The sequence below is a fragment of the Sphingobacterium sp. GQ94 genome (assembly GCF_059758715.1).
Genome location: NZ_JCAXEC010000020.1, coordinates 1 through 57166, shown reverse-complemented (window position 1 = coordinate 57166; position 57166 = coordinate 1). Strand labels below are relative to the sequence as shown.

Genomic DNA, 57166 nt, shown 5'->3' with positions numbered 1-57166 from the left:
CTGTTCATGAACTGAAACGAGTTATTTGCGTGACTAGTCGCACACAGTTTAACTAAAATTGACGCTACTTCCAAACTCAGGATCCTTATGAACTGTTATTGATCGAGGAATTCTTTCTTTGAGTTCTTCCACATGAGAAATGACACCAACTATTCTGTTTTCCTGATAAAGATGCTGTAGGGTATCGAAAACTGTATTGATACTTTCATTATCTTGAGTGCCAAAACCTTCATCTATGAAAAAGAAATTTTTCTCTGATTTATTTAGAACTTGGATGTTTTCGGCTAAAGCTAGTGCCAAACATAAAGATGCTTGAAACCCTTGACCACCAGATAATGTCTTTACTGACCTGCGATATCCGTTGTTTAAATAATCAATTACTTCAAATTCATTATTTTCATTGATTGTTAAACTGAGCTGATTACGGGTTAAGCGATGAAATCGTTCATTAGCCATCGAACACATCTGACTCAAATGAATGCCTGAAACATAGTTTACAAAACCGTTTCCTTTGAATAAATTTTCTAAAATTTTTAGATTAGACCCTCTATTCGATATTTGCTCAAATTCCTCTAATAGTTTCTCTTTTTTTCCAAACTCTAAGGTTAGGTGCAAAAGCTCTTTTTCTAAGCCTCCAGTCAGGGCCAATTGCAATTCCAGTTCTTCGTTTTTTAAGGCAAACAATTCTGAAGTTGTTTGGATCTCTTCGTCTGAGAAATTCTTGTTTTTCAAGAATTCATTCAAGGAGGAAATTTGGTTCTCCAGGACTTCCACACGGACATAAAATTTGTGGATTTCTTGCCTGATTTGCTCTACTGGGATCGGTCTTTGAATGATTTGTTGAACTTCTGTAACGTCGTTGAATTTAAATTCTTTTAAGAGCTTTGCTATTTTTTCTTGCCTAATGTTTAATTGTTGATTATATAGGCTAAGTTGGTCTTTTGCGGCGTTACTTTGTCCAGCTATTTCTGCTAACTTATTTTTTAAGGCGTTTATTTTTTGAGTTAATGAAATAAATGTGTTTTCTATATAGGTAACTCTATTTTCTAAATCTAATTTGGTTTTTTGAATATGTTGAACATCGCTTTGCTCAAAATCCAAGAGGTTTAGGTGCTGTAGCGCATTCTTATTTTGTAAACTTACACCTTGAGAAATATCGATATTTGATTGTATTTCGTCAAGCTCCTTTTGGTATTTATCAATATTCTCTTTGTTTTTCTGTAGGTTTAAACGATGCTCCTTCAATTTGGTTTCCAGCTCAATAGTTTCTTGTTCAGTAGTTTTTAATTTTTGTTTTTGAGCTTCAAAGGCATCTGAATCGTCAGGCGAAAAACCATCCCATTTAAATTCCTCACTATGTTTCCTAATCGTGTTAGATAACTTTTTGAGATCATGATTTAAGTTTTCAAGGTTGGATCTTTTTTCTTGTAATAAAAGGCTGGTTTTAGCTAGTTTTTCTTTGAGTTGTTGAAAATTCTTTCTTGTCCGTTCCAATTCCTTTTTAAGATCTTCATTTTTTTGTAAATCATGATGAATTTGTCTTTCGATCATCGGATTTGGATGCTCTAACGCCCCGCAAAGAGGACAAGGATGACCATCAATAAGTTCAGTTGCAAAATGACTCAATTTGGCCTGAACCTTTAATTGAGTTTCATCTTCTCGTTGTTTTAGCTCGTCTCTTTCAATCAACATGAATTCGTTGTTGAGCATTTCTTCCCAATTATTTTCCGTGTATAAATGTTCGGTAAACTGATCTAGTTGAAGGCTAATCTCTTGATTAAAGGTATCAATCTGCTTAAAAATTTGCTGATAGGAGGTTTGGAAAGATTCTTTTTTTTGATACCATTGCTCCATTTCTATGAGTTGTGAGGTGTCAATTTTTTCTGATTTTATATCATCAAGTTGTTTCTCTGTCTTTTCTAATTGATTTACAATTTTTAGTTCAGCTTCTTTGGTCCTTTCCAAAAAAGGTTTTCCTTTTAGAAGCCTTTGCGTCAATAAATTGACTTGGACTTCACTTTCTTTGATCTTAAGGATATATTTAAAATCTTCTGCCTGTGCTCTAAGTGTATTTAAAGAATTATAATCAGCAAAAATTGATTCAATCTCTTTCTCAAGGATATCTATTTCTTTTGATTGGTTGTTTTTAGCTATTTGATAATTTTCGATTTTATGAATTAAGTTTTCTTTTTCACTATTTAGTGATTGGATTTGGCTTAGAGGTTCCTTAAAAGCATTTAAGGTACGTTCATATTGCAGTAGATGATTTTCTTGGATTTTTATTTTTTCCTTTTTACTGCTTAGATCTTGATATTCATTTTGCTTTTGTTGGACTTCAATTTGCTTTTCTTTGAATTCTTGTAATATTTGTACCTTGTTTGAGAGTTCGGATTGTGCTATTCTTGTTTGCTGAAGATTTAATTTTGCTTGCTGAACTTCTTCTTTTTTTAGTTGTAAAGCATCATTTGAGATACTTTCGAAACCGGAAAGGGCTCCCTTTAAATTTTCTAATTTTTTGTTATTAGAAGATTGAAGATGAGAAACTTTTGGTCCTAGATCGAATCTGTTCAATAAAAAGATCTCCTTCATCATTTCCGATCTATCCTTACCTTTGAGTTCCAAAAATTCTTTAAATTGGCCTTGGGGTATAATGATAGTTCTTCGGAAGTTAGGATAGGACAGATTTGTGATTTTAGCCCCATCTGCGGATTCCATTGGCACCCAATTTTCTTGAATCCACTCATAGGCTGTCCGCTCAATTCCTGTTGTATCTTCAAAATTCTTTCTGCGTTTCCATTGAGCTACAAAACGGAACTTCCTTTGCTCAAAATTTAAGAACTCAAAAATGATGATTGTCTGATTCGATTTCAGATTCATCATATTGTATGCTCTTTTGTCTGTTTTGTTTAATCTTTCAGTGTCCCCATAAAGCACAAAGCTTATTGCTTCTAAAATTGAAGATTTACCCGATCCCACTGATCCGAAAATTCCAAACAATCCGGCTTCAGTGAGTTGTGTGAAATCTATAATTTGTTTTTCTTGATAAGAATATAATCCTTCAATGCTCAAATATAATGGTAACATAATTAATCTTCTTTTTCTATTGAATTTGTTGCGATTTCATCGAAAAGCATAAGCAATTCTGTGTTCGGTTCTTGCCCATACTTAGATTTGAAATAATCTTTAAACAGATTTTTCATATCTTGATCAAGATTAACCTGGTTTGCAATCGAACCGTGATTGTTTTGGTTATTGACGATTGGAATGATGTGAATAATACCTGGATGAGCTTGATGCAAGCTTTTTATTTCATTTGATGTTAAAAAGGTATTCGATTCAATGGTTAATTCAACTAAAGAATTCTTATTCTCTTGTAACCAAAGGATTGCTTGATCAATCGAATTGAATCGTATACGTTGTAGGGGCTTGCCTTTTTTTAAAGGAACAGTCTTATATTCGGCAATTTCGTTAGGCGCCAAATCAACAATAACTACGTGTTTTTCTTGTCCACTCTCAGAAAAGGAATAACATAGAGGGCTACCTGAATAAATAGCGGGGTTCGTATCGTTTCCTATATTGTGAAAACGATGTAGATGTCCTAGGGCTGTGTATTGAATTTTATATGGAATACTATCAGAATACACTAAGTCGGCAAAACCCAAGCGAATTGGTTTTTCACCTTCAGGTTCTTGTAATAATTCACCACCTGGTTTCAGCATATAGAGATGGGTTGTTAAAATATTTACTCCAAGTGAATCACAATACCGGTCTGCTAATGCATTCCAAGATTGAGCTAGAACCTGTTGTAGTTGGACTGCTTTGTCATCATATCCTAAGAATTGCTTTAACCGAATTTCGTTTGCAAAAGGTGTGCTTATTATCCTAATTGGATAATTATAATGAGGAAGTTTAATTTCAATAAATCCTTTATCGGTCCGCTTTATTTCAAAACAGTTTTCAACGTTTATTGGCTTGGTTTCCATGTTTGGGTAACCAAAAAAGAATATACCGCACTCCCTCGCAAGTGGGTCCGGTGAATCAATTCTGTCAGGAGAATCGTGATTCCCTGCAATTGCAATGACTGGAATTTTTCCGTTTTTTGTTAATTGCTTTAATGTTCTATACAAGAGTTCAGTTGCCTCAACCGATGGGTTAAAAGTATCAAAAAGATCACCTGATACAATTACAAGGTCTACTTCCTGTTGATCTGCAATTGCACAAATTTCAGCCATCACTTCTTTTTGTTCCTCTAATCTGGAATAAAAATCCAGCTTTTTACCAAGATGCCAATCTGCAGTGTGTAATATGCGCATTTACGAAATATTTGATATAATGATGCTAAAAATACAGATTTTTATGCACCAAACAGGTTAAGAAATGTGAAAGATTATACAGGAAGGTTGTTACTTTTTACTGTTTTTTCTCTGAGTGTCCTAAATCCATTTCGGGATTTACAATGTTGCGAACCAATTGTTTAAGTTCTTTAATTTCAGGAAAACGTTGCATTCGTTTTCTGTCAAAAATAACTTCATCATTAATGTATATTGTGTAACGACCACTTACCTCACTGGGTTGTAAAGATACGACATACAAATCATCAACAAATGTAGTCAGTAACTCTTGGGCCATGTAACTAGCGCGCAGGAGCCAACCACATTTTGGACAGTATTCTATACGCAGAGAAGGTTTCATTCTTATAAATTACTAATTTTTAACAATCGTATATGGTTCAGTTGTTCCGTTATGACAAGTATTACATGTTATGTTCTTAACCAAGCCCTCGTGTTCGAAACTAAAATGTTTTTTATTCACTTTGTTGGTCATTCTAATCATATAACGTGCTACCTCTTTCATTGGTTTTTCGTCTGAGGCGAAGTCTAAACCTTTTTCCCCGTTTGGTTTAGCAGCGTGACAGTGATTGCATTTTACACCCAGCGCGGCATTAAAAGATTTCATCGTTTTTTCTAAATCTTCATTTGAAATGTTTTTTGGCAGAACTTTTAGATTCTTGGGTTTTTCTTCTTGATCTCCGAAGTTAAAGGCGCTTAATCCAATGACGATAGTACATAGACTTAATAAGGATGCAATCTTTCTTTTCATATTGATAGTCTCATTTTTGATAAGTAAAGCAATTTAATAAAAATTACACGAATTGTTATAGAAATGTCATGAAAACATTTAAATAATTGATATACAATGTTTTAATCGATTTTGTTTGGTGTGCTTTCGTGATATCCGTATTTTGTTAACTTTGACTTTCTTTCTAGAGGTTAATGCTTGATATATTAGTTGAATGATAATGCGAAGATTACTTTTATTTTTTGTCCTTGTATTTGGGATTAATTTGGTCGGGGTTGCTCAATTAAAAGCAATTTATGTAAAAAGTGGTTATTCTTACTGGATTAGAGTTCCGGAAAATATAAAGAAAAATGAAAGAAAACCAGTTCTAATATTTCTGCATGGTCGGAGCTTGTCGGGAAATGATTTAACTAGGGTAAAACGGTACGGGGTTTTGCGGGCCATAGAAAAAGGAAAAAAGATAGATGCAATTGTCGTTGCTCCACAAACTTCAAATGGATGGGATCCTGATAAATTGATTAAAGTTTTAGATGACGTTCTGAAGGAGTATCCAGCAAATGAACAACGCGTTTATGTGTGTGGAATGAGTATGGGTGGGTATGGTACCATGGATCTCGCTGGGAAGTACCCAGAAAGGTTTGCAGCCGCAGTAGCAATTTGCGGAGGGGGAAGTGCTGCTTACGCATGTAACTTAACTCAAGTTCCGCTTTGGATTCAACATGGAAGTGCAGATCGAGCTGTATCTGCGTCGGAATCTAAGAAAATATACAAAGCCATTAAAGAATGCGATGAAAATGCGGATGCTACATTAACCATTATTCCCGGTGGAACACATGGAAGTGTTGAAAGACTATTTCATAATGATAGAATTTATGATTTCATGTTTAAATATGAAAAAGGTAATTAGATATTTTTAAAGGTTTAAGTCCAATTGTTTTGATCATATTTATCCTTATTAGGCTATGAGTTTAAGGACCTGTTCAAAGCTATTGATGCTACAATTGACTAATCCTATAAAATATCTTTTGTAATTTTTGGTATTATTTTCGTAATTTAATTAAAAATAAACCATTGTAATTATGATACGAATAGCAATTTTGACCCTATTTCTATTGGTCTCTGAAAAAGGTATATCCCAAAAACTTGATTTAAATGCTATAAGGAGTGACTTTAACAAAGGTGTTAAAGACGAATTTTTATGTGAGAAATATCTAAAAGTATTAGATGAACATGCAGATAATCCAGTAGAGAGAGGGTATGCTGCTGCGTTTCATATGTTCATGGCTAAACACACCAATAATCCTTTCAAAAAAATGAGTTATTTTAAGACAGGAAGGAATAAACTAGAAGATGAGCTGAATTCGAATCCGAATAATGTAGAACTTAGGTTTATTCGCCTAAGTATACAATATCATATCCCTAAATATTTGAATTATCATGATGATATTAAGGATGATAAGGTTTATCTATTAAATAATTTGTACAAGTTGAATGATCCATTTGTAAAAGGAAAGATTTTTAAATATTTAAAAGGTGCTAATATGTATACTTCCGAAGAATTAACGTTATTAGGTAGGTAAATATTTATATTAGCAAAATGAGAATTAAATTAATAGCATTAACGGTATTTGTATTATTCGTTCACGTATTGAATGCTCAAAACAAGTACTCCATTGATCAAGTAAAGGTTTTGGATGTAACAGATAGACTTTGGGTAACCATTATCCCAAGTGATCAAAACAAGTTGGAGATTGACGGAGAGTTGGCTGACAAAGTAGAAACGGTATTTTCGGGCAATGAACTCAGACTTAAGATGAAAGCGGGATATTATTTAAAAGGTAACCAGGCTTCTGTTATTTTGTACAGTAACAAAATTTCAAAAATAATTGCAAGAAAAGGATCTGAGGTTAATGTGGAAAAAGATAGTTTAAAAGCTCCTGAAATGAACTTTAATGCGAATCAGGGAGCGAAAATTCGAGCATTGATTTCAGCATCAACAATCCATGTTATTGCTAGTACCGGAGCAAGTGTGGATCTCTTGGGTAAGGCAGATCATATTGAAATCAACACAACGGCGGGAGCATCCTTTTTTGGTAAGGATTTGAAATCTGTATCAACGATTGTTAGGGTAAATGCTGGGGGAAAGGTTCAAGTGAATGCATCCCATTCAGCAGATGTGGAAACAAGGTTAGGTGGTACCATTGAAGTCTATGGAAATCCTAATCAGCAAAAAGAACATAAAATTGCCGGCGGAAACATTACCTTTTTCAAAGACTCCCAATAGAAACAATGAAGATCAAGGCTCCTTATCTAGATTTTTAATAGTTGCCATAAAGCTCTGAATTGTTTTTAATATGTTTAATAAAGATGGATGATTAATAAATTAAAAAAAGCTTATAAGAAGTTTAAATTTCCTGATTCAAAATCAATATTGAAGTTGTAACTTTGCGGCATGTCAGAAAAAATTATCATTCTCGATTTTGGATCACAGTATACACAGCTAATTGCTCGTCGTGTTAGGGAGTTAAATGTTTATTGTGAAATTCATCCATTTAATAATTTACCAGAATTTGACGAGACCGTAAAAGGAGTAATCCTGTCAGGAAGTCCTTATTCTGTACGTCAGCAAGATGCTCCACAAATTGATTTTCAAAATATTCAACAAAATTTTCCTTTACTAGGGGTTTGTTATGGTGCACAATATATTGCACAAAAATCCGGCGGTGAAGTATTGCCTTCAGAAATTCGTGAGTACGGGCGTGCAAATTTACAATTTGTAGATCAAGAGAATAAGCTTTTAATAGGCGTACCTTCTCAATCTCAAGTGTGGATGTCACATGGTGATACAATTAAACAAGTTCCAGAGAATTTTAATGTTATTTCTAGCACAGATAAGGTTCGAGTTGCTGCATATCAAATTCAGGGTACTCAAACATACGGAATTCAATTCCATCCGGAGGTTACCCACAGTACAGACGGGCAGGTTTTATTGAAAAATTTTGTTATAGGTATTTGCGGGTGTAAACAAGATTGGACACCAGATACATTTGTAGATTCGACTATAAAAGAATTGAAAGAGAGTTTAGAATCTGATCATGTTATTATGGCCTTATCTGGAGGAGTTGACTCAACTGTAGCTGCTGTTTTATTGCATCATGCTATTGGAACTAAATTACACTGTTTTTTTGTTGACCACGGCTTACTTCGTAAAGATGAGTATGAACAAGTGTTGGAATCATATAAAAATATGGGACTGAACATTAAAGGAGTGAATGCAAAAGATCTTTTCTACTCGAGATTAGCTGGAGTCTCAGATCCAGAACAAAAGAGAAAAATTATAGGCGCCTCATTTATAGATGTTTTTGATCAAGCAGCTAAAGATATACAGAAAGAGCTTCCTGCTGGAGCTGAAGCTAAGTGGCTAGGTCAAGGAACCATTTATCCAGATATTATCGAATCTATTTCAGTGAAAGGTCCCTCAGCAACTATTAAGTCTCATCACAATGTTGGTGGCCTACCGGACTACATGAAGTTGAAAGTTATTGAGCCTTTAAAGACTTTGTTTAAAGACGAAGTCCGTCGGGTTGGCAAGACCTTAGAAGTTGATCCTGCAATTTTAGGAAGACATCCATTTCCAGGACCGGGTCTAGCTATTCGAATTTTAGGAGACATCACGGAAGAAAAGGTACGGATTTTGCAAGAGGCTGATGAGATCTACATCCGTAATTTGAAAGATTCAGGATGGTATGATAAGGTATGGCAAGCTGGAACAATCTTTTTGCCTATTCAATCGGTTGGTGTTATGGGGGATGAACGCACCTACGAACATGTAGTCGCTTTAAGAGCTGTAGGCTCTTTGGATGGGATGACAGCAGATTGGATACATTTACCGTATGATTTATTAGCAAAAATTTCAAACGAAATTATTAATCATGTCAAAGGAATCAATAGAGTCGTGTATGATATCAGTTCAAAACCACCTGCAACCATTGAGTGGGAATAGGCTAAAGAGAAGTTATAGGAACTCCATCACGGCGATATGCCTTGTTGCCCTTTTCGCTGTGAGTTCATGTTCACCAAAATCCTCTGGTGTACTCCGTAATCCAAATGTTATAGGGGGAAATGTGGGTAAACCGAATGATGGTAAACCGGATGCTGAAGAAAAAGTAGAGGACAAAAAAGGAGATAGAGTTAATAAAATGACTAACATCGCTCTTTTACTACCCTTTCAACTGGATAAGATCGCCAATTCTAACGTGATAGAACAGGATGTTAAGCGCTCAGCAATGGCATTGGATTTCTATCAAGGATTTCAGCTTGGTGTCCAAGCAGCTTCAAATAAGGACGGGAAATACAAAATTCAAGTATTAGATACAGAAGATAACGAGCTGAAAAATGTGAAATTGGCAGCTACCAAACAAGTGGAGAACGCCAGTATTATTATAGGACCGGTATATCCAAAAGAGATTCGTTCCTTTGCAAAAGGCAATATTAATAAGAAAATACTTCAAGTAAATCCTTTGGCTGCAACCATGCCAACCGAATTTAATATCAGCAATTTAGTTTCGCTAACTCCTCCAATCCGTATGCATATGCGTACAATTGCAGATGCTTTAGTTAGCAAATATCGACAAGGTGATATTGTGATTGTTTATGAGAGTAATGATAATGATCATAGACAATTTATTTCTGGGTTTGATGGAGAAATTCGAGAAAAAATTCAGGGAGTAAAATTGCTTCATGTTTCCTCAATTGATCAATTAAATCAATCAATCCCAGAAACGGGGACTGCATTTGTTGTTTCCGGAACCACGAATGCTACTCAATTGAGATCTTTAGTAACTTCTTTGAACAACCAAATGAATCAAGGGGCGGTAATTAAATTATTTGGACACCCATTCTGGGAACGTTTTGATTTCAGACCTTATGATAATTTTTACCGCATGGATCCAACCATTACCACTGAGAGCCATTTAAAAGTGTGGAATGCAGAAGTTCAGAGTTTTCAGAGAGCATATAAAATGGAATTTCAGGTAGAGCCGTCCGATTACTCCTATAAGGGTTATGATGCTGGTCGATACTTTACTACCCTGTTAAACAAATATGGTGAAGACTATGCTGAAAAAGTCGTCGGAGAACCTTATAACGGAATCTATTCTGATTATCAATTTGTTTATAATAGTCAATGGGGTTTTATGAACCAGGCAGTGATCGTTAAAACGTATAGAAACGGATCATTTCAATAAAATGGATTTTGGATAAACTTACTATTCGCACCCAACAACACATACGTAACTTTGAGAAAACTCTGGCTGAATATCAGTTTGACGAACCTTTTTCCAAATTTTTAACACAGTTTTATCGGAATAATAAGCAGATGGGATCGTCCGATAGGAGGATGAATTCTAGATATTGTTATAATTATTTTCGAATTGGGAAAGCATTTGAAGATTTATCTGTTATTCAACGGCTACAGATCGCTGAGTTTCTGTGCGAAACGCAGAGTGCATTAATCAACGTACTATTACCAGAATGGAGTGCTAAATTGCAAGACAGTTATGAGCAGAAGGTATCTTTTATAGAATCAACGTATGGTTCATTTATAGATCGGGTATTTCCAGCTCCTATGGAGCTCTCAAGCGGGATAGATGCCCATAGTTTTGTTACTTCACATTTCATTCAACCAGACTTATTCATTAGGGCTAAAAGGTCCAAATCAGAGCATGTAAGAAAAGAATTGACTAGACAGGAAATTTCTTTTGTTCAATTATCCGACCAGACATTCGTTCTTCCTAATGGAACTAATTTGCAAAGCATAAACCACCTACAGGGTACTTATGAGGTTCAGGATTGGGCATCGCAACAAACAATGCGCAATATACCTCTCCTATCAGGAGATTCTTGGTGGGATTGCTGCGCGGCCTCAGGCGGCAAAGCACTTATGATGCTAGATACAGAACCAAATATTAAATTATTAGTATCTGATATTAGAATGAGCATATTAAGAAATTTGGATGAACGTTTTGAGAAAGCAGAAATTAAAACTCCGTACAGTAAAAAGGTTCTTGATTTGTCTAATCCAGTAGATAAAAATGTGTTGGATGAAAAATTTGATGGTATTCTAATGGATGCTCCTTGTTCAGGATCTGGGACTTGGGGTAGGACACCTGAAATGCTGTCTAAATTCAATCAGGCTGAAGTTTCTAAATACTCAGAACTACAAAAAAAGATTGCAAGTCATGTTGTCCCTTTTCTCAAAAAAGGCAAACCACTTATTTATATAACTTGCTCCGTATTTTCAAAAGAAAACGAAGAAGTTGTTCAATTCATTACTGATGAATTGAATTTACAATTAGTAGCCAATGAAACTATTGTAGGATTCGATAAAAAGGCCGACTCTATGTTTATAGCGCATTTTGTAAAGCCGTATTAATCGCAATTTAATGGAATAACCAACACTGGACAGCTGGCTTTGCGAATTAAGGCCTCAGATACGCTTCCAGAAAGGAAGTGATCAAATCCAGTACGACCATTAGTGCCAATAATAATTAAATCTGCAGTCCATTCTTTAGAAACTTGCAGAATCTCGTCTCTTACATCTCCAACTCTGCTAAAAGTAAATGTCTCCTTTGCGTTGGTGAATTCATTGGCCAAGCGTTCTAAAAAGACCTGAGACGCTCTATGTTGAATTTCAGAAACTTCTGGGACTATAATAGGTTGCTGACCTAATAACGGGTCCACGCCATAGGATGATGGAGATGTTGGGGGTACTACAGTTACTAAAGCTAATGATGGGTTTAAATCTTCAACTATTTCTTTAGCATAATTTATAGCGTTTTCAGAGCAAGGTGTATCATCAACTGCGAGTAAAATCCGGGTGAATTTTTTAGTGGTCATGGCTATGGGATTTATAATTGTCTACTTAAATATAAGAAAAACGTTTAAATTAGCTTAATTGTTTTTTGAAAATAAGCATATTATGGATTTAGCAGTTTGTGTTCTGAGTTCAATATCTATTTTAGCAGAGCCAGAAGTCTCAAGCAAACGTGTATATGAATTACTCTTCGGTGAAGGGGTTCAGCTCCTTGAAAAGGAAAATGAATGGGTATTTGTACGCGTATTACAAACTCAGATTCACGGTTGGATCATGCAGGGTCAAATTGATTTAGTTCAGCAACTGAATGACTCAGGCGAGATTGTTGGTTTGAGTGGCGGATTTGCTATGAGTAAAAAATACAGGAGAATCAAACTTTTTAATGGATCGATAATTCATGATCATCATGCTCTAATTACAAGAAATGATGTTATTAGCTTTTCGAATTCCGGAATTATACCCTTTAATCTTACTCAATTGGGAGATGACTCTGATGAAATAGACGAGTTTCTGGATGAATTTCTAATGAATTATTTGAATACACCATTTGCCTATCAGGGAAGGAGCGTCCATGGTATTGACGCGATTGGCTTATGCCGAATGTTTTACCGGCATTTTGGAGTTGAACTACCGGCTGATCTAGATTCCATACTTCAATTGGGAAATTCAGTTGACTTTAGTTCTGAAATAAAGCTTGGTGATCTTGCTTTTTTTGACGATCTGGATTCACAAATTATACATATTGGAATCGTACTTGGTGAAGATGAAATTCTGCATGTCCTTGAAAAGGTTCGCATAGATTCTCTGGACGATCAAGGGATATTCAATTTTGACCTTCAAAAATATTCACACAAACTGAGAATAGTGAGACGTTTGGTTTAAGATCTATCAGTAGGTGAAAAAAAAGAGCCTCAAAAATTGTTAAATTTTTGAGGCTCAAAAGAATTAAAATGAATCTAAATTATACATTGAAACGAAAGTGCATAACATCGCCATCTTCAACTATATATGTTTTTCCTTCGACACTAAGTTTTCCAGCTTCCTTAACAGCAGCCTCGGATCCATAAGTGATGAAATCTTGATATTTGATAACTTCTGCACGAATAAATCCTTTTTCAAAATCAGTATGAATTACTCCAGCAGCTTGAGGTGCTGTGAATCCTTTTTCGATCGTCCATGCTCTTACTTCTTGTACCCCCGCAGTAAAATACGTGGCTAGGTTTAACAAAGAATAGGCTGCTCTGATTAATTTATAAACCCCAGACTCTTCTAAGCCTAAATCATCTAAAAATATTTTGCGTTCCTCATAATCTTCTAATTGAGCAATCTCCGATTCAATTTGAGCAGAGATAATCAAGACTTGAGCATTTTCTTCCTTCACAGCATCTATTACGCGATCAACATATGCATTACCGACATTTACAGAGGCCTCATCAACATTACATACATACAGGACAGGTTTTATTGTCAATAGTGATAGATCCTCAATAAATGCAAAATCTTCTTCTGTGATAGGAGAAGTTCTTGCCGATTTACCAGATTCTAAATGACCTTTAACCACCGATAGAATTTCAAAGGTTTTCTTAGCATCCTTATCTCCACCTGTTTTAGCCATTTTCTCTACCCTTTGGATACGTTTAATAACGGTATCTAGATCTTTTAATTGCAATTCAGTATCAATGATCTCTTTATCACGAATTGGATCAACTGATCCATCTACATGAATAACATTGCCGTCATCAAAACATCTTAGAACATGGATAATAGCATTGGTTGTTCGTATATTCCCTAAGAATTGATTTCCTAAACCTTCACCTTTTGAGGCACCTTTAACTAAACCGGCTATATCTACGATTTCGATGTTATTTGGAAGAATACGTTGAGGTTTAACTAATTCTGCAAGCTTATTCAGACGTTCGTCAGGAACGGTTATTACACCAATATTCGGTTCAATCGTACAGAAAGGGAAGTTTGCTGCTTGTGCCTTTGCGTTTGATAAACAGTTGAATAAAGTTGACTTGCCTACGTTCGGTAGACCTACTATACCACATTGTAATGCCATAAGTGCTTTTTCTTAAAATTGCGACAAAGATAATAAAATACGCTCAGATTAAGGATATCCATTTTGTCTATAATTTTAGGCTTCTCTTTGATTTAAATTACCATGGAAATTATATTTTTTTTGGGAAATTAAGTCGTTGGTTTTTAAAATTGTACGCTTTAATTTACATTTTTTAACTCTTGACCTTTAATCCTTCGTGTATGATTGGAGGTCATACCTACAAATTAACACATATATTATTTTAAAATATTAGAAGGAGGTTATATGAAACAGTTATTCTACATTGTATTATTATTTGGCGGTATAGCTATTGCTAAGCCAGCTGAAGCGCAGATAAATGTAAGCTTTAATATTGGATTGCAACCTCAATGGGGACCGGTTGGTTATCAACAAGCAAGATATTATTATATGCCTGAGATTGATGTCTATTACGATATCTCAAATCGTTCTTATACTTATTATGACGGAAGGTCTTGGGCATCTCATAGATCTTTACCGAGAAGGTATCGGAATTATGATCTCTACCGCACTTACAAAGTAGTTATTAATGATTCCAGACCATGGAGAAATCATCGTCACTACCGTGATCGTTATAATGGTTATTCAAGAAATTATTCACAGGTTTCAATTCGTGATGGTAGATCACACAGATATGATAAAGATGATTACAAATACCACAAAAAAGTATATAAGAATCGTGAAAAATTTCATAAGAAAATGGAAAAGAGACATAGAAAACATTACAGAGACAATGATGATGACAGAAATTATCGTCGTCATAGATAGAACTAAGGCGTTTAACAAAGCTTAGTAAGTTTAGTCTTATCCCCCGAAGTCTCCTATACAACTATGAAGTATTGGAGACTTTTTTTTAAATCGCAACAGACCAATAAGAATGGAATTTTCTATATCAAGATGTAGAAAAACAATGGGTTAAACAAAATGTTAAAAAATGTAAAAAAAGAAGCTCAGTTGACCATCATTTAACTTTTTGATTTGCTTTAATATGCTTAATTTTGGTGAATCTCAATTGATTCAATTTTCATGTTTAGAAACATTTATCTGTTCGGTGTTGCCATCCTTTGTTTATTCAGCTTTATATATGCATGTAACCCAATTGTAGGTTCGACATCCAATCGAATTGATCAGGATTCAACATTGATAACGATGGAGGAAAACCCAATGCCAATTCAGAAAGATACAATTTTATTGATGGACCTACTGGATTCACTTAATCGCAACAAATTTGTATTCCCAGCTCTTGATTCATTGAATACCATATCTCCTAAGCAAGCAAAATCTTTGTTAAAGGATTCTATATATAGAGAACTAAACAAAAAAGACAAGCACATTTACCTGACTTTCGATGATGGTCCGTTAATAGGAAGTTCAGCTATCGATTCAATCATTACGAGTAAGGACACCAAAATTAGTACCTTCTTGGTTGGAAGGCATGTGAATATGAGTAAGCGATTAAGACGTGACTTTAATCGCTATATGAACAATCCATTAGTGGAATGTTATAATCACAGTTATTCTCATGCAGCTAATAAGTTTCATGTTTTTTATAGTAATCCAGACTTAGCTGTTGCTGATTTCTTGAAATGCGAAACAGATTTGGGCCTAACTGATAAAATTGCTCGTATGCCCGGACGGAATGTCTGGTTATTTGATGGTGTACGTCGAGTTGATTTGACCTCAGGAGCGCAAACAGCAGATCTTTTAGGTGCTAATGGGTTCAAAATTTACGGATGGGATGTAGAATGGAAGATCAATGGACTCTCTGGAAAGCCTGTTCAATCTGTAAGCGAATTGTATAGACGGGTTAGGGTAATGCTCGGAAATAAATCAACGCTTAAACCGAATAATATTGTTCTATTGATGCATGATGATATGTTTCAGAGTAGAAATGGTCAATTATTATTAAGTAATTTGATAGATAGTCTAAAACAGCATAATGACTATAAGTTTGAATTCATGGTTGATTATCCTATTAAATATTAGGTAATTTAGCTCCGAGGGTAATAGACTTGTTGATTGTAATTAAGTTTCACCTATATGACCTTATCGCAGTTATTCAAAAAAATACTTCCTTTTACAAAACCATATAAAAATCTTATTTTTTATACGTTGGTCTTTACAGCGGTGGGCTCATTTGCCGCCCAAGTAAATGCTTTCATTTTAAAATATACTGTAGACTCCATAAGCGACCTCCTAGCAAATGAAACCCCATTAAAAGCAGGAATACATCTTTTAGGGATTATAACTGTTATATTGTTGGTTAAAGAAGTCCTATATTCTTGTCTTCAATTTGGTCAGAAATATTTTGGTGAGAAATTGAGAATTATGATTGCCCGTGATCTTTCCCAAGCAATTGTTGATAGGATTTTAACTTATCGAATGAATTTTTATACATCTAATGTGAATGAATCTGGAAAACTGCAGACACGGATAGATGCAGGAGTCAGTTCTTTAACCCGATTAGTTCAAAATTTCTTCATCGATATTTTTCCGTTGTTTACAAATGCCATAGTGGCCTTGATATGCATGTTCTTAGCCAATTTTTACGTGGGCTTGGTTGGATTGTTTATTATTCCAATTTACTTTTTCGTTTCACAGATGCAAGCCAAAAAATTATCAGGCTTTCGTAGGAATATGCGTCGGTATCGAGAGAATAAAAACAATCAGATCATTAATTTGATTGATTCGATAACTGTTATTAAATCTTTTGTGCGAGAAGATTTAGAGGCAAATAGGCATAAGGAGATTCAATTTGAAATGACTGAAAATCAAATGGCTACACGTAAAACGTCATTTTTGTTTGATAGCGTAAAGAGTTTTATAGAGCAAATTGGGGTCGTAATAGTAATTATCTTAACTGCATATTTTGTCTTGAACGAACAAATGACAATTGGGGCTATATTATTTCATATCATGTTGTTTAACAATGTCTCGGCTCCAATTCGTCAATTGCATCGAATTTATGATGAGGTAAATGATGCATTGATTTACTCAGAGAGCTTTTTTGATATTTTAGAAGATCAAGAACAAAAGGAACCAAGTGGAAACTTTAAACCTGGGGAAATAAAGGGATTTATTGAAATCAGAAATGTAAATTTCTCGTACCCAAACGGTCACCAAGCATTGTATAATGTCTCTATATCAGTTCGACCAAATGAAAATACCGCTTTAGTGGGTTTATCTGGCGCAGGAAAAAGTACAATTATTAATTTATTGGATAAGTTTTACCAACCAGATTCTGGAATGATCCTTTTAGATGGTGTGGATTTGAGAGAATATGATACTGATTTTTTAAGAGAAAATGTCGGTTTAGTCTTGCAAAAGAATCATATTTTTAAGGGAAGTATTGCTGAAAATATCCGATATGGTAAAACGTTAGCCAGTGAGCAGGAAATCACAGATGCTGCCAAAAAGGCTTATATCCACGATCAAATTATGGAGTTACCTCAAGCTTATGAATCTGAGGCTCAATTACTCTCTGGTGGACAACAACAACGGATTGCAATTGCTAGAATGTTTTTAAAGAATCCGCCAATAATATTTCTTGATGAACCCACTGCAAATCTGGATGCAATCGCGACCGAGCAAATCAAGAACAGTTTAGATGCTATTAAAAAAGGAAGAACTGTTATAACCGTCTCACACAGTATCTCTCAGATTATTGATTCAGAACATATCATTGTTTTAGAAAAAGGGAAAGTAGTAGAAGACGGAACACATGATGAATTGTTTAAAAATCATGGTGCATATTATAAGATTTTCAGTGCAATGGCAAATAGTCTGAACATCCATAAAATAACAGAATCTGTGAAATCGGGTTAATTGTATAAAATGGGCTTGTTTTTTGTGTACATATATTCATAAAATTTCAATCAAAATATCTATATATGCTATACCCATTATTGCAGTCATTTGTTAAGTTTGGTCTACATTGGTATGTTGCAGATTGGCAGTTAAAGAATTTGAAACTTATCGATTATAATAAACCAACTTTAATCGTATCTAATCACCCAAACTCTTTTTTTGATTCCATTATCATAGCTGCATTTGCACCAACCGAAATTCGATTTTTAACTCGTGGTGACGCTTTTCGTAAACCTTTGGCAAATTGGGCGTTGCGTAGTTTTTTTATGCTACCCATTTATAAAAAAAGAGATGATATTGAATACGAAATAAAAAATGCATTTACATATGATGAATGTGCAAGACAATTAGATACAGGGGTTAAAATTTTTGTTTTTCCAGAAGGTATTTCTCGAAACCGAATTGAATTGGGACCATTTATGCCATCAGGTGTTTCATCTATTATTCAAAGGGCTATCCAGATGGATATTCCGATTCAGCTACAAGCCTATGTAATTGGCTATAATTCCTTTAATAATGTCCCTAAATCAGTCTATTTGGAAGCTTTAACTGGGATCGACTGTACTGATTATATACTAAATGGTGAAGTTCAAACCTCTACCATACTCCATATACTTAAAGATCAAATTGCTGATCATGTACCTAAGCAAGCCATCCAACCCACGCGCGGATTATATGAATCGAGAAAGTGGATGAAATATCCAGCTTTATTGGGATATTATACGCATAATTGGTATTATCAATTGGTAAAAAAGCAGGTTAAGAAAAGAACCGATGGTACGATATTTTTCGATTCTATGAATTTTGGGGCTTTGTTGTTTTCTTATCCTATTATTGTATTCATCCTGAGTTTTATAATAGGTAATATTTTTGGTTTTTGGTCGGGGCTATTACTTTTTGTTTTATTACCAGCATTGTCTTATTGCTGGGTACACTACGAACCTATTAAGGTTGATCAAGAAGCTACATCAGCAAGAACAAATTCTTTGAATACCTAAACATTCGCTTTTTTTTGAATTGCAATTAATTTTTGATAGATTTTTTTACCGATTTTTATTCCAAAATAAAGGATTAATACAACAATAATAATTCCCAATATTGGTAAAAAAATGGCTAAAGCACTCAATAGGGAGGAACCCACTGTTTCGACTGTTGAGATAAGGGGATTACCCAAAGACGCAGTGCTTCCTGTAGATGCCAGCCTTGATGTCGCAAAAATGGAACTGATCGTTGCTGCGGTTCCACCTCCAGCTATCAATGCTAAAGACCACTGAATCCAAGAATTCACTTCTGTAAATTGCGAAGCAAATAATAATGATCCTGCAATAGTTGCTAATGGAATCGAAATGCTATCTAATAGATTATCTATAAAAGGGATATAATAGGCGATAATTTCTATTAAGGAGGCAATCCCGCTAGTTAAAACTACTGGAGCCGTACCCATCCACGAATAACTTTCATTGACAGGAATCCACCCCATAAAGGTGCCTAAACTTAAAAAAAATACTGGTAAGAATACCCTGAAGCCTGTTGCAGCAGCAAGACCAATCCCAACAAATAAAGATAAAATATAAGGAATGTATTCAGTCATATTTGGTTTATTCTAAAGCTATCAAAAATCTAACCATTAAAAAAGAAGCATTTTGCTTCTTTTTTAATAAAATTAATGTCTTAAAATTTAATCCTGCAATCCCATAATTTCCTCGGCCAATTCTTCCCATTGTCCTTGCATATTTTCAAGTGTCGCTTTTTGGGAATTATATTCTCTAGTGCATTCCTTTAATTTAACTGCATCTGAATATACTTCAGGTTTAGCAAGTTCAACTTCTAGTCCATTAACCAATGAGGATTGTTCATTAATTCTTAGTTCGATTGCAGTTAATTCCTTGTTTTTTTTCTGTATGATCTTGTTAAGATCTTCGGAAGGAGCATTCTTTATTTTTTTTGGTTCTTCCTTGACTACTTTGGCTTGTTTTGGTTCTTCCTTGACAATTCGTTTAGAATTCCATTCCTCAAACTCTTCGTAGGTGCCTGGGTATTCTTTGATCTCTTTATTTTCAATAAACCATATTTTATTGGCTACATTTTCTAAAAAATATCGATCGTGAGACACAACGATAAAGGATCCTTCAAATTGTTGTAATGCTTGAATTAAGATGTTTACAGAAGCCATATCCAAGTGATTGGTTGGCTCATCCAATACGAGGAAGTTCGCATCAGCGGTTAATGCTTTTGCCAGAGCTACCCTTGATTTTTCCCCTCCAGATAATACCTTGATTTTTTTAAAGACATCATCTCCTGTAAACAAAAAACATCCTAAAATAGATCGTAATTCAGTCTCGGTATGTTTAGGTGCAAAAGCAACCAATTCTTGTAGTATAGAATTTTCTAAATGTAAAGCTTCTAATTGATGCTGAGCGAAAAAGGTTTGCGATACATTGTGACCTTTTACACTTTGTCCCTCAAATTCGCTATCGGCATCAGCTACAATTCGCAATAAAGTGGATTTCCCTTTACCATTTGCGCCGATTAATGCAATTTTATCACCTTTTTCAATTAATCCATCTGTTTGATTTAGAATTTCAAGATTAGGGTACGATTTTGAAATATTTTCCATGGTGACCACATGTCTCCCAGAGGGTTTGCTAAATTTAAAACTGAAATTAACTTCAGGATTATCATCGTCAATGGCATCTACTTTCTCCATTTTATCTAAAGCCTTAATTCTTGATTGAACCATCTTTGCTTTACTGGCTTTAGAACGGAAACGTTCAATTAATTTTTCCTCTTGCTTTATTTTGGCTTGTTGATTTTTGAATTGATTACCCTGAATTTCTTCACGGAGTGATTTCTCCTCAAGATAGTATGTGTAGTTGCCTGTATACAGATTTAATTTTCCTTTTCTAGATTCAACCGTTTTATTGATGATGCGGTCTAAAAAATACCTGTCATGTGATACAATTACAATGGCTCCTTCAAATGCTTGAAGATAATTTTCTAACCATTTGATGGAAGGTAAATCCAGGTGGTTAGTAGGCTCATCTAATAAAAGTATATCTGGAGTTTGCAACAAAATGCGGGCAAGCATCACGCGCATACGCCACCCCCCAGAAAATGTTGCTAAAGGACGCATTTGCTCTTGCTCGGAAAAACCAAGACCAGCTAGAATTTCGTGAGCTCTAAATTCAATGCTATAGCCATCAAGCGCCTCGAACTCCATTTGTTTATCACTTAGTTTATTCAGAATTTCATCTGAATAATCGACTTCTAGTTTTTTTAGTAGATTTTCAATTTCTGCGTGCAGCTGATTTTGACGGACAAAAGCTTCCATGGCAACATGCAGAATACTCTTTTCTGAGTGATAGGATAGGAGGTCTTGGTTTAAATAACCTAATTTTAGGTCCTTTGCCATCGATATTGTACCATTTGTTGGTGAATATTCTCCAACAATTAGTTTCAATAATGTTGATTTACCAGTGCCATTTGCACCAATCAATCCAACCTTATCTCCAGGTTTAATATGCCAGTTGGCCTCATCGTATAGCGCACGAGAACCGATTTCGAATGTTAAGTTATTTATTGATATCATTTCGAGTGCAAAAGTAATGAATATTTCTGCATCTTTGGCTACCTTTGCGTTCATGTATAAGCTAGTTAAACCTTTTTTCTTTTCAATGAACCCTGAAAGGGCCCACAATGTGGTGACAAGTGGTCTAAAACTTTTTAATAAAATTTGGGGCTCTAAGGCGCTATTAAAGTCTATTTATACCGTTGAAAATCCATCATTAGAAACAAAAGTATTTGGTTTAACTTTTAAAAATCCTGTAGGGTTGGCCGCTGGATTTGACAAAAACGCAGAATATGTTCAAGATATGTCAAATTTTGGGTTTGGTTTTATTGAAATTGGAACAGTTACACCGAAACCTCAGCCGGGTAATGAAAAGCCTAGAATGTTTAGGTTACAGAGCGATGATGCTATTATAAATAGGATGGGTTTTAATAATCAAGGTTCAGATGTAGCAGCAGCCCGACTGAAATTTTTGAAAGATAGAGATGGGGTTATCATAGGAGGGAATATTGGTAAAAATAAACTTACCTCCAATGAGGATGCAGTCAATGATTACATTTATTGTTTCAATTCACTATTTGAGTATGTGGATTACTTTGTTGTCAACGTAAGTTCTCCAAATACTCCGGGACTTAGAGATCTTCAAGAAAAAGGTCCGTTAATGCATATCCTCAATACACTTCAGGAACGCAATAAACAAAAGGACTATTCCAAACCGATTTTACTGAAGATAGCTCCAGATTTGACATGGAGCCAATTGGACGATATTGTAGAAATTGTCCAACAAACTAAAATTGCTGGTGTAATTGCAACTAACACAACAATTGAAAGATCCGGATTGCAAAGTGATCCTGCTCTAGTTCAACAAGCGGGAGGGGTTAGTGGAAAACCTGTACGTAAAAAATCAACGGAAGTTATCAAATATTTAGCAGAGAAATCCAACAAATCTTTTCCAATTATTGGCGTAGGAGGAATACATTCTGCTCAGGACGCCATCGAGAAACTTGAAGCAGGAGCTAGTTTGGTTCAAATTTACACTGGCTTTATCTATGAGGGTCCTGGATTGGTTTCTGAAATCTGTAAAGGATTATTAAAAAAGAAATAATTTTGTAAGTAGGGCTTTAATAAATTAGCAGGAATTTGTGTTTATTTTTTAGCACAGATTCCTGCTGTTCTGCTATATGAATAGCTAGATTACTTTTTTTAAGATATAATTATCTTTTAAAGGACCGTCAATAAGGTTCCCTTCTTGATCCAAAAATATTAATTGATTTTCACCGACTTTAAACTTCATGTTTATATCTTTTCCCAACAAGTGAACGACACTTCCGTTGTTATGCCACATAAATTTTCCAGTATCTTCTACTTTTACATCTCTTTCAAGATATTCACCAGAATATGAAAATGTGCCTGCGGTATTTAATACGATTGTAGTTTCTATCCCTGGGCAATCAGCACAAGGAATTACTCCTGTATATTTACCATCCCAATCTAAAGAATTTTCAGAATTGTGAGTGGAGTCTTCTATCTTAGGGATGTTTTGGCTTTGAACAGCCAAAGAATCTTGAGAGACAATTTTTTCTTTGGTGTTCCAAGTGCAAGATCCTAATGTCAGAAGCGAAATGCCAGTAGTAATTAACCATGTATTTTTCATTGGACAATAAATTATTTACTGAAGTCGTTCAAAAATTGCGCCAATTCATCGATTGAATATTAAAACCGGTGAATAATATAAATTATTAAACTTTTAGAAAAGATTAGTGCTGATTCAATCACAGGAGAAATCCATATGAAATCTCTTATTTCATATGGATTTAGAAATATATTATAATTTTATTAAGCAATTACAAATTGTAAATCTGCTTGGAATTTAACGTCCGTACTTACCATTACTCCTCCAGTTTCTAAAGCCGCATTCCAATTTAAGCCAAAATCGTTTCTATTAATTTTACCTGTTACGGTATAGCCTGCTTTTTGATTGCCCCAAGGATCTTTACCTATTCCACCAAATTCAACATCAAATGTAATTGGTTTTGTGATATTTTTAATCGTCAAATCTCCGGTGATTTGATAATCATTTCCTGAAACGTTCTTTACTTTAGTTGAAGTGAAGGTTATATTGGGATGATTAGACACATCAAAAAAATCTTCACTTTTTAAGTGTTGATCACGTTGTTCATTCTTTGTCGAGATTGAATTAACATCGATCTCTGCCGATACACTTGCCGTATCTAAACGGTCAGAATCTGAATTTACGCTCACGGTGAAATTTTGGAAAATACCTTTAACCGTAGAGATCATCATGTGTTTTACTTTAAATTCAATCTCGCTGTGTGCGTTGTCTAATGTCCAAGTTGCCATAATATTTTATTTTAAATTTATCTTTCTGTTTGTTATGACAAATATCCGGCTAAAAATGTTTTCAGACATTGATCTATGTTAAGAAATTGCTTAACTGAATATTTGCTTTATATTATGATGCGAAATTTAATGATCAAGTGATTTGTCGAGGGTATTTATTTACCTGAGTCGCACTGTTCTTGTTTAATTGTAAAACTGAATTGAAGTTTAACCACCTATTAAAGGTAGTCTGATTTTTTCAAAATTCCTATAGCAGAACATCGTGACATATTAATCCCGTATTTGCTTTAAATTAATAGTAATTTAGCAGTATTTTATTCTTCAAAAAAGCATTTAGTTAATCTAATTTTTTAATAATCCAGAATCTATGGTTAAAAAAAACCTTAAAGATATTGCCAAAGATTTGAATCTTTCCATTTCCACTATTTCAAAAGCTCTTTCAGATAGTCATGAAATCAGCGTTAAAACCAAGGAAATGGTGAAAGAATATGCAAATGCTCAGCACTATATTCCTAATAAAGTTGCCCAAAATTTGAAAACTGGAAAAACATATACTATTGGTGTAGTTGTCTTGAATATTAGTAATATTTTCATTTCTCAAGTTTTAGATGGTATTCACATCGCCTCACAAAAGATGAACTATGATATTATCATTATGCAAAGTATGGATGATGAGAAAGTAGAAAAACATGTTATCGAAGTACTCAAATACCGAGGAATCGATGGGTTACTCATATCTCCAGTTTGTTATAATTCAAGCTATGATGAACTGACCGATCTGCAAAAGATAGGAATTCCTGTTGTTATTTTTGATCGGGTAAACCATGAACTTAAAACGCATAAGGTTGGAATCGATAATTTTAACGATGCCTATATGGCTACAAAACATTTAATTGAGAATGGTAAAAGGAGGATATTGCATATCACAGCCAAAAACCTTGGGGTAACGCAAGATAGATTAAATGGATTCAAAAAATGTTTGAGGGATCATCGCATCCATTTTGATCCTAAGCTATATTTAGAATGCGATTATGGAAAACACCAAGAATTAGAAGATTTTATCAGATCGAAACTCTTAGAGTTTAAGGAGTCGGGTTGTAAAATAGATGCCATATTTGGTGCAACCGACGATATAACTACTTTAACGATTGGAGTTCTTGCCGAATTAAACATTAAAGTGCCGCAAGAAATTGCTGTAATTGGTTTTTCCAACATTCGGTTTGCGAATGCATTAAATCCTTCATTATCAACTATCGTTCAACCAACTGAGGAAATGGGAAAATTGGCTTTTGAAAAACTAATAGGGATGATTAAAACAAAACAAAAGAATTACGAATTCGAAAATTTTGAATTAGATTCAACAATGATTATTCGAAAATCTTCATTGTAATCTGAATTAAATTTTATTAATCGAACTAAGTAATTTTCCTTGTTAATTAGTGTAATTAAACTCACAGATAGTGTTTAGCAACTGTTTTTGTAATTTTTTGTAGATTTAATTAACTATATTCGAGTATGATATAATGAATATAAGAAACTGATCTATGCTAAATAAAACCAATCTATGCCAATTGAATTTTTTAATTTCATTATTGGCTATGATTTTCATTTTTTCTGGAATTTCTAATGCCCAAAAATTTGAATTTAAAACTGGATTTAACCAACAAGAAGCTGATGACCTTTTAAATTTAAACTATGCTTTTCTAGATACCTCATTAAATAGTAAGTTTAATGGGTACCTAAAAGGATACACATTGAATCACAGGACGGCAAGCGTGGGCTTAGATAATAGGGCAGATGTATGGCTTCGAGAAGATTCAGTTGTGGTAATACTAATAAGAGGGACAACCGGAACTAAGGAATCTATTTTGGAAGATTTGTATTGTGCTATGATTCCTGCTAAAGGTGAGGTGAAACTCGGGAGTACCAAAACTTTCGACTACAAACTTGCAAACGATCAACGAGCAGCTGTTCATGCTGGGTTTTTCATTGGGTTTGCCTATTTAGCTTATGAACTTGAACCTCGAATTCATGAGTTATTTGAAAAAGGATATCATAAATTTATTATTGCAGGACATTCTCAGGGAGGGGCTATTTGTTATTATTTTAGTTCATGGTTAATGCAAATGAAAAAGGACAGCGAGTTCCATGATATTTTAGTGAAAACATATGCCAGTGCTTCTCCAAAGATTGGGAATATGTATTTTTCTTATGATTATGATAATGCCAATTTATCTAATTGGAGTTATAGTATTATCAATAGCTCTGATGCTGTGCCTGAAATGCCCTTTTCAACTCAACAGGTAGAAATTGACATGAATGAACCGAATCCAATTCTAATTTTAATGAAAAAATTTGACGATTTACCATTTTTTAAAAGAATAATATTGAAGAAGATTTTTAGAAATATGAAGAATCGTGCACAAAAATCATCAGAGGCCTATCAAAAATATTTAGGTAGAGATGTGGGTAAATTCATAAAAAAACTTCTACCGGAATTAGAATTGCCAACTGAAGTTGCAACGACATATTTTACACGCCCTGGTGTTCCAATTATTTTATCTGCAAATCAGGCTTACTGGAATTATTTTTCCGGTGCACCAAATTTTTTCCATCATGGTTTAGATGCTTACAGGTTTCTGTTAAGAGAATATTATAGTGGATTGTCACCATTTGAACCTAGAGAAAAAAAACAATAATTGAAAATCTGTCGGTGCTGAGAGAGTTTATTCAATAAACAACTGATTCCAGCCTGAAAACCGTTAACAATGTCTATTTTATAAAGATTAATATCACCTTTCAGAAATTACATGCTGTTTGGTCTTAGTTTTTAAGTTGATTACCTCATGTGTGTCTTTAAATATATTGTTACAATTTGATCCAGCCTAGTTGATGTGATAAATGAAGTCTATAGCAAAAGATAATCCTTCAGCAATTTGTTTTCCGCATTTTATTCCCCTTCAAAAATTTAATTCATATTAGCATTCGCTAAATTTCAAGATTTAGGAGTTAATTTTTTGTGAAATATTCTAAATTGCAAGAGCTATAAATTATGAATACCAAATTAATTTTCATGAAAAATACATTAAAAATGGTTTTGAGTGGGTCCAATCTGTTTATTTTATTGGCTATTTCTGTTGGTCTATCTAGCTGTAATGCACAGCAGAAAGATACCTATTGGAAAGTCAGTGATGTATCTAGGATAGATAATACCGTTATGACTGGTATAACATTATCCTATATGGATGCGCTCGCCAATATGAATATTCATCTTTCTACAAGCAAAGATTCTCTTATTTTTTATTATCCCAAACCCTATCGGGTCAGTTTTACTGATTTAAAAACGATTACAGGGTATAAAAGCGAGCAAGCTGGGGGTCTTTTGGATAGCATTTATGAAATTTCTCTGGAGGATGAAATTTTAAAATTTAAATTTATCTATCCAGGTACTCAGAGTAAAGATAAACGGTTTTCCATGAATTTTGAACCTGTTGATCAACAGGTTTTTTTTAAACAAGTTGATGATTTAAATACCAAAAGAAGGCTTCTACTGAATAAAGTAAAACCTATTGAAATAACCGAACTTGAGCTTTCGATGCCTTTACCAGATTATTTCAATCAGAACGATTTATCTGATCTAAGTCCAATGGAAGGTGTTGAAGAATTTCTGGGGGTATATTCTGATACTTTGCAACCTATAATTGGAACTTTTAAATATAAAAACCAGGATAGCACCATCAACTACAATCACTTTGGTGCCAAGACTACATCCAAAAGCTTTCCCTATATAGCGACCTATTCAGGTATTAATTTTACAGAAATGGAAGTTATGTCTAAGTCGAATAATGAAGTGCCCGAAGCCATCATTCTAGCGAAGAGTAATATGGATAGAAAACTCATTCAAAAAATAATGGATGAAGTTTATAACGAAATGTTAGACTCAAAAATTAGTTATAAGGGGTTGCCAGGCAAGTATGCAGATGGAAGTATTCAAGGGATTGAAGAGTCTATTTCTTTGGTTTTTAGGGGAAAAGATAAAACAATCAAATTATTCATCCAAGATATTCCAGAGGAGCTCCATGAGTCAGAGTTTGACCAAAATATGCTCGTCGATCTTGGCGAAGAAGCTGAACAATATGATGAATCGGATGAGTTAATAATACCGAAAAGTAAAATTTCTGGGGAAATAATCCTTAAAAATTTCAAGCATTACTTGGGTTTGATTGAACGATCTGATATTTGTCTGTTTATTGTTTCTCAAGAATTTGATACGATTTTTAATTCAGAGGATAGACCATTCGAGCCATGGGGTAACATAGAAAACTTTTAAAAAAATGTATGAAAAAGATTTTAGGTTTAACTGTAGCTATGGTAGGAATTCTCCATTTTGGGACAATTCTTAAAAGCAGTCGTTTTCAACCTCTGGAACAACGGGAATCCATAATAAGTGGATCTTTTGAAGGGAACGAACCATTCTGGTCCTTAAAGATTAAAAATAATCATGTCATTTTAAAAATCTTGAATGATTCCATAAACGACACACTAATTTTATCACAGAAACAAGCCCATAGTAAAACTTATGGCTTTAAAAGTAAACATCTATTCGGAATTCTGCGAAAAAGCTACAAAGGAGGTTGTCAACTTGATATAACGGAATGGGATAACCCGAGCCATGAGATCTATTTCTCTTATAGGGGCGTCACTTACATAGGATGTGGCAATCTGGTGACCATAGAGTAGCTCAAAGGATTTAATCTTAGATTCTAAAATATAAATTCAACATAAACAGGATAGTGGTCTGAAATATAGTGGGTGAGATTATTTTTCAATACGATACTTTTTGAAACTGATTTTGCAGCTACCGAATTGCACCAAAGAAAATCAATTCGTTTTGGTATGCCTGAATTCGATGTCTTGATTTTTCCATTTCCATCTTTAAAAGTAGGTACACTTGCTTCAAAATTTTTGTTGGTCAGGAAATATGAATCTATATAACCAGCCTCCTTTAAATGATTTAAAACTGAATAATCAATTTGACCATTGTTCAAATTTCGAATGTGTGCATGTTCTTGCTCTTGTTTTTTCAATGCTGAAAGAACTTTTTCGTCGTATTGTGCTTGATCTGCATGGTCCAGAGAATTAAAATCTCCCATAATGAGAATAGGTTCATTTTGTGGTAACTCTTTAGCTTGTGCGATGATGTTGTTCACTTCCTCTAATCTTTTTTGATAACTGAAAGGTGAGAAATGGATAACAAAAATATGAATACCTTTTACTTTTGCATAGATATAACTATGCCACATGTTTTCAGTTATTTTTTTGAAATTAAGAATTGGATATTTGGAAGTAAGGGCGACAGGAAAGCCTTCTTCTTTAGATTGTAAGGCATAGGGATGCCCATAGTTTTTTGCCAATCCTTCCAAGGTTTTTTGAGTCCAGCCATTCATTTCTTGAGTTGCTATAATATCGGGTTCTATATCGAGAATGAGTTGCTTATATTTTTCAATGTTTAAAGAGTCTTTTAAACCATATAACACATTATATGAAAGTATTGTCACTTTTTGCTGAGCAAGAACCATTTGGCTCAGCAGCAGAGAAATGGAAAAAATATAGATTAATTTATCTTTCATGTGAAATAGGTTTTGGAGATGTTTTCGTTCTTGGTTTCAAATTAATTTTGATTCCTTATTTATTACCCGATAAAACTGAATTAATTTAAAATAAGAATGATTAAAAGTAGTAATTTTTGTGAATATCTCACGAGAATTTATCGCACCAACTCAGATTGGAAGGCTACAAACGCTATCTGTCACAATACATCTAGGCAGAGAAAGTGGTTTCTTGCTTTTCAACTATCTACGGTAAATTGAGAATAGAAAAAAAGCATTTTTAATTTAAAGAATACAATGGGTTTGTAGAACGTGTATCATCTGTTATTCTATAGAAAAGCGACAGGTCTATCTGACGAGCCGCTCTAATGTTTAGCGGTAAATTTAGTTTGGAATTATTTTTTTGTCTCTTAATTCATCAAATAGATCAAAGAACATTTTTTCTGTTTCTTTAAACTCATAAAAACCCATTCTTCTTGCTTTGGTGCCATCAGAGAAGAAATCATAATCCCAAGAAAATACAAAGTCACCAAAGTCCCACGCTGAGACTTCTTGATAGCTGTGCTTTTCTAAATTGTATTTATCTTGTAGCTGTTCCCAAATATTTGCTTTATCTGCCATAACGGTTTGAAGAGGCATTGGCAATGGAGGAGCCACATCCATATGAAAATACGCGGCTATTTTTGGCCAGAGTTCATTCCAACGTATTAAGTCACCATTTGTGATATTGAATGCCTGATTTCTACTCTCAGCATTAGTCGAGGCCCAAACTGTTGCTTTGGCCAACAAACGCGCATCTGTAAAATCCATTAATTTATCATATGAACAAGATTTTCCAGGAAACCGGAGTGGTAGACCAAGCTCCTTGGATATGCTAGCATAAACAGCGATTACTAAAGCAAGGTTCATCGGATTACCTAACGCCGCACCACCAACAACTGAGGGCCTGAGTGCTGACCAACTCCATTTTTTTCCTACTTGCAGCTTTTCCAAAAACTGTTGTTGATCGACATTAAATTCTGGTGGCATATGTCCCGCATCGCTTTCCTTTGCCGGTGTTTTAAAAGGTCCGTAATGTGCACCATAAACCTTATAGCCCTGCATTAAACTGATATGTTGCAAATTTTTTGCAACAAGTTCAATTTCGGTGACCACATTTACAAGCATGGCAAGATTAGGCGGTACCAGTTCAGCCCAAGTAGGTTTGTCTTGATAAGCTGCATAAAAAATATGCGTGACCTTTGTTAAGGATTGTAATTGCCTTTTGCTATCTTCTTTATTCAGCAAATCCACCGATAGGTATTTAGTTTTAGAGGTATCAATGCCTCCTCTGCGGGAGATGCCGATAATATTCCAGTTATTTAATTCTTCAAGATGTTTAATTAAATTGCTCCCTATTACTCCGTTTGCGCCTATAACTAATGCCGTGTATTTAGCTTTTAAGTTTCCATTGGAATCTGTTGCAATATATTTTTTGCTGCTCATATAATTTGTATTGTTCCTTACAAAGATGAGGTGAAATTAACGATTGCTTATTGTAAAAAACTATGATAAATTTGTACAAATCTATGATGAAACGTTATAAGCAATTTGAGCCGGTACTTATTTCAGACTTTGAAGTGTTGGAGTGGCACCATCCTGCCCATAGGCACAATCATTACGAACTGATTTATATCAAGAATGGCTTTGGTAGTCATTTTATTAATGCCATGCGTATCCAATATAAACAAGGAGATGTATTTTTGCTCGGCCCTGAAGAGGAACATTATTTTGAGGTTATTGAAAAAACTCGATTTATTTATCTGAAGTTCACCGATACCTATATACATCAAAATAATGTGGTTTTAAACAGTACCGTTAAACACCTCGAGTACCTTATCAAAAGTAGGGAAACCCATCTTTCATCTTTTAAGCTTATCTCAAACGATCAGATTACTATCGATATTCTTTTCGATTTGATTATCTCTTTAAAAAAAGATATCGTGAGAAATAATCATTTGATATGGATTCAATTACTAGCATTGTCGGAAATCTTACAACGCAATATGCCGGAGATAAAAACTGATGGGTATCGTAATCGCGATATGCAGGCTGTTTTTTGCTATATTCATAAACACATTTATAATCCTGAAAATTTAAAGGCAAAAGTAATGGCCGGTCATTTTCATCTCACTACTGAATATATCGGCTCTTATTTTAAAAGGAACACTGGCATCACTCTGAGAAAATATATTAAGGACTACCGAAATAGTTTGATCCGAAAAAGATTGCAAAGTGGCCAGTTTTCTCTCAAACAGCTTGCAGCCGAATTTGGGTTGACGGATGAAAGTCACGTAAATAAATTGCTTAAGGGTAAGTGAACATGATTGATGTCTCCTTTGTAATCAGAAGGTCCCTAATTTAGATGTAATCCCCGATTGAAAACGTTGCATTATTTATTCTGAAGTCTAAGGCAAGATACTTTCAGAATGTGGATGCATTTAGAAATTTCATCGAAATTTAATGAGGCAAATCCTATTCTAATATGGTTCATTTCTTCACTTTGATCGAAGACGATATTGCGGTTGAAGGAAATACCATGTTTTTTTGTTAATCGTAATATTTGATTGACGTTGTACTCTTTATAGAATTGAACCCACACCGCCATGCCTCCAGCTGGCGTTTGAAAAATCACAAAATTTTTTAAATGCAAATCAATCTGCTGACATATATAATCTCTTCTTTCTTTATATAATTTATTCGCTTTTCTTAGGTGACGATCTATTTCCCCATTTTCAAATAACATGGCAACCGCATTCTCCATTAGTGTGTCTCCTCGTATGTCTATCGTCTTCCTTAAGTGTTTTACAGCATCAATCAAGTCATCAGACCCAACGATAAAACCAAGTCTTAATGAGGGTGAAAAACATTTTGAAAGACTCCCTATATATATCACTCTTCCATGGTGATTATAACTTGCTATCGGTAAATGTGGTGCGGAAGAATAATGAAAATCATAGTCGTAATCATCCTCAATGATAACAAAGTTATACTTTTCGGCCAATGAGATCAATTTAATTCGTCGATCAGGAGAGAGGGTAACGGTCGTTGGATAATGATGATGAGGAATCACATATACCCCTTTCACATTTCTGCTTTTACAAATATTGGAAATAATGTCCACATCAATTCCATTATTATCTACCGGTATTTGCATGATTTTTGCCCCATTTTCAACGAATGCTTGATTTGCATTTTCATATCCTGGACTTCCTACAAGGTAAATATCGTCGGGGTTAATCAACGCCCTGGCAACTAAGTAGATTCCCATTTGAGCTCCATTCGTAATGCAAATATTTGCTGCGGTGGGAGTGAACCCACGAGAGTTTCCAAGATGCAAAGCTAAAACGGTTGCCAATTTGGAAGATTTATTGCTCGTCCCATGGTTGGCTTTTTTTAGATTGTACTCCCTTTCAGCTAAGGCTCTAAATTCTCTTAATAAAGCTTTGTAGGGGGCTATTCTTGGATCGGGCAATCCATCATCTAGAAAAACATCATGCACCTCCTTATCATCATTAACTCTCGGAGAAATTTGAATTTTCAAAGGAATTGGTGATTTCATAGGAAAGCGTAATCCTAACGCTTTATTATTGTTCAGTTTCGCTATGGCAATATCTGAGTTAACAAAATACCCACTTTTATTTTTAGAGATAATCCATCCTTGATTAATTAATTCTTCATACGCGCGAACTATAGTTTTCCGATGAAATTTCAACGTTACAGAAAGCGCGCGCGAGCTGGGCAATTTAGCTCCATGTTGAAGGGTACCATCTTTGATAAGGTTGAGAAATAGAGTGGCAACCTGTTCGTATACAGGCTTCTTGCTATTTGGCTCAGTATTAATAAGGGTTTGATACGGTATCATCTGGACTATCAATATTTTTTAAACTGGTGTACAAATGTAGTCCAATTGATCCTTATTTTTATATAAAATATATAATTATGAAGCAAAGAAGATTTTTAAAAGATGTAGATTCATCAGCATTTGAAGTAATGTTAGGGTTTGAAAAATATCTGGCTAGTAGCTCATTAGATCGTACGCATGCAGACCTGATAAAAATTCGTGTATCACAAATTAATGGTTGTTCTTATTGCATAGATAAACATATTCGGGATGCTATCAATATCGGAGAAGATCCTCGGAGAATATTCGTACTATCTGCGTGGAGAGAAACCCCATTTTTTTCAAGTGAAGAACGTGCAATATTAGCATTAACTGAAGAAATGACCTTAATTTCCCAACAAGGCGTATCTGACCAAACTTATGACCTTGTAATAAATCTTTTAGGTCAACAGTATACAACCCAGGTAATGATGGCAATAATTGCGATGAATGCTTGGAATCGAGTAGGCATAACCACCGCCCGAACTCCGAAATAGGATTCTTATGACAAAAGAAATAACATACAGAACAGACTTCGTTCCCAACTCTGAACTCATCATCGATCTATTTATTGACTCAGGTTTGAAACGACCGGTTAAAGATAAAAATCGAATTGAACGAATGTTTATAAACTCTAATTTAATCATAACAGCATGGCATAAAGACATGCTGGTAGGTTTGTCCAGAGCGCTAACGGATCATGGATATTGGTGTTATTTGGCAGATTTGGCGGTTCGTTCAAATTACCAAAAGCAAGGAATTGCTCACTACCTAATTTGTGAAACGAAAATTAGAGCTGGAGAAGATTGTACACTTCTATTACTATCAGCGCCAACGGCATTTTCCTACTACACCAAAATTGGTTTACAGAATGTTGGCAATGCCTTCGTTTTAAATAGGGCTATTTAGCTAGACTTTTCAAAATTCAAAAAAATAATGAATGAGGTGAACGTTTGGGAGTGTAATAGGATTAGGAAAGTCTATTTTGAATTTTCTCAAGCTAAATATCTCTTACTTGTTCCATCATCTTTGGAATTATGTGTGATATCAGTTTTACTAATTCATCCTAGTTGACATTGCTACGATAGATGAGACTTAACCCTTTTGTTAAGATAATTCAAATTGGCCCATTAAGATTTACAAAAATAATTGAATGGGACGTTTTTAAGGAAGGTTAAGATTAACTGTTTGCCGCTTGGTTCATTCAAATAGGGGAAGATTTAAATATATTTTAAAGAACATGTCCAATTTTTTTAATCTCATGCATTATAGTAGTGTAAATTAATATAAAACACACTTAAATAATACGACAATGAAACAAAGAATGAATGCCTTTGAAAAAGGCCAGAATGCAATGAAGGCGATGTATGGTATTGGCGCTTATCTCAGCAAAAGTCTAATTGAAGCACGACTTTTACATCTTATCTATTACAGAGTGTCTCAAATCAATGGTTGTGCTTATTGTTTGGACATGCATTCGAAGGATTTGCTCGCAATAGGCGAAACTGCACAACGACTCCTAGTGCTGGATGCATGGCGGGAAGCACCTTTATTTAGTGATCGTGAATGTGCTGCATTAGAATGGGCGGAAGCTGTAACTCGGATCAGAGATGGTAGTGTAACTGACGAGGTTTATGAGATTGTCCGAAAGCAATTTTCTGAAGAGGAATTGATTGACCTAACTTTGGGAATCACAACGATTAATAGCTATAACCGTATCAATATTGCATTTCGAACTGTTGCGGGTAGTTATGTTGTTGGTCGGCATAAGGCACAGGTTAAGTAATTTATATGGTTATACAACTTAATTAATTCCTATATTCAAAAATAAAAACGATCAAGATGAAAGACTTCATATTTATATTCCGGCAAGCCAGTTATGACCATTCTAACACATCGACTGATGAAACAGACGCGCTAAATAAAAAATGGAACGATTGGATAGGTGGAATAGCTACTCAGGGAAAATTTAAGGCGCACGGCGCTCGCTTGGAAACAGCGGGTAAAGTGCTCAAACCAGGTGGGGTGATTACCGATGGACCTTTTGTAGAGATTCGAGAAAGACTAGGAGGTTTTATTGTGGTTTCCGCAGACAGTTTAGAGGAAGCGACCACCTTAGCACACGGTTGTCCTGCGCTTGATGCGGAAGGTAGTGTAGAAATCAGGCCTATACTAGCTTGACAAACAAATTATGAGCAGCACTAACTAGGGCTGCTCATGCTAATTGACTATGGAAGATAAATTTTTGAAACAGTTATTTCAGGAAGAATTCAGGAAGATGGTTGCTGTCATCAGTAAGCGTTTCGGTCTACAATATATAGAAATAGCTGAAGACATTGTAAGTGAAACATTTCTGCAGGCTACAGAAACCTGGAAAAACAAGGGTGTTCCAGTAAACCCAACCGCTTGGCTTTATGCGGTAGCTCGTCAAAAGACATTATCCTATTTCAGACGGAATAAAATCTTTGAAGAAAAAGTAATTCCTGCGCTTAATCAAAACGGAGATATTCTGGAAAATTCTGACGAGATAAACTTCTCGCAACAAAATATTAAGGATAGCCAGCTTCAAATGCTTTTTGCTATCTGCATACCTGCGATTGCCAGTGAAGCGCAAATAGGACTTGCATTACGTATCCTTTGTGGTTTCGGTATTGATGAAATTGCAGAAGCTTTCCTTTCTAACAAAGATACTATCAACAAGAGACTCTTCAGGGCCAAAGAAAAATTACGGACAGAAAGAATTCAACTGACCTTTCCTGCGGAGAACGAAATTAGTCAACGTTTAGATAATGTCTTGCGGATTATTTACCTGCTTTTTAATGAAGGATACTATTCCAGGACCCAGAATCAAATTCTCCAGAAAGACCTCTGCATAGAGGCTTTACGACTAGGTGTCATGTTAACAGAGTATGAGAAGACTAACCTTCCTAAAACCAATGCTTTGGTTGCCTTGATGTGTTTTCATTCTTCGCGTTTTGACGCGCGAGAAAATAACAGAGATGAGCTGATTCTATATGAACAGCAAAACGAAGATATGTGGGATAAAGCATTAATTAACCAAGGGATTCATTTTTTGAATATATCGGCTACAGGTGAGGAGGTTAGTACGTATCATTTGGAAGCCAAAATTGCTTACTGTCATTGTACAAAGGATGATTCAATGGAAAAATGGGAAGAGATTTTACAGCTTTATAATCATCTACTGACAATTAATTATTCTCCCAGTGCGGCCCTTAACAGGACCTTTGCTTTATATAAAGCCAACGGTGTACAGGTTGCCTTGCGTGAGGCGGAAAAATTAAAACTTGATACCAATCATTTCTATTATGTTCTGCTGGGAGAACTTTATAAAAATATAGACAAAAACAACGCGATTTCAGCTTTTGAGAGAGGAAAATCATTAGCAAAAACGCTAGCTGAACAACTGCTTATCCAGCAAAAGATAGATCAGCTTACTGAAAAAGCAAAATAGGACCGGACAATTATATGGAAATCATTATATACCACATCGGATTGAAACTTTGCCGAAGCTGCAACCCTTTTGGTAAATTAATAAAAACAAAGTAAACAATCTTTGATGGTAATAGGGGAACAACTTACAATTTCGCCCTTAACTTACGATTCCGGAAACAAGATCTGAGCCAGGATCGAAATACCCGCGGACCTGAGTATTGGCGGCTTCGATTCCTGCCGCTCCATCCTGTGCCCTGGTATATCATACAGCAATAAGCAGCAAACCGGTAAGGAGCAGTTTCCTTTTTTTAAATTGGACCTCAATAGTCCCTTCCCGGCACCACCGCTCACCCCCAGCTCTATCGTATCAGCCGGCTCATAAGTGTTGGTCTGTACGATCAGGTCGTTGATCCTTTCGGTGTTCTTCCTTTTTAGCTCGAAGTAGCCAGTGCCGTCGGTATCGGTAAAGTTACCGGTATACTGCTCGATCACCTTTGCATTTTCAGAGGCTTGCTTCCGAAATAGATGTAGCCTGAATAATCGCTCTTAACAGGTGACGAACAAGCCGTAAGGGTGCAGGCTACTGTTGTTAACAAGATCAAATTTCTCATATCACCATACTTTTTAAATAATTTTCTTAACAAACAAATCAATATTTATAATTTAGCTATGCTAAAAATATTGAAAAGGATACCGTTCGTATAAGCCTAGAGAGATCGAATTAACGGCAGAAATAAAACCATCCATTTGATCCATACTTGGCATAACTTCTTTGTCCAGTAATTTTTCCAGGTCCTGATAGAGAAAGGCCATCTGGAGAAAGCTTGAAAAGGTAACCTTAAGATCAGAAAAATAATCAAGGCCGGTATATTCGCCTTGATTATGATCATAGTAAAGGACCTCTCCGTCCCGTTTATTTAAAAACCATGCATCTCCCTGACCGGCTCTTCCGATCACCCATATCTCCTGATGTACATTCGGGAAGTTGATTTCCAGGTATCGATTTTCCTTTATAGCTTCTTCGAAGCTGAGAATGTTAATATCAGGAGTGATTTCCATGCCGTCATACTCCGACAAAAATGCACGTTAAGATGGATCAAACGATGGTAATTTAGCTCGATCCTTAACTTCTGACCTTCTCCTTTTTAGCCTTACAGATACTTCTTGTTCTGATAGTTTTTTAAACATATGATCACTGCTTATTTCCGGATACCAGAAAAACACCTGGCACGAACTAGGGACATAAATATAACTAACTTCAAAAAATTCTCTAAAAACCACTGGACGAGCTCTATGTTCTATTGTAGCTGTCATTGATCCAATGTTTTTTGTTTAAAACTACCTGATAAGCTGTAGCGGCCCGCCGGCTTTTGGACGGTAAAACATTAGCTTATAGGCATAAAAATTATTCTCTGTAAGACCCATAAAGGCCGATTTTCCTCTGAATTCTTCATCGGTTCTGATGAGCGCTACCACTTTTCCGTTCCCGTAGAATTGCATCCTGTAATGTTCCAGCTTAAAGGCCTGCTTCCTGTCCACATCTGTTTTCAACTCTTCCATCAGCTTTTTTGAGTCTGCCTGGTCGAAATACAAACTTTCGGAATGTTCCGATATGCGTAGCTCATATTTCTGTATAACGTTTTTGAAATTTTTTGTCTCGTAATCCCTGATCATATCCTTATAGTAAGATACCACTTCCTGTTCTAATGCTTTTTTATCTTCTTTGGTAAGATCGGTTCCATTTTGCCAGCCGGTCAAACTATAGGGCAATTCCACCTCGAAGGAAAGGGTATGTTCGACCGAAGGAGGAGCATGGCCCGGTACTGCCGAATATTCCTTTTCCAGCAGGATGGAATCCTTTTTGTTCTCATTCCTGACGATCCTAATCTTTACCGAATAAGACTCCGATAAAGCAGTATCAAGATTAAAGCTACTGTCAGACTTCGGCAGCAGGGTAAGCTTTAAGATATGTTTCCCGCTCTCGAGTAACAGCGGATTGACCGGGAACGAAAGAGAACTGAGACTGCCGTCATTAAAATCAGTATGAACCGGCATATCATCTATGGATGCCGAATAGGAACAGTCATTGCTGTGAATGAAGAGCCAATATCGCGGTTGGTCCTGCCGGGCATGACCGCTGTTGCTTAAGAGAACGAGAAAAAACACGCTGCAGATTAATTTCATACGTTTTTTCAATATTATGTTTATATAGACGGGTAAAGCATCATTAAAGTTACCTGCTGATTGTCAGTTTGCCACAGCCCATATAGGTTGCCCCCAAATAGCTGAAATAGATATCATGTGTGTTGCCTTCATCAGTAATATCCAGTTTGCAATTTCCAGAAGATCTGCGCAGAATGCCAAAAATATTTTTACCATGAAAAGCATAAGTATCGGAATATGCCTGCTTTTTGGATAGAAAAATGGTGTCCTTTTCTGTTCTATTTACAGCATGACAACGAAGAACCCACAGGTTGTCTTTGATCTCCAGATCCCAGAATGGCTCACTACCCTCAAAATAGCCACTGCCCTTAATGTGATCATCCCGTTGGAGTTCGCCGCTACTGGCAGCTCCTGAAAAAAAGCGATGGTATGGCACAAGTCATCAGTATGATCAGCAACCTATTTATCCTATCCATATTATTAGACCTTATGAACATTTTTTCCTGAATGTTTTCTTTGAGTAGCTAGCTGCTTTAACTTCCTAGTTTATCTATATTATTGGTTATAATCCGTTTAATTCTTTATTTTCTGTAAAAGCCAGAGATAATTAACTTGAAAATAATGAAGCAAAATTCAAGCCGTTTTTTTTTGAGGGTTTGTCATAAAAATATGTGTATTTATTACTATCCAATAACATAACCAATTAATCAGAGCAGGAGTGAGACTACCCCTGAACTGAGCCTAGGTTTTGTACATGATCCCTGTTCAGATTGACCAAATTATTTGCTTAGTCCACAGGTTTTGAAGCTGATCCATTCATTCCTACCCCTAATCTTTCCCCTAAAGTTTGTAAAACAATAAAACTCACTGATAATCAGTGAGTTTTAATAAGTCTTTGCGGAGAGGGCGGGATTCGAATTCGCGCAGTCGTTTTTTACCTCTTTTTTTGCCTGAAATTCCATGTTTTTACTATCTTTTTGCACTAAATATACCCAATTTTATCGATTTTTTGGTGGGACTTTTGGTGGGACTTTTTTGTTGTTTAATTCTGCTTTTCAGTCCGTTATTGACTTAAAATGTTCGTTATTTCATTTTAATTCAATAATGTCAATTCATATATGGTGTTTAAAATCGAATTCAAAAAGGATAAGTTTGACATTTCTATCAAAATTGGATAGGTTCCATTTTTAATTTAATATCTTTTGGATGGTTACTGAATTTAAATGTTTATTTTTTCATTTTCACTCATTTATTTCTATTCAAAAATGCTGTTAATTATCGAATTCAAAAAGTAAATCTATCTTTTAAATGCAAACGGAGGTATTTTTCAAAACAAGGACTATGACCTGCAACTGAAGAATAAACTGGCTTTATATAAATAACCTATACAAACACGTTTCCTTCCAGCTTTAATTTAATATCTTTAAGATGATTGAAAAACTGGGAAGTTTAACTTACTTGCGATCATACGGGAAATTGAATTCTTTATTATTATATCTTCAATCTTTGCCTTTTAAATAATTGCGAGCGTTAGAATTATCAGGGTTAAGTTCAAGGGATTTTTTATAATTGATTATGGCTTTTTCCTGATAACCCAATGTTGCTAATATCTCCCCATAACTGTCATATACATTCCAGCTATTGGGAAATAGAGTAGTATTTAACTTGAAAACTTGTAAAGCTTCGTCTTTCTTATCATGTTCTAAAAGTTGATAACCCCAAGAATTTATTTCGTCTTCTGTTAATGTAAAGTTCTTGTTTTGCTTCCCTACTTTTTTATAAATATTATTAACATTTTTAAAATCATTTTTTGTGAGTTCTTGACGTAATAATTTTAAATTTTCACTCAATCCAAATCCATTTTCGGATTTCATATCCGGAATATAAAAACCGGCTATCTCGTCAATAAACCATTCAGGATTTGAACCTTGTAGATTTGATAAAACAACGATGGATAAATCATCCTGAGGATATACAAATAATGTAGACCGCATTCCACCAACAGGAGCCACGGCAGGATGTTCTTCTCTAACTACTGTTGGCCATCCCAAAGCATAGCCATTTGTTAACTTATTAAAGCCTCCTATTTCTCCACTATTTAATCTTGCTGTGGTAAACATTTGATCGATACTTGCTTTACTAGTCAGTAGTTTTCCGCTTTGCAATGCGATAAGCCATTTACTTAAATCTTCGGCAGTAGTGATAATACCTGTAGCAGTTCTAAAAAATAAAGGGAAAGTGGCAAAAGCATTATGCAGTTTTCCATCATTTATCCATTTTCCACTGTCATTATAAATAGTCGAATATGAATTTGAATTATTTGGAATAATGTCGTTAGAATCTCCGAATTGCGTGGATTTCATACTACAGGGTTTAAACTGATTTTCCGCAATAAACTGTGTAAAATGTTGTCCACTTATTTTGTTAATTATTCTCCCCAAAATATAATAACCTGTTTGATTGTAACTGAATCTTTCTCCAGGGGCGAACTCCATTGGTAGCTTTTTCACCAGTTCCCAGTTTTCATTTTCTGTACCATCACCTAACACTTGTTCTTTTTCATCTATATTGTTTGGAAGTCCAGAAGTGTTACTCAATAACTGTTCAATCTTTATTGACTTCCATTCGTTGGGAATATCAGAAATATAAAGGGAAATGGGATCTTTCACGTTTAGTTTTCCTTGTTCCTGCAATTGCATAATTGCTACACCAACAAACGCTTTGGTCATAGAATTAATGGAGAAAGTGGTCTTTGAATTTGTAGTAACTTGATGTTCTAAATTTGCAAACCCATAGCTCCCCAACTTTTCTAATTTCCCTTTTTTCACAATGGACAACTGAAGTCCCGGGATTTTGAGTCGTTCCATTTTTTCTTGTATAAATGCATCAATGCTATCTGAGGTGATTTGAGCGTTTAACGGAAGTGAAAAAGCTATTATAAATGAGAACAAAACAATAATTATTGTATTCAATAATACCTTCATTGGATTTGTTTATATTTAAAGATAACAATATTTTAATTTATACGGACGTTTTAAATTTGCCACTACTGTCCAAACGACTTATCTCAGCCTTCGTGACCTGTATATACGTACACTGCTTTCCTTGTAAATACAACCATAATTATTACGCAAGCGGGCTGTAACCAGTCTACAACAATAAATAGTGGTTCCTGTAAATCAATATGAAACATAACCTGTTAATTTTGATCTTTGCAAGATTACAAAAGAAGCCTGATCAATTTTAATTAGTTCAATATTGGATTTGGACAAATAAGGAGGCAACTAACCTGTTATCGAAAACGAAAAAGAACCAAAACGACAAAAGAATATTTTTCAATATAACCTATTATTGGTTTGTATAGTAACCAAAAAAAGGTTACATTTGTAATATCATAAAAGATGAACTCATGCACGTAACCATAGAAGATGAATATTTGGTAAACTTGATCAGGGGCGTAAGGCAGAAACCTAAATACCCTATCAACGTCCAGCATAAGTTTATTATGAGAATTAGCCAAATTCGTACTGTTGAAAACGAAAACTACCTTAGAGGTATCAAATCGTTGCACTTTGAAAAGCTTAGCGGTGACAGGGCGGGTAAGTACTCTATCCGCGTTTTGGATGGATGGCGAATTATCTTTAGGATAGAGAAGGAAGAAATTAAAATATTGATTATCGAAGAATTGAGTAATCATTATAAAAAATAGGAATAGGTATGTATAACGTTATGGACAAAGATGGAAACGCTTTAAAAGTTAAAGCTTTCCACGTCGGAGAGTATCTTAGGGAAGAAATAGAAGAAAGAGGGTTGGTAAAAAAAATCGTAGCTGAAAAGGTTGGTATACTGCCCACCCATTTATCGGAAATTTTGAACGGGAAAAGAAATGTTAGCGTTAAGATAGCCGTCAAATTGGAAGAAGTTTTAGACGGTATCCCAGCAGATTATTGGCTTTCTCTACAAATGCAGTTTGAAATTCAGGAAACTAAAGAAGAGTTAATTTTAGCTTAATAAATATAAGGGATAGGGTTCTAACTAAAGCGAGATTTAAAAATGGGGAAGTCTACCAATGAATGTTAAAGGGATTAATATTTGGTGTTCAAATACATAATCTTATTGTTTAGGGACTCTGCTACTTAGCTTCATTTCAGGTTTTCCTGCACATTCTGGGAGTGTAACTCAAACTGTGTCATTGGATAATTAACCTAATTCTAAAAGCCTCTATCCAGCTTGAGCCTATCTCCAAATTTAATATAAAGTTGAGATATCGTCAAGCCCCAGTTGTGCATCGGCATTGTCCACTTTTTAGAGATATCCTTTATTATCAGAAACATTAACTTCATAAGAGCTTGTTCAGAACTGAATGCACCTTTAGACTTCGTAATTTTACGGACCTGACGGTGCATTCCTTCAATAGGATTAGTGGTGTAAATAGTCCTGCGAACCTGTTCATCGTATTCGAAAAAAGTAGATAAGTTGACCCAATTGTCCAGCCAGGATTTAGCAGCAATTGGGTATTTCTTGCCCCATTTCTCTTCAAAGACAAGTAGGTTTTCGTAGCCCACTTCTTCGTTAACAGCTTTGTAAACGGGCTTCAGATCTTCAATAACGGCTTTTTTATCCTTTTCGGTAACATAGCGCATACTTGATCTGATCTGGTGAACAATACATAGCTGAACTTTAGTTTTTGGGAAAATAGCTTCAATAGCTTCGGGAAAACCTTTCAAACCATCGATACAAGCAATTAGAATATCTTCGACACCACGCTGTTTTAAGTCTGTGAGAACAGATAACCAAAACTTTGCACCTTCATTCTCTGAGCTATAAAGACCTATCAGATCTTTACGTCCATCCATACCTACACCTATATTATAAATAGCCCTAGATTCAACTGTATCATTCTGGCGTATTTTATAGTGCATGCAGTCTAAGAAAACAAAAGGATATACCACTTCCAATGGACGAGTTCTCCATTCATTTACTGCGGGCATGACACTTTCTGTGATACGGGATATTTCGGTAGCAGAAATATCCATAGCGTACATCTCACGAATAAAATCGCTGATAGCACGTGTACTCATGCCTTTGGCATACATACCAAGAACATGCCCTTCTAGCTGTTCTGTAATAAAAAGCTGACGCTTGGGAACTACTTTAGGTTCGAATGTACCAGACCTATCACGCCCGGATTCTAGTTCAAAAGTACCGGTATTAAGACCTCGAACTGTCTTTTTTGTCTTTCCATTGCGACGATTAGAGCTACCGGAGGCCTTCTCCTCTTGAAGATGATTCTCTAGCTCTCATCCATCATAGACTCCAGTAAATGCTTCATTAAGGGTGCCAAAACGCCGTCGTTGGGAGATAGACTCTTGCCGTTGTAGAGACCTTGCATGGCTTCCTCTTTGAAGCGTTCAAAGTCGAATGGGGTCTTTTCTTTCATGACCATGTCGTTTGAATAATTAAATATAAAAAATCTTATTAAATTATTCCGTTGACACAGTTCACGTTACAGTCTCTTTATGTTTGATCCATTTATAAAAATCTTAGATGTGTTGGTCATAAAGTTCTGGGAACAGTTTAAATATTATTGTCTGTTTGGGAGAGTGGTCAATATCTTGCTATTTACCAATGTGTTATTAGGCTGGTTTACAACTGGGATTAGGGTCTCTATATATTGAGGCTTTTTTTAGTATGCTAAATTTTCAATAAACAAGGTTAGTTACTTAGAGAAGTTACTCTAATATCGTAATTTCATAAACATCAATGTCCATATGTTATGTACAGTTTACTGATTTAATTGATGCTCTAGTTTCTGAATTTTTGATTTTAACATGTCATTAAATTCTACTCCATCAAATCCATGAGTAACTCTTGCATGACAATTAGGACAGATAGCAGATACATTCAGTGGAGAGTCGCCTCCACCATTTTTTAACTCTATCATGTGGTGCACTTCTAAATAAGGTTGTCCATTTCTTTTTAAAAATGGAGCATCACTCTCACATCCTTCGCATTTTCCTCTAGCTCTAGAAAGAGCATAAGTTTTAATCAAATCCGAACGTTTAATATTAGAAGTTAAACTTTCTGGCGTATTTTCTGGCAACTCAATAGCATTTTTATAAGCTTTATCTCTAAAATCTTCAAATTTTATCAAATTGGGTTCTATGTTAAATTCTTTTTCTATGTAATCATAGGCTCTATCACTAGCAGTGTTTAATTTAATGGCTTGAATGATTTTTTTTGGGATAAAATCCTCTACCTTGTTAATACTACTATCGGTTGCAACAAGATAAGGATTTCCAAAAGGCTGCCCGTTTTTTGTTTTTTGAGATACCTTCACATCCGCTCTAAATCTAGTACCAATAGGATTTTCTTCTCTCAGATTTCGTGGAAATTCAACTCTAACATCTCTATCGAAATATTCCAAAGGTCTTACACGAGGTCTTGTTGAGCTTTCTCCTTTAATCGTTTCCAATAAGACTCCTTCAAATCTATCACCAACCAAAAGTGTTGTTTCCATGTTCAGTTCATTAATTGTACATAACAGATGTATTAGCGAAGCTAATATATCAAAAGTTTCACTACCTAAACACGGGAGTCTACCTATATAGCAAATAAAGTCAAACTAAGTCTTTATTAAAATTTAAAATAAATCATAGTTTATTTTACTACTGTAATCGGTAAATATTATTATTTCTACCAAAAGTGCTGCACTCTAAGGGCTCTTACCCAATTTCGATGCTTTCTTATTTACAAATTGCAAAACATGCTTTATAATTGGCCCAGATACATACGTAGCAAATAATATATCAGTAATTCCCATTATATGGAACAATAGAGTGGCCTCTCCTCATATAACTTTAAACATATTATCGAAAAACAAATATGTAGTTCGTAGCCAGGAGCCCACAATCGTAATAAAAAAGTTTTAAAGTTATTGTTTGAAGACTATTTTCTTGGGAATATTACTTAGTTTCATTACTCGTTCGTAATAATTTATTATACCTAAAGCTTTGGGAGTCATTTTTTCTGTTTCGTTAAAAGAATCAATTTTTATACGATAAGCTGAATCTAATTTTAAACCATTGTTTTTTACTATAACTTGAGTCACCTTTGGTTCTTTAGTTTGATAAAATGTTTTGTTGTGACTTATTCTGAATCCATTTAATGTAATGATTTTAATGATTTCAGGGATAAGGTGTTTAAAGTCATTTTTAGAAGAAAATGTAATGTCATCTACAAAAGTGGTAAAGGTAAGTTCATTTTGATCCGCATATGTCTGTAGTTTAGTTCCAACATTTGTAAAGACTAAGTTTGCAATATAAGGAGAAGTGTGGGTTCCTTGTGGTAGCATACCCTTGTAGGTTGTTAATTTAGTCAAAAGGCTTGCTGTTGAAGGTGCAAATTTATATTTGATAAACATATCATTAACCTGTGAATTAGTAATTCCAGGATAATACCCTCGCAAATCAGTGTTAAAGAAAAATTTATTACCCTGATGCTTTTTAGCATTTAAAATGTTATCCCTTTTCTTCACTCCACCAAAGGCATATTTTGGTAAATTTATGCAGGATAATATTTTATGTAAAATAGATTTCTGTATTTTTTTTAGTTGGCCCACGGTTGGATAAATATCCCTTGAACGAGGTTTATTATTTTTGTCAAAAACTTGATTTCCGTTTTTATCTAATTTAGGAGTCGATTTTAAATAATAGTATCCGTCTAAATTACGCAAAATAGAGTCTACTTTCTTTTGGTCGGTACCTAAAACCTTTAAAAGTTTAGGAGTATCTAACATTATATCTAACTAAATGAGTCGACCATTCCTTTAATCGATGGTAGTAAAATTTCAAAAGCTTCCCTTTTTTCAGCTTCTACATCTTCAGAAGTCATAGAACGGAAAAAAAGAATAGGTAGGGGGGTGTCAAGACTATGAGCTATAGCTTTAAGAGAGCTAATTGTCGCTTCTTTTGAATTATTTTCAATCTTGGAAAGATATGCTTGTGTTATATGAGCTTTTTCAGCCAGCTCATTTTGTTTAAGCCCTTTTTTCTTTCTCAACTCTTTTATAGTAGTACCAATATCCATAGTAATATTATTTTTGAAAAATGTAGGAATGTTAGTCGATGAATAAGTCAATAAGATGTTTTGCATTAGAGAAAAATCGCATAAGTGTCATTAAGACTTTAAGATTTTCTTCTTTTATCATCGGATCTGAGGGGCGGTGAACTTTTGTTTCCTCTAATCTCGTGATGCAATCTTCTAAAAGATCTTTTTCTTCAACTGAAAACGAACAACGGTCGTTTGAAAGGATGCTTCTTATACCTTGTATAAGGTCATCTGAGCTTCTAAAGCTTTTTTCTGTCATTATTTGTAAATTTAATTAAGGCACTATTGCCTGCTCAAATCAATAATGGGTAATTAAATTCATAAACGTTGTTCGTTTGTTCCATTCCTACAATATCCTGCTCCAATCAAAAAAAAGTCTAATTAAATCAGATTAAATCATCATCTACATAGAGTATTATACTCTGCTTTTGATAATTATGGGTTTATCACTTTCCGCTACATTTCTATAGAGGATTAATATCTTGAAGAATAAAGTTTTTATTCATCACTGATTATAGTATTCTAATGTTGTCCTGCTTCATAGTGTTTTGTGATGAATTCAGTATAGTTGTTGGTTGGATTCATCAAAGTACATCTGTTGCTGGGTTTAGTTGTTGTAGTGATGAGCTAGTGCTCCCCAAATGCCCTTGAGGGTTGTATATATTAATTGATATATACTTTAGACGTTTGAATATTAACTACCGTTGCTTTTCAAAGCTTTTCAAAGAACTTATGATACAAATATATAAAATATTCCTGTCAGAGCAAATTTTATTTAAAAATATATTCTGTAGTGATATTTTTTCTGAAGGAAATTTTACAAAGTAATCCTAAAAATAAACAATAGCACAGATGCATCAGCAGAATCATTCAATGCTAAATTGAAATCATTTAGAAGTATATTTCGTGGAGTGAGATATTCAATTCTTTCTTACAGAGTAATGAATTAAATGCTTGATATTTACTATTCGCCACGAATTTCGTATGATCCTGCTACTCTATAATTTGGTGGGGCTATTAACTATTTAAAAAAGGTAAAACCCGCTGATTTTCAGCGGGTTTTAATTTGTCTTGGCGGAGAGGGCGGGATTCGAACCCGCGGTACCGTTTCCAGTACGACAGTTTAGCAAACTGTTCCTTTCGGCCACTCAGGCACCTCTCCGTGTTTCGACAGTGCAAACATAAAGCAAAAATTTTACTATACAAAGTTGAATAGTCGAAAATTTTAACATTTTAAGCTTTAAAATGTCAACCTTCTGAATGTCAATCTATTTTTTTTAATTGTCCTTTTTTTTGCTTAAATCATAATCAATACGAACATGATGAATACTTTTGAGCATTGATTTAAATATTTTTGCAGATTCAGTAATATCGCGCATAGTAATATTAGCGTTTGCAAATTGTCGCTGAAGTACTTTATGATCTATAATCATATCCACTAAATTATTTATGGATTCCTCCGTTGGTTCTTTTAATGATCTAGAAGCAGCTTCTACAGAATCAGCAATCATAAGCACGGCAGTCTCTTTAGAAAAAGGTACCGGCCCAGGGTATTTAAAGTTGGATTCATCAATTACTTTGTCTGGGTTAGCCTTTATTGCTAAATTATAAAAATAATCAACCTTAGTTGTCCCATGATGTGTTCGAATAAAATCGATGACCACCTCAGGCATTTGATGTTTTCTAGCCATTTCAATTCCTTTAAGAACATGAGAAATGATAATCTGCGAACTCTGTTCTGGTGTAAGTTCTGAATGAGGGTTGTCATTTGTTTTTTGGTTCTCGATAAAATAAAGAGGGTTTATCATTTTACCAATATCATGATAAAGTGCACCTGCGCGAACAAGTAATGGATTTCCGCCGATTTTATAAATCGCTGCTTCAGCTAAATTAGCAACCTGAAGAGAATGTTGGAACGTTCCTGGAGCTTTTAGAGATAATTCCCTTAACAATCTAGAATTGCTATTTGTCAGTTCCATTAAGGTAAGATCCGATACAATTCCAAAAAGTTTTTCAAATGCATAAATCAAAGGATATGCTAATAGAGTTAAACCAACACTCACTGTAAATGGTAATAAATCTTGCCAATAAATGGTTGAAAAGGAACCATTTCTGGTAAGAACCAAGCCAACATAACCCAAGGTATAAGTCGCCATAATAATTACTGTAGAAACTAAAAATTGTTCTCTTTTTACTAATGTTTTGATGCTATATATTGCTACCATTCCGGCAGAAAACTGTAAAAAAACAAAGTCAAAACTATTGGGCACAAATAGACCAGCAATCAACACCATTAGTATATGGATGTTTAAAGCAATCCTGGTGTCAAATAGCAATCTGAAGATAATTGGTACACTACAATACGGTATGAAATATAGACTTGGTATTTTGACTTTTATAGCCCAACTCAAAACACCTAACATGACCAATATAACTAGAAAAATAATAAATAATAATCGATTATTGTTGAAGATATCTTTTCGAAAAAAGTACAGAAAGACCATTAATAATCCCATCGCTAATGAAATCAAAATGAAATGGCCAAATGCAACGAGGTTTTGTTCGCCACTTATTCGGGACTCATCTTCAAAAACTCTACGAAGCGATTCTAGTTTTTGATAAGCTTCATTGTTAATAATTTTTCCTTCCTCAGCAATTAATTCATCCTTTTGGACCATGCCCCTTGTTGTTGAAATGTTTGCTAAGGCTGTTTGTTCAACCTTGTTAGTTTGGCTTTCGTTGAACACAAAGTTAATGGTAATGTAATTTTTGAGTACCTCAGCAAGCCATGCCTTATGTTCAATCAATTTGTTTTTTTCAAGGGCACCGCGTACGTAATGATTAGCAGCTTGAATAGTAAAGCAATCAACAGTATTTTTCTGCTGAGCAATATTATCATGAACTAGTACAAAATTATACTCCATGGAAGTCGGGTCATTTTTTAACGAATCACTGCCCTTAACTTGATACCTGTTGTTTAGCGAGAGTACTCCTCTTTTGTAGATATATTCAAGCAAGGCATTTCCGACTTGCCGATAATCATTCATGTTGGTTGAATTGACAGAATCCATTTGACTAGATTGCCATTTTTCACTAAGATCTGTGTTAAATTGATCTATTTGTTCTTTACTAGCAACATCATTCAGATTATATATGGGTTGAACTGTGTTTAGAATATATTGTCGGTCTCGTGCAAGCTCTTCTGAAGTCTTGAGAATAGCGAAGTTATATGGAGAAATTAAATTTTCGTGATTCCACGGCTTTCCTTTTTGATATTCATAACGGAAACGAGGTTGTTTAGGTAAAAAAATACAGATAAGCACAATTGTAAAAATCAACATGCCATATTTCCATATCGATGAATTTTGCTGTAATGTACCTTTGGGGTAGTTTATCTTTAATTTTGCCACGTTCTGAATTTAAGACCTCTAATCAAACAAATGTAGTTATTTTACCGCAAATGAGCCTGTTTATTGAGAGTATCAATAATATAACGTAAAAAAAAGCTGCTTAAGGTATTGGGTACGTAATTAGGCGTAGGTAATAAGGAGTAAAAAAATGAATGTAAAATCTGAAGTTGTTGCATTAAAATAATTGGTTGTATGTTAACCCGATAATACTTTATTATCTTTGCAAAAAAAATAAAGTCATGTCCTCACAAAAGCATTTAATTGCACCTTCAATTTTAGCAGCAGATTTTGCTAAACTTTATGATGATATTCAAATGGTCAACCAAAGTGAAGCCGATTGGTTTCATATTGATATCATGGATGGCGTTTTCGTTCCAAATATTTCATTTGGTTTTCCGGTTATGCAAGCAATTGCAAGGCATGCTAAAAAACCTTTGGATGTTCATTTGATGATTGTAGACCCTGATCGCTATTTGATGACTTGTAAAGACAATGGAGCAGAGATCATTACAGTTCATTATGAAGCATGTACTCATCTTCATAGAACTTTAGCAGCTATAAAAGAATTGGGTTGCAAAGCCGGTGTTGCTTTGAATCCTCACACACCTGTTTCATTGTTAAACGATGTGATCCAAGATATTGATTTGGTATGCTTAATGTCTGTAAATCCAGGATTTGGCGGTCAGAAATTCATTGAGCGCACATATTCTAAAGTTAAAGAGCTTAGAGAAATTGCACAAAAGAATAATACAGATGTGTTAATTGAAATTGATGGGGGAGTTGTATTAGCAAATGCTGGTAGTTTGTTATTGGCAGGTGCTGATGTATTAGTCGCAGGAAGCTTTGTTTTCAGTGCTGAAAATCCTAAGGAAACTATTCAGGCTTTAAAAGCAATTGATCCATTTCGAGAGAGTGTCTGATTTGTTTGTTTAGAATATTTCCAAATTAGTATGCGGTGGCATAAATGCAAGTTAAACTATGTTTTTTTTGTATTTTTGTCTAATTGGCTCGACCAAAGAGCTTAAGAGTTATAGTAAAAAAATAAATCATTAAACTAAAAATAAATGGCTTTTGATATAGACATGATCAAAAAGGTTTATTCTCAATATGATGAGCGTATTAATGCAGCTCGTCAACTTGTTAATAAACCATTGACTTTATCTGAGAAAATTTTGTACGCTCACCTTTGGAATGGTAATGCTACAGAAGCTTATGAGCGTGGTAAATCTTATGTTGATTTTGCACCCGACCGTGTAGCAATGCAAGATGCTACTGCACAGATGGCATTATTGCAATTTATGCAAGCCGGCCGACCTCAAGTGGCAGTTCCTTCGACGGTTCACTGTGATCACTTGATTCAGGCTCGTGATGGAGCAGATAAAGATTTAAGCCGTGCAAAACAAGAAAGCTCAGAAGTGTTTAACTTCTTGAGCTCTGTTTCAAATAAATACGGTATTGGATTTTGGAAACCAGGAGCTGGTATTATTCACCAAGTAGTTCTTGAAAATTATGCATTCCCTGGTGGATTAATGATCGGCACAGACTCACACACTGTAAATGCAGGTGGTTTAGGTATGGTTGCTATCGGTGTTGGTGGAGCAGATGCATGTGATGTAATGGCTGGGTTACCTTGGGAGCTGAAATTTCCAAAACTAATAGGTGTTAAATTAACTGGAAAACTGTCTGGATGGGCTGCCTCTAAAGATGTTATCCTAAAAGTAGCCGGTATTTTAACTGTTAAAGGTGGTACCGGTGCGATTGTAGAGTATTTTGGTGAAGGTGCTGAATCTTTATCATGTTCTGGAAAAGGTACGATATGTAATATGGGTGCTGAAATTGGAGCAACAACTTCAACCTTCGGCTATGACGCATCTATGGAGCGTTATTTACGTGCTACAGGTCGTGCAGAAGTAGCAGATGCTGCAAATGCAATTAAACAACATTTGACTGCAGATCCGGAAGTTTATGCTAATCCTGAACAATATTTCGATCAAGTAATTGAAATCAATCTATCTGAACTAGAGCCTTCCTTGAACGGCCCTTTTACACCAGATTTATATACTCCAATTTCACGTATGCGTGAAGAATCTGTGAAAAACGGATGGCCAACGAAAGTGGAATGGGGATTAATTGGTTCTTGTACTAACTCTTCATATGAAGATTTGTCTCGTGCAGCCTCCATTGCTAAACAAGCGGTGGACAAAGGCTTAATAACGAAAGCTGAATTTGGTATTAACCCAGGTTCTGAACAAGTTCGTTATACGGCTGATCGTGACGGTTTCTTAAAAACTTTTGAAGATCTAAATGCAACGATTTTCACTAATGCATGTGGACCATGTATTGGAATGTGGGATCGCGCTGATGCGGATAAGCAAGAAAAAAATACAATCGTACATTCTTTCAACCGTAATTTTGCTAAACGTGCCGACGGTAATCCAAACACTTTTGCTTTTGTAACTTCTCCAGAAATGGTAGCAGCAATTGCAATATCAGGTGATCTTGGATTCAATCCATTAACCGATACGTTAACCAATAAGAATGGAGAACAGGTTAAATTGGATCCTCCTACTGGATTTGAGTTACCAGAAAAAGGGTTTGCAGTAGAAGATCCTGGATATCAAGCTCCTGCTTTAGATGGGACTGGTATTAGTGTTGATGTTTCACCTTCTTCTGACCGACTTCAGTTGTTAGAACCATTCTCAGCTTGGGAAGGTACTGATCTTTTGGGGTTAAGATTGTTAATCAAAGCGAAAGGAAAATGTACTACTGATCATATTTCTATGGCTGGCCCATGGTTGAAATATCGTGGTCACTTAGATAACATTTCTAATAATATGTTGATTGGTGCTGTTAACTATTTTAATGATAAAACAGACCAAGTAAAAAACCAAATTACTGGTGAATACGGTCCTGTTCCTGCTACTCAACGTGCATATAAAGCACAAGGGATTGGTTCGATCGTAATTGGTGATGAAAACTACGGTGAGGGATCATCCCGTGAACACGCGGCCATGGAGCCTCGCCACTTAGGAGTTCGTGTTGTACTTGTGAAATCATTCGCTCGTATTCATGAAACCAATTTGAAGAAACAAGGTATGTTGGGTCTGACTTTCGATAATAAAGACGATTACGATAAAATTCTTGAGAATGACGTGATTGATTTAATTGGTCTGACAGAGTTTGCTCCAAACAAATCTTTGACTCTTGTATTGCATCATCAAGACGGTACGAGTGAAAGTATTGTAGTGAACCATACGTATAATCAGCAACAAATTGAATGGTTTAAAGCTGGTGGCGCGTTGAATATTATTCGCTCCAACCAGAAATAAATGATTATTTAGAATTTAATATTTATTTATATAAAAAAGGATGCTTTCTATGAGAGCATCTTTTTTTTGGTATCCCGTCTTGCAAAAAACACCTTGTTTTTGATTTTAAGTAAAATCAGTAGATTTGCTATACCTAATGAATATAAAATGGTAAAGTCGATGCTGAAAGTTTTCCCACTTATCTCTTTAATTTTAACAATGAATAATTTACATCTATCTGCCCAGAAAATTAGATACGAGCTGGATCCAAAGAAGAACACAACGCTCACCTATGAGGAATTAATTGAAATATATCAGAATATCGTTAAGGGCCGAAAGGACGCAAAGTTGATTGAGGTTGGATTAACCGATGTAGGGAAACCGCTAAAACTTTTAATTTTATCTAAAAACGGTGATTTTAATCCTCAAAGTATCAAAAATAAAGGGAAGTCTGTTTTATTTATGAATAATGGTATCCATCCGGGTGAACCTGAAGGTATGGATGCCTCGGTCATGTTTGTAAGAGACTTATTGCTGAAAGATGAGCTACCTGAGCATGTGGTGATTTGTGTTATTCCGGTTTATAATATCGCAGGCATGATTAACAGGGGCGTCTCTAGGGCAAATCAGAATGGACCACAAATGTACGGCTTTAGAGGCACCCTACAACATTATGACCTTAATCGTGATTTTATAAAAGCCGACACTAGAAACTCTATGTTATTTCAAGAAATTTTTAGTCTTTGGGATCCTGATGTTTTCTTTGATACACATACAAGTAATGGTGCAGATTACCAGTATGTTATGACTTTGATAGAGACTCAAAAGGATAAATTTCATCCAGAGCTTTCCAGCTACATGAACGAGAAGTTTACTAAACCCCTTTATCAAAAGATGAAATCCCTAGGATTTCCAATGATTCCCTATGTAGACCCAAAAGATGAAACTCCAGAATCAGGGTTGGTATCTTTTTTAGAAAGCCCAAGGTATTCTACAGGATATGCAGCTTTACATAACACCATAGGGTATATGCCAGAAACGCACATGTGGAAAACCTATCAAGAGAGAGTCGAGTCAACTTATGCCTTAATGCAGAGTCTTTTAGAAGTTTGTATAAAAGAGTCAAAAACGTTAGTTGATTTAAGAAAACGGGTTAAACAGTCCGTTTCAAAACAAGAGTATTTCCCGGTTGCCTGGACATTAGATGAACAAATAGTCGATTCTATTTCATTTATGGGTTATCAAGCATTTCATAAAAAAAGTCAAGTGAGTGGACACAATAGATTATATTACGATAGAAGCAAAACGTATACAAAAGAAGTACCATATTACAGTTCTTATAAGCCATCCATAATCATTAAAAAGCCAAAAGCGTATATTATTCCCCAAAGTTACGACAGAATTATAACCTTAATGCAAGCAAATGCTGTCGAGATGAGACAATTAGAAAGCGATACTGTAATGGAGGTTGAAATGTATTACATTGGTTCATATAAAACACAGTCAAATCCTTACGAAGGGCATTACCCGCACTATAGCGTTGAGGTTAAACCAAAGTTAATGAAACGAAATTTTTTTGCAGGTGATTGGATGATAGAAGTAAATCAACCAATTAACCGGTACATCGTTGAAACTCTTGAACCTCAGGGAACAGATTCTTTTTTTAATTGGAACTTCTTCGATGCAATTCTCTCGCAAAAGGAATATTTTTCAGACTATATATTTGAGGAAGAGGCTGCGAGGATACTCCAAGAAGATAACGAACTCTCAGCAGCGTTGGAGCTTGCAAAAAAACAAAATTCTAAACTTGCTGAAAGCGCTAAGGCTCAATTAGATTGGATTTATAAAAAATCAATTTACTATGAGGATTCGCACATGCTTTATCCAGTTGGGAGGATTATTAATTAATAAAAGGATATTTTTTTTCGATAGGAATTGTTGTTGACAATAGGCTGTCATTCTCGAGGATTATATTTGAATTAGTAAATCATTTAAAAGAATTCAATATGAGCAATACAGCATTTATCACTAGAGACGAATTTTTAAACCATTGGCAAGGACATCGCGGTTTAACGAGGCGTACAATTGAAAAATTTCCAGAAGAAGAGTTATTCAGTTTCAGCGTGGGTGGGATGCGTCCATTTTCTGAGCTAGTTAAAGAATTATTAACCATTGCACTTCCAGGCTTAAAAGGAATCGTTAACAAAACTGAGGAAGAGCTTTCTCATGAAATTATGATTAATTCAAAAGCTGAAATGTTAAAATTATGGGACGATCAAACTCCTTTAATTAATGAATATTTCAATAAAATCAAAGATGAAGAATTCCATGAAGTCCTAAATTTATTTGGCATGTATAAGAATGCTAATTATGGAAGTATTTTGTACTTTTTTGATAATGAGATTCATCATCGAGCTCAAGGCTATGTTTATCTAAGAGCATTGGGTATTGAACCTCCATTTTTCTGGGAAAGAGTCTAATCCTAAAAATGTCTTCTAGATCGATCTAGAAGACATTTTTATCTTTTTAAGATTCAGTTATTTCGCTTTAAAAACTGAATTTACTTCGGTAATTTTCCATCCGTCTTTATCCTTTTCCATCGTTACAAAATCCGTTCTTTTAAAATTTTTGAAATCTAAAACAACTTTTGAGAGACTATAATTTCCTGATTTTTCAATAATCTGATAATCGACATCACAATTATAGGATGTTCCTTTATTTGATTTAATATATTTAATATAATCTTTTTTTGAAACAGGAGCTTGATTTGATTTGGTATTAAATTTTTGTGTGAAGTCTTCACTAAATAGCTCATCGATAAAAATTGTGTTACCTTTTACAGTACTGTTGATATATTCATCAACAATATTTTCCACGACCGATTTGTTTAAGACTTCCTTTTCTTTATCTATAGCAAATCCTGAGATTGAAGAAGTAATTAATAGACCTGCTAATGCGAATGTTTTTGCGAGATTATTCATGATAGTTTTTTTAGTGATTAGTATCTGTTTAATTTTTATTTCTATACTCCAAATATAGAACGGGATTAAAAGATTTACCACCTAGAAAAGGCCAACACAAATACTTACTCGGTCAAAGTACATCCTTTTTCGGTAAAATAATTATAAAGGTTGTCTAGCTTTTTTACCGAGAAAATGACAAAATACATATGGACAAGAATATTTCTATTTGAAGGACGAAGGGATTCATTTACAATAGTAGAACTCTATTATACTTTGCTTCTAAGAAGTCCTATGATTTATCAACTTAAAGATTCTGGATATTCCTCTAGCTAAAGATTTCATTGATTAACACAAGATGATTGCAAAACGTTTTCATCTGGGAATAATGCTAGGAATGTTG

General features: G+C 34.8%; 52 protein-coding genes, 1 tRNA gene and 1 pseudogene. 28 read left to right on the top strand and 26 right to left on the bottom strand.

Going from position 1 to position 57166, the window contains the following annotated elements:
- Positions 1-48: 48 nt before the first annotated feature.
- The 4 genes from AC6CHH_RS15050 to AC6CHH_RS15035 all read right to left on the bottom strand — a co-directional run bounded on the left by AC6CHH_RS15050 (position 49) and on the right by AC6CHH_RS15035 (position 5100).
- Entirely contained in the window at positions 49-3084 is a 3036-nt protein-coding gene (locus AC6CHH_RS15050) for an SbcC/MukB-like Walker B domain-containing protein (RefSeq protein WP_498284335.1), read from the bottom strand.
- A 2-nt stretch (positions 3085-3086) separates the two neighbouring features.
- On the bottom strand, positions 3087-4313 hold the full coding sequence (locus tag AC6CHH_RS15045) for a metallophosphoesterase family protein (protein WP_498284333.1): 1227 nt from the start codon (positions 4311-4313) through the stop codon (positions 3087-3089).
- Between the two features lie 97 nt (positions 4314-4410).
- Positions 4411-4692, bottom strand: a complete 282-nt coding sequence (locus AC6CHH_RS15040; protein ID WP_498284331.1) for an Rdx family protein — start codon at positions 4690-4692, stop codon at positions 4411-4413.
- A 12-nt stretch (positions 4693-4704) separates the two neighbouring features.
- Entirely contained in the window at positions 4705-5100 is a 396-nt protein-coding gene (locus AC6CHH_RS15035) for a c-type cytochrome (RefSeq protein WP_498284329.1), read from the bottom strand.
- Positions 5101-5299: 199 nt separating this feature from the next.
- Here AC6CHH_RS15035 and AC6CHH_RS15030 point away from each other — a divergent pair, with 199 nt between their 5' ends.
- The 6 genes from AC6CHH_RS15030 (at position 5300) to AC6CHH_RS15005 (ending at position 11512) form a co-directional block, all read left to right on the top strand.
- The gene (locus AC6CHH_RS15030; protein ID WP_498284327.1) at positions 5300-5986 is read left to right on the top strand and encodes a carboxylesterase family protein; all 687 of its coding nucleotides are present in this window, start codon (positions 5300-5302) and stop codon (positions 5984-5986) included.
- Positions 5987-6158: 172 nt separating this feature from the next.
- Positions 6159-6659 (top strand): hypothetical protein, encoded by a 501-nt coding sequence (locus AC6CHH_RS15025; protein WP_498284325.1) that lies wholly within the window; start codon positions 6159-6161, stop codon positions 6657-6659.
- Positions 6660-6676: 17 nt separating this feature from the next.
- Entirely contained in the window at positions 6677-7363 is a 687-nt protein-coding gene (locus AC6CHH_RS15020) for a GIN domain-containing protein (protein WP_498284323.1), read from the top strand.
- Between the two features lie 168 nt (positions 7364-7531).
- Positions 7532-9082 carry a glutamine-hydrolyzing GMP synthase gene (gene guaA / locus AC6CHH_RS15015; RefSeq protein ID WP_498284321.1) on the top strand — a complete coding sequence of 517 codons (1551 nt, stop codon included), beginning with the start codon at positions 7532-7534 and terminating at the stop codon, positions 9080-9082.
- Positions 9012-10325: an ABC transporter substrate-binding protein gene (locus tag AC6CHH_RS15010; RefSeq protein WP_498284319.1), complete on the top strand. Its 1314-nt coding sequence runs from the start codon at positions 9012-9014 to the stop codon at positions 10323-10325. The genes guaA and AC6CHH_RS15010 overlap by 71 nt, the downstream gene beginning before the upstream one ends.
- Before the next feature lie 8 nt (positions 10326-10333).
- On the top strand, positions 10334-11512 hold the full coding sequence (locus AC6CHH_RS15005; RefSeq protein WP_498284317.1) for an RsmB/NOP family class I SAM-dependent RNA methyltransferase: 1179 nt from the start codon (positions 10334-10336) through the stop codon (positions 11510-11512).
- Here the strand turns inward: AC6CHH_RS15005 and AC6CHH_RS15000 are convergent.
- A complete protein-coding gene (locus tag AC6CHH_RS15000; RefSeq protein ID WP_498284315.1) occupies positions 11509-11976 on the bottom strand; it encodes a universal stress protein in 468 nt (155 codons plus the stop codon). The genes AC6CHH_RS15005 and AC6CHH_RS15000 overlap by 4 nt on opposite strands.
- Before the next feature lie 82 nt (positions 11977-12058).
- On the opposite strand from AC6CHH_RS15000, the gene AC6CHH_RS14995 reads away from it, so the two are divergent.
- Positions 12059-12835 (top strand): C40 family peptidase, encoded by a 777-nt coding sequence (locus tag AC6CHH_RS14995; protein ID WP_498284313.1) that lies wholly within the window; start codon positions 12059-12061, stop codon positions 12833-12835.
- Between the two features lie 79 nt (positions 12836-12914).
- Here the strand turns inward: AC6CHH_RS14995 and ychF are convergent, their stop codons facing one another.
- Positions 12915-14015 carry a redox-regulated ATPase YchF gene (gene ychF, locus AC6CHH_RS14990; protein WP_498284311.1) on the bottom strand — a complete coding sequence of 367 codons (1101 nt, stop codon included), beginning with the start codon at positions 14013-14015 and terminating at the stop codon, positions 12915-12917.
- A gap of 264 nt (positions 14016-14279) precedes the next feature.
- Here ychF and AC6CHH_RS14985 point away from each other — a divergent pair, with 264 nt between their 5' ends.
- The 4 genes from AC6CHH_RS14985 (at position 14280) to AC6CHH_RS14970 (ending at position 18898) form a co-directional block, all read left to right on the top strand.
- On the top strand, positions 14280-14801 hold the full coding sequence (locus tag AC6CHH_RS14985) for a hypothetical protein (protein ID WP_498284309.1): 522 nt from the start codon (positions 14280-14282) through the stop codon (positions 14799-14801).
- A gap of 258 nt (positions 14802-15059) precedes the next feature.
- A complete protein-coding gene (locus AC6CHH_RS14980) occupies positions 15060-16019 on the top strand; it encodes a polysaccharide deacetylase family protein (protein ID WP_498284307.1) in 960 nt (319 codons plus the stop codon).
- A gap of 54 nt (positions 16020-16073) precedes the next feature.
- Entirely contained in the window at positions 16074-17858 is a 1785-nt protein-coding gene (locus AC6CHH_RS14975; RefSeq protein WP_498284305.1) for an ABC transporter ATP-binding protein, read from the top strand.
- A 65-nt stretch (positions 17859-17923) separates the two neighbouring features.
- Positions 17924-18898, top strand: coding sequence for a 1-acyl-sn-glycerol-3-phosphate acyltransferase (locus AC6CHH_RS14970; protein ID WP_498284303.1), 975 nt, complete (start codon positions 17924-17926; stop codon positions 18896-18898).
- Here AC6CHH_RS14970 and AC6CHH_RS14965 read toward each other — a convergent pair.
- Together AC6CHH_RS14965 and AC6CHH_RS14960 are read right to left on the bottom strand one after the other, a co-directional pair.
- A complete protein-coding gene (locus AC6CHH_RS14965; RefSeq protein ID WP_498284301.1) occupies positions 18895-19491 on the bottom strand; it encodes a DUF4126 domain-containing protein in 597 nt (198 codons plus the stop codon). The genes AC6CHH_RS14970 and AC6CHH_RS14965 overlap by 4 nt on opposite strands.
- Before the next feature lie 87 nt (positions 19492-19578).
- Positions 19579-21489: an ABC-F family ATP-binding cassette domain-containing protein gene (locus AC6CHH_RS14960; protein ID WP_498284337.1), complete on the bottom strand. Its 1911-nt coding sequence runs from the start codon at positions 21487-21489 to the stop codon at positions 19579-19581.
- A gap of 52 nt (positions 21490-21541) precedes the next feature.
- Here AC6CHH_RS14960 and AC6CHH_RS14955 point away from each other — a divergent pair, with 52 nt between their 5' ends.
- Entirely contained in the window at positions 21542-22573 is a 1032-nt protein-coding gene (locus AC6CHH_RS14955) for a quinone-dependent dihydroorotate dehydrogenase (RefSeq protein ID WP_498284299.1), read from the top strand.
- Positions 22574-22657: 84 nt separating this feature from the next.
- Here AC6CHH_RS14955 and AC6CHH_RS14950 read toward each other — a convergent pair whose 3' ends face one another.
- Positions 22658-23122: a copper resistance protein NlpE gene (locus tag AC6CHH_RS14950; RefSeq protein ID WP_498284297.1), complete on the bottom strand. Its 465-nt coding sequence runs from the start codon at positions 23120-23122 to the stop codon at positions 22658-22660.
- A 182-nt stretch (positions 23123-23304) separates the two neighbouring features.
- A complete protein-coding gene (locus tag AC6CHH_RS14945; RefSeq protein WP_498284295.1) occupies positions 23305-23829 on the bottom strand; it encodes a YceI family protein in 525 nt (174 codons plus the stop codon).
- Positions 23830-24196: 367 nt separating this feature from the next.
- Here AC6CHH_RS14945 and AC6CHH_RS14940 point away from each other — a divergent pair, with 367 nt between their 5' ends.
- The 4 genes from AC6CHH_RS14940 (at position 24197) to AC6CHH_RS14925 (ending at position 28569) form a co-directional block, all read left to right on the top strand.
- On the top strand, positions 24197-25219 hold the full coding sequence (locus tag AC6CHH_RS14940; protein WP_498284293.1) for a LacI family DNA-binding transcriptional regulator: 1023 nt from the start codon (positions 24197-24199) through the stop codon (positions 25217-25219).
- A 154-nt stretch (positions 25220-25373) separates the two neighbouring features.
- Positions 25374-26528 (top strand): lipase family protein, encoded by a 1155-nt coding sequence (locus AC6CHH_RS14935; RefSeq protein WP_498284291.1) that lies wholly within the window; start codon positions 25374-25376, stop codon positions 26526-26528.
- A 374-nt stretch (positions 26529-26902) separates the two neighbouring features.
- Positions 26903-28159, top strand: coding sequence for a hypothetical protein (locus tag AC6CHH_RS14930; protein WP_498284289.1), 1257 nt, complete (start codon positions 26903-26905; stop codon positions 28157-28159).
- A gap of 8 nt (positions 28160-28167) precedes the next feature.
- Positions 28168-28569, top strand: coding sequence for a hypothetical protein (locus AC6CHH_RS14925; RefSeq protein ID WP_498284287.1), 402 nt, complete (start codon positions 28168-28170; stop codon positions 28567-28569).
- A 23-nt stretch (positions 28570-28592) separates the two neighbouring features.
- Here AC6CHH_RS14925 and AC6CHH_RS14920 read toward each other — a convergent pair whose 3' ends face one another.
- The gene (locus AC6CHH_RS14920; protein WP_498284285.1) at positions 28593-29459 is read right to left on the bottom strand and encodes an endonuclease/exonuclease/phosphatase family protein; all 867 of its coding nucleotides are present in this window, start codon (positions 29457-29459) and stop codon (positions 28593-28595) included.
- 363 nt (positions 29460-29822) lie between these two features.
- Positions 29823-30923 carry an SDR family oxidoreductase gene (locus tag AC6CHH_RS14915; RefSeq protein ID WP_498284283.1) on the bottom strand — a complete coding sequence of 367 codons (1101 nt, stop codon included), beginning with the start codon at positions 30921-30923 and terminating at the stop codon, positions 29823-29825.
- A gap of 83 nt (positions 30924-31006) precedes the next feature.
- Here AC6CHH_RS14915 and AC6CHH_RS14910 point away from each other — a divergent pair, with 83 nt between their 5' ends.
- Positions 31007-31798 (top strand): AraC family ligand binding domain-containing protein, encoded by a 792-nt coding sequence (locus AC6CHH_RS14910; protein WP_498284281.1) that lies wholly within the window; start codon positions 31007-31009, stop codon positions 31796-31798.
- A 71-nt stretch (positions 31799-31869) separates the two neighbouring features.
- Here AC6CHH_RS14910 and AC6CHH_RS14905 read toward each other — a convergent pair whose 3' ends face one another.
- A complete protein-coding gene (locus AC6CHH_RS14905) occupies positions 31870-33342 on the bottom strand; it encodes an aminotransferase-like domain-containing protein (RefSeq protein ID WP_498284279.1) in 1473 nt (490 codons plus the stop codon).
- Positions 33343-33419: 77 nt separating this feature from the next.
- On the opposite strand from AC6CHH_RS14905, the gene AC6CHH_RS14900 reads away from it, so the two are divergent.
- The 5 genes from AC6CHH_RS14900 (at position 33420) to AC6CHH_RS14880 (ending at position 36832) form a co-directional block, all read left to right on the top strand.
- Positions 33420-33857, top strand: a complete 438-nt coding sequence (locus AC6CHH_RS14900; protein WP_498284277.1) for a carboxymuconolactone decarboxylase family protein — start codon at positions 33420-33422, stop codon at positions 33855-33857.
- A gap of 7 nt (positions 33858-33864) precedes the next feature.
- Complete coding sequence (locus tag AC6CHH_RS14895) at positions 33865-34269, top strand: GNAT family N-acetyltransferase (protein WP_498284275.1); 405 nt, start codon at positions 33865-33867, stop codon at positions 34267-34269.
- A 403-nt stretch (positions 34270-34672) separates the two neighbouring features.
- Positions 34673-35146 (top strand): carboxymuconolactone decarboxylase family protein, encoded by a 474-nt coding sequence (locus AC6CHH_RS14890; RefSeq protein WP_498284273.1) that lies wholly within the window; start codon positions 34673-34675, stop codon positions 35144-35146.
- Positions 35147-35202: 56 nt separating this feature from the next.
- Complete coding sequence (locus tag AC6CHH_RS14885) at positions 35203-35541, top strand: YciI family protein (protein ID WP_498284271.1); 339 nt, start codon at positions 35203-35205, stop codon at positions 35539-35541.
- 49 nt (positions 35542-35590) lie between these two features.
- Positions 35591-36832, top strand: a complete 1242-nt coding sequence (locus AC6CHH_RS14880) for an RNA polymerase sigma factor (RefSeq protein ID WP_498284269.1) — start codon at positions 35591-35593, stop codon at positions 36830-36832.
- A gap of 653 nt (positions 36833-37485) precedes the next feature.
- Here the strand turns inward: AC6CHH_RS14880 and AC6CHH_RS14875 are convergent.
- From AC6CHH_RS14875 to AC6CHH_RS14855, 5 genes are all read right to left on the bottom strand, one after another.
- The gene (locus tag AC6CHH_RS14875) at positions 37486-37890 is read right to left on the bottom strand and encodes a hypothetical protein (RefSeq protein WP_498284267.1); all 405 of its coding nucleotides are present in this window, start codon (positions 37888-37890) and stop codon (positions 37486-37488) included.
- A gap of 9 nt (positions 37891-37899) precedes the next feature.
- Positions 37900-38127, bottom strand: a complete 228-nt coding sequence (locus AC6CHH_RS14870; RefSeq protein WP_498284265.1) for a hypothetical protein — start codon at positions 38125-38127, stop codon at positions 37900-37902.
- 24 nt (positions 38128-38151) lie between these two features.
- The gene (locus tag AC6CHH_RS14865; RefSeq protein WP_498284263.1) at positions 38152-38997 is read right to left on the bottom strand and encodes a hypothetical protein; all 846 of its coding nucleotides are present in this window, start codon (positions 38995-38997) and stop codon (positions 38152-38154) included.
- A gap of 49 nt (positions 38998-39046) precedes the next feature.
- Positions 39047-39412, bottom strand: coding sequence for a hypothetical protein (locus tag AC6CHH_RS14860; protein ID WP_498284261.1), 366 nt, complete (start codon positions 39410-39412; stop codon positions 39047-39049).
- A 1063-nt stretch (positions 39413-40475) separates the two neighbouring features.
- Complete coding sequence (locus tag AC6CHH_RS14855; RefSeq protein ID WP_498284259.1) at positions 40476-41960, bottom strand: serine hydrolase; 1485 nt, start codon at positions 41958-41960, stop codon at positions 40476-40478.
- 425 nt (positions 41961-42385) lie between these two features.
- Between AC6CHH_RS14855 and AC6CHH_RS14850 the strand changes: the two genes are divergently transcribed.
- Positions 42386-42685 carry a type II toxin-antitoxin system RelE/ParE family toxin gene (locus tag AC6CHH_RS14850; RefSeq protein ID WP_498284257.1) on the top strand — a complete coding sequence of 100 codons (300 nt, stop codon included), beginning with the start codon at positions 42386-42388 and terminating at the stop codon, positions 42683-42685.
- Positions 42686-42693: 8 nt separating this feature from the next.
- Positions 42694-42987: a HigA family addiction module antitoxin gene (locus tag AC6CHH_RS14845; RefSeq protein WP_498284255.1), complete on the top strand. Its 294-nt coding sequence runs from the start codon at positions 42694-42696 to the stop codon at positions 42985-42987.
- Between the two features lie 200 nt (positions 42988-43187).
- Here AC6CHH_RS14845 and AC6CHH_RS14840 read toward each other — a convergent pair.
- The 7 genes and pseudogenes from AC6CHH_RS14840 to AC6CHH_RS14810 form a co-directional block, all read right to left on the bottom strand.
- Positions 43188-44416: pseudogene (locus AC6CHH_RS14840) on the bottom strand (IS256 family transposase).
- A gap of 345 nt (positions 44417-44761) precedes the next feature.
- Complete coding sequence (locus tag AC6CHH_RS14835; protein ID WP_498284253.1) at positions 44762-45496, bottom strand: HNH endonuclease; 735 nt, start codon at positions 45494-45496, stop codon at positions 44762-44764.
- A gap of 414 nt (positions 45497-45910) precedes the next feature.
- The gene (locus tag AC6CHH_RS14830; protein WP_498284251.1) at positions 45911-46774 is read right to left on the bottom strand and encodes a reverse transcriptase family protein; all 864 of its coding nucleotides are present in this window, start codon (positions 46772-46774) and stop codon (positions 45911-45913) included.
- 5 nt (positions 46775-46779) lie between these two features.
- A complete protein-coding gene (locus AC6CHH_RS14825; protein WP_498284249.1) occupies positions 46780-47064 on the bottom strand; it encodes a helix-turn-helix domain-containing protein in 285 nt (94 codons plus the stop codon).
- A 31-nt stretch (positions 47065-47095) separates the two neighbouring features.
- On the bottom strand, positions 47096-47344 hold the full coding sequence (locus tag AC6CHH_RS14820) for a hypothetical protein (protein WP_498284247.1): 249 nt from the start codon (positions 47342-47344) through the stop codon (positions 47096-47098).
- 813 nt (positions 47345-48157) lie between these two features.
- Positions 48158-48247: transfer RNA gene (locus tag AC6CHH_RS14815), tRNA-Ser, on the bottom strand.
- 115 nt (positions 48248-48362) lie between these two features.
- Complete coding sequence (locus tag AC6CHH_RS14810) at positions 48363-50495, bottom strand: HD family phosphohydrolase (RefSeq protein ID WP_498284245.1); 2133 nt, start codon at positions 50493-50495, stop codon at positions 48363-48365.
- A 239-nt stretch (positions 50496-50734) separates the two neighbouring features.
- Between AC6CHH_RS14810 and rpe the strand changes: the two genes are divergently transcribed.
- The 4 genes from rpe (at position 50735) to AC6CHH_RS14790 (ending at position 56283) form a co-directional block, all read left to right on the top strand.
- On the top strand, positions 50735-51415 hold the full coding sequence (gene rpe, locus AC6CHH_RS14805; RefSeq protein WP_498284243.1) for a ribulose-phosphate 3-epimerase: 681 nt from the start codon (positions 50735-50737) through the stop codon (positions 51413-51415).
- Positions 51416-51559: 144 nt separating this feature from the next.
- A complete protein-coding gene (locus tag AC6CHH_RS14800) occupies positions 51560-53824 on the top strand; it encodes an aconitate hydratase (protein WP_498284241.1) in 2265 nt (754 codons plus the stop codon).
- 198 nt (positions 53825-54022) lie between these two features.
- Positions 54023-55711 (top strand): M14 family zinc carboxypeptidase, encoded by a 1689-nt coding sequence (locus AC6CHH_RS14795; RefSeq protein ID WP_498284239.1) that lies wholly within the window; start codon positions 54023-54025, stop codon positions 55709-55711.
- Positions 55712-55809: 98 nt separating this feature from the next.
- Positions 55810-56283 carry a DinB family protein gene (locus tag AC6CHH_RS14790; protein WP_498284237.1) on the top strand — a complete coding sequence of 158 codons (474 nt, stop codon included), beginning with the start codon at positions 55810-55812 and terminating at the stop codon, positions 56281-56283.
- A gap of 57 nt (positions 56284-56340) precedes the next feature.
- Here the strand turns inward: AC6CHH_RS14790 and AC6CHH_RS14785 are convergent, their stop codons facing one another.
- Complete coding sequence (locus AC6CHH_RS14785) at positions 56341-56784, bottom strand: nuclear transport factor 2 family protein (protein ID WP_498284235.1); 444 nt, start codon at positions 56782-56784, stop codon at positions 56341-56343.
- Between the last annotated feature and the right edge of the window lie 382 nt (positions 56785-57166).

Excerpts from the sequence above, each read along its gene's own strand:
- AC6CHH_RS14950 (WP_498284297.1), bottom strand. The coding sequence starts at position 23,122 with ATGAAAAATACATGGTTAATTACTACTGGCATTTCGCTTCTGACATTA.
- AC6CHH_RS14980 (WP_498284307.1), top strand. The coding sequence starts at position 15,060 with ATGTTTAGAAACATTTATCTGTTCGGTGTTGCCATCCTTTGTTTATTC.
- AC6CHH_RS15035 (WP_498284329.1), bottom strand. The coding sequence starts at position 5,100 with ATGAAAAGAAAGATTGCATCCTTATTAAGTCTATGTACTATCGTCATT.
- AC6CHH_RS14945 (WP_498284295.1), bottom strand. The coding sequence starts at position 23,829 with ATGGCAACTTGGACATTAGACAACGCACACAGCGAGATTGAATTTAAA.
- AC6CHH_RS14960 (WP_498284337.1), bottom strand. The coding sequence starts at position 21,489 with ATGATATCAATAAATAACTTAACATTCGAAATCGGTTCTCGTGCGCTA.
- AC6CHH_RS14865 (WP_498284263.1), bottom strand. The coding sequence starts at position 38,997 with ATGAAATTAATCTGCAGCGTGTTTTTTCTCGTTCTCTTAAGCAACAGC.
- AC6CHH_RS14790 (WP_498284237.1), top strand. The coding sequence starts at position 55,810 with ATGAGCAATACAGCATTTATCACTAGAGACGAATTTTTAAACCATTGG.
- AC6CHH_RS14935 (WP_498284291.1), top strand. The coding sequence starts at position 25,374 with ATGCTAAATAAAACCAATCTATGCCAATTGAATTTTTTAATTTCATTA.
- AC6CHH_RS14785 (WP_498284235.1), bottom strand. The coding sequence starts at position 56,784 with ATGAATAATCTCGCAAAAACATTCGCATTAGCAGGTCTATTAATTACT.
- AC6CHH_RS14850 (WP_498284257.1), top strand. The coding sequence starts at position 42,386 with ATGCACGTAACCATAGAAGATGAATATTTGGTAAACTTGATCAGGGGC.
- AC6CHH_RS15000 (WP_498284315.1), bottom strand. The coding sequence starts at position 11,976 with ATGACCACTAAAAAATTCACCCGGATTTTACTCGCAGTTGATGATACA.
- AC6CHH_RS14820 (WP_498284247.1), bottom strand. The coding sequence starts at position 47,344 with ATGACAGAAAAAAGCTTTAGAAGCTCAGATGACCTTATACAAGGTATA.
- AC6CHH_RS14855 (WP_498284259.1), bottom strand. The coding sequence starts at position 41,960 with ATGAAGGTATTATTGAATACAATAATTATTGTTTTGTTCTCATTTATA.
- AC6CHH_RS14795 (WP_498284239.1), top strand. The coding sequence starts at position 54,023 with ATGAATAATTTACATCTATCTGCCCAGAAAATTAGATACGAGCTGGAT.
- AC6CHH_RS14965 (WP_498284301.1), bottom strand. The coding sequence starts at position 19,491 with ATGACTGAATACATTCCTTATATTTTATCTTTATTTGTTGGGATTGGT.
- AC6CHH_RS15045 (WP_498284333.1), bottom strand. The coding sequence starts at position 4,313 with ATGCGCATATTACACACTGCAGATTGGCATCTTGGTAAAAAGCTGGAT.
- AC6CHH_RS14985 (WP_498284309.1), top strand. The coding sequence starts at position 14,280 with ATGAAACAGTTATTCTACATTGTATTATTATTTGGCGGTATAGCTATT.
- AC6CHH_RS14920 (WP_498284285.1), bottom strand. The coding sequence starts at position 29,459 with ATGAAAGATAAATTAATCTATATTTTTTCCATTTCTCTGCTGCTGAGC.
- AC6CHH_RS14955 (WP_498284299.1), top strand. The coding sequence starts at position 21,542 with ATGTATAAGCTAGTTAAACCTTTTTTCTTTTCAATGAACCCTGAAAGG.
- AC6CHH_RS15010 (WP_498284319.1), top strand. The coding sequence starts at position 9,012 with ATGTCAAAGGAATCAATAGAGTCGTGTATGATATCAGTTCAAAACCAC.
- AC6CHH_RS15040 (WP_498284331.1), bottom strand. The coding sequence starts at position 4,692 with ATGAAACCTTCTCTGCGTATAGAATACTGTCCAAAATGTGGTTGGCTC.
- AC6CHH_RS14845 (WP_498284255.1), top strand. The coding sequence starts at position 42,694 with ATGTATAACGTTATGGACAAAGATGGAAACGCTTTAAAAGTTAAAGCT.
- rpe (WP_498284243.1), top strand. The coding sequence starts at position 50,735 with ATGTCCTCACAAAAGCATTTAATTGCACCTTCAATTTTAGCAGCAGAT.
- AC6CHH_RS14910 (WP_498284281.1), top strand. The coding sequence starts at position 31,007 with ATGATGAAACGTTATAAGCAATTTGAGCCGGTACTTATTTCAGACTTT.
- AC6CHH_RS14900 (WP_498284277.1), top strand. The coding sequence starts at position 33,420 with ATGAAGCAAAGAAGATTTTTAAAAGATGTAGATTCATCAGCATTTGAA.
- AC6CHH_RS15020 (WP_498284323.1), top strand. The coding sequence starts at position 6,677 with ATGAGAATTAAATTAATAGCATTAACGGTATTTGTATTATTCGTTCAC.
- AC6CHH_RS14835 (WP_498284253.1), bottom strand. The coding sequence starts at position 45,496 with ATGGAAACAACACTTTTGGTTGGTGATAGATTTGAAGGAGTCTTATTG.
- AC6CHH_RS14915 (WP_498284283.1), bottom strand. The coding sequence starts at position 30,923 with ATGAGCAGCAAAAAATATATTGCAACAGATTCCAATGGAAACTTAAAA.
- AC6CHH_RS14905 (WP_498284279.1), bottom strand. The coding sequence starts at position 33,342 with ATGATACCGTATCAAACCCTTATTAATACTGAGCCAAATAGCAAGAAG.
- AC6CHH_RS15025 (WP_498284325.1), top strand. The coding sequence starts at position 6,159 with ATGATACGAATAGCAATTTTGACCCTATTTCTATTGGTCTCTGAAAAA.
- ychF (WP_498284311.1), bottom strand. The coding sequence starts at position 14,015 with ATGGCATTACAATGTGGTATAGTAGGTCTACCGAACGTAGGCAAGTCA.
- AC6CHH_RS14880 (WP_498284269.1), top strand. The coding sequence starts at position 35,591 with ATGGAAGATAAATTTTTGAAACAGTTATTTCAGGAAGAATTCAGGAAG.
- AC6CHH_RS14800 (WP_498284241.1), top strand. The coding sequence starts at position 51,560 with ATGGCTTTTGATATAGACATGATCAAAAAGGTTTATTCTCAATATGAT.
- AC6CHH_RS14890 (WP_498284273.1), top strand. The coding sequence starts at position 34,673 with ATGAAACAAAGAATGAATGCCTTTGAAAAAGGCCAGAATGCAATGAAG.
- AC6CHH_RS14930 (WP_498284289.1), top strand. The coding sequence starts at position 26,903 with ATGAAAAATACATTAAAAATGGTTTTGAGTGGGTCCAATCTGTTTATT.
- AC6CHH_RS15050 (WP_498284335.1), bottom strand. The coding sequence starts at position 3,084 with ATGTTACCATTATATTTGAGCATTGAAGGATTATATTCTTATCAAGAA.
- AC6CHH_RS14895 (WP_498284275.1), top strand. The coding sequence starts at position 33,865 with ATGACAAAAGAAATAACATACAGAACAGACTTCGTTCCCAACTCTGAA.
- AC6CHH_RS14825 (WP_498284249.1), bottom strand. The coding sequence starts at position 47,064 with ATGGATATTGGTACTACTATAAAAGAGTTGAGAAAGAAAAAAGGGCTT.
- guaA (WP_498284321.1), top strand. The coding sequence starts at position 7,532 with ATGTCAGAAAAAATTATCATTCTCGATTTTGGATCACAGTATACACAG.
- AC6CHH_RS14830 (WP_498284251.1), bottom strand. The coding sequence starts at position 46,774 with ATGTTAGATACTCCTAAACTTTTAAAGGTTTTAGGTACCGACCAAAAG.
- AC6CHH_RS14995 (WP_498284313.1), top strand. The coding sequence starts at position 12,059 with ATGGATTTAGCAGTTTGTGTTCTGAGTTCAATATCTATTTTAGCAGAG.
- AC6CHH_RS14885 (WP_498284271.1), top strand. The coding sequence starts at position 35,203 with ATGAAAGACTTCATATTTATATTCCGGCAAGCCAGTTATGACCATTCT.
- AC6CHH_RS15030 (WP_498284327.1), top strand. The coding sequence starts at position 5,300 with ATGCGAAGATTACTTTTATTTTTTGTCCTTGTATTTGGGATTAATTTG.
- AC6CHH_RS14940 (WP_498284293.1), top strand. The coding sequence starts at position 24,197 with ATGGTTAAAAAAAACCTTAAAGATATTGCCAAAGATTTGAATCTTTCC.
- AC6CHH_RS14975 (WP_498284305.1), top strand. The coding sequence starts at position 16,074 with ATGACCTTATCGCAGTTATTCAAAAAAATACTTCCTTTTACAAAACCA.
- AC6CHH_RS14925 (WP_498284287.1), top strand. The coding sequence starts at position 28,168 with ATGAAAAAGATTTTAGGTTTAACTGTAGCTATGGTAGGAATTCTCCAT.
- AC6CHH_RS14970 (WP_498284303.1), top strand. The coding sequence starts at position 17,924 with ATGCTATACCCATTATTGCAGTCATTTGTTAAGTTTGGTCTACATTGG.
- AC6CHH_RS14870 (WP_498284265.1), bottom strand. The coding sequence starts at position 38,127 with ATGACAGCTACAATAGAACATAGAGCTCGTCCAGTGGTTTTTAGAGAA.